Annotated in this window: 47 protein-coding genes and 2 pseudogenes (2 of these 49 only partly in view); 32 read left to right on the top strand and 17 right to left on the bottom strand. The window is 64.4% G+C overall.

The annotated features are described in order from the left end of the window. The 3 genes from EAH76_RS15820 to EAH76_RS15810 form a co-directional block, all read right to left on the bottom strand. Nucleotides 1-323, bottom strand: partial view of an aminotransferase class V-fold PLP-dependent enzyme gene (locus tag EAH76_RS15820; RefSeq protein WP_140851235.1) — the 5' end (the start) only. The gene continues 934 nt to the left of window position 1, outside the view; 323 of the gene's 1,257 nt are visible here — the first part of the coding sequence; it begins with the start codon at nt 321-323; the stop codon falls past the left edge of the window. A gap of 23 nt (nt 324-346) precedes the next feature. Further along, nucleotides 347-2,743: a TonB-dependent receptor plug domain-containing protein gene (locus tag EAH76_RS15815; protein ID WP_140851234.1), complete on the bottom strand. Its 2,397-nt coding sequence runs from the start codon at nt 2,741-2,743 to the stop codon at nt 347-349. Between the two features lie 620 nt (nt 2,744-3,363). After that, nucleotides 3,364-5,562 carry a sensor domain-containing phosphodiesterase gene (locus tag EAH76_RS15810; protein ID WP_140851233.1) on the bottom strand — a complete coding sequence of 733 codons (2,199 nt, stop codon included), beginning with the start codon at nt 5,560-5,562 and terminating at the stop codon, nt 3,364-3,366. A 462-nt stretch (nt 5,563-6,024) separates the two neighbouring features. Here EAH76_RS15810 and EAH76_RS15805 point away from each other — a divergent pair, with 462 nt between their 5' ends. Then, nucleotides 6,025-6,579, top strand: a complete 555-nt coding sequence (locus EAH76_RS15805; protein WP_140851232.1) for a hypothetical protein — start codon at nt 6,025-6,027, stop codon at nt 6,577-6,579. A 507-nt stretch (nt 6,580-7,086) separates the two neighbouring features. Here the strand turns inward: EAH76_RS15805 and EAH76_RS24505 are convergent. Then, nucleotides 7,087-7,323, bottom strand: coding sequence for a hypothetical protein (locus EAH76_RS24505; RefSeq protein WP_241659730.1), 237 nt, complete (start codon nt 7,321-7,323; stop codon nt 7,087-7,089). Between the two features lie 20 nt (nt 7,324-7,343). On the opposite strand from EAH76_RS24505, the gene EAH76_RS15795 reads away from it, so the two are divergent. The 3 genes from EAH76_RS15795 (at nt 7,344) to EAH76_RS15785 (ending at nt 9,653) form a co-directional block, all read left to right on the top strand. Continuing rightward, nucleotides 7,344-8,027, top strand: coding sequence for a hypothetical protein (locus EAH76_RS15795; RefSeq protein WP_140851230.1), 684 nt, complete (start codon nt 7,344-7,346; stop codon nt 8,025-8,027). Then, nucleotides 8,020-8,787, top strand: coding sequence for an RES family NAD+ phosphorylase (locus tag EAH76_RS15790; RefSeq protein WP_241659729.1), 768 nt, complete (start codon nt 8,020-8,022; stop codon nt 8,785-8,787). Before EAH76_RS15795 ends, EAH76_RS15790 begins: the two co-directional genes overlap by 8 nt. 533 nt (nt 8,788-9,320) lie before the next feature. Continuing rightward, nucleotides 9,321-9,653 (top strand): sarcosine oxidase subunit gamma family protein, encoded by a 333-nt coding sequence (locus tag EAH76_RS15785; RefSeq protein WP_140851229.1) that lies wholly within the window; start codon nt 9,321-9,323, stop codon nt 9,651-9,653. 101 nt (nt 9,654-9,754) lie between these two features. On the opposite strand, the gene EAH76_RS24795 is transcribed toward EAH76_RS15785, so the two are convergent. After that, on the bottom strand, nt 9,755-9,985 hold the full coding sequence (locus EAH76_RS24795) for a hypothetical protein (protein WP_347233108.1): 231 nt from the start codon (nt 9,983-9,985) through the stop codon (nt 9,755-9,757). A 184-nt stretch (nt 9,986-10,169) separates the two neighbouring features. Between EAH76_RS24795 and EAH76_RS24790 the strand changes: the two are divergent. Next, a pseudogene (locus tag EAH76_RS24790) lies at nt 10,170-10,361 on the top strand (formyltransferase family protein); the annotation flags it as partial. A 305-nt stretch (nt 10,362-10,666) separates the two neighbouring features. Here EAH76_RS24790 and EAH76_RS15775 read toward each other — a convergent pair. From EAH76_RS15775 to EAH76_RS15745, 7 genes and pseudogenes are all read right to left on the bottom strand, one after another. Beyond that, nucleotides 10,667-11,013 (bottom strand): annotated as a pseudogene (locus EAH76_RS15775) (transposase); the annotation flags it as partial. A 374-nt stretch (nt 11,014-11,387) separates the two neighbouring features. After that, on the bottom strand, nt 11,388-11,819 hold the full coding sequence (locus tag EAH76_RS15770) for a response regulator (protein WP_161989062.1): 432 nt from the start codon (nt 11,817-11,819) through the stop codon (nt 11,388-11,390). Between the two features lie 41 nt (nt 11,820-11,860). Beyond that, nucleotides 11,861-12,367: a RadC family protein gene (locus EAH76_RS15765; protein ID WP_241659747.1), complete on the bottom strand. Its 507-nt coding sequence runs from the start codon at nt 12,365-12,367 to the stop codon at nt 11,861-11,863. 62 nt (nt 12,368-12,429) lie between these two features. Then, complete coding sequence (locus EAH76_RS15760) at nt 12,430-12,867, bottom strand: hypothetical protein (protein WP_140851227.1); 438 nt, start codon at nt 12,865-12,867, stop codon at nt 12,430-12,432. Between the two features lie 30 nt (nt 12,868-12,897). Next, the gene (locus EAH76_RS15755) at nt 12,898-13,254 is read right to left on the bottom strand and encodes a hypothetical protein (RefSeq protein WP_241659728.1); all 357 of its coding nucleotides are present in this window, start codon (nt 13,252-13,254) and stop codon (nt 12,898-12,900) included. Nucleotides 13,255-13,310: 56 nt separating this feature from the next. Further along, the gene (locus EAH76_RS15750) at nt 13,311-13,826 is read right to left on the bottom strand and encodes a response regulator transcription factor (RefSeq protein ID WP_241659727.1); all 516 of its coding nucleotides are present in this window, start codon (nt 13,824-13,826) and stop codon (nt 13,311-13,313) included. 342 nt (nt 13,827-14,168) lie between these two features. After that, entirely contained in the window at nt 14,169-14,549 is a 381-nt protein-coding gene (locus EAH76_RS15745) for a MucR family transcriptional regulator (protein WP_277754291.1), read from the bottom strand. 348 nt (nt 14,550-14,897) lie between these two features. On the opposite strand from EAH76_RS15745, the gene EAH76_RS15740 reads away from it, so the two are divergent. The 8 genes from EAH76_RS15740 (at nt 14,898) to EAH76_RS15705 (ending at nt 23,243) form a co-directional block, all read left to right on the top strand. Then, nucleotides 14,898-16,676 carry a sensor domain-containing diguanylate cyclase gene (locus tag EAH76_RS15740; protein ID WP_140851224.1) on the top strand — a complete coding sequence of 593 codons (1,779 nt, stop codon included), beginning with the start codon at nt 14,898-14,900 and terminating at the stop codon, nt 16,674-16,676. Beyond that, complete coding sequence (locus EAH76_RS15735) at nt 16,676-17,068, top strand: response regulator (RefSeq protein WP_140851337.1); 393 nt, start codon at nt 16,676-16,678, stop codon at nt 17,066-17,068. Before EAH76_RS15740 ends, EAH76_RS15735 begins: the two co-directional genes overlap by 1 nt. A gap of 525 nt (nt 17,069-17,593) precedes the next feature. Continuing rightward, the gene (locus tag EAH76_RS15730) at nt 17,594-18,190 is read left to right on the top strand and encodes a hypothetical protein (RefSeq protein WP_140851223.1); all 597 of its coding nucleotides are present in this window, start codon (nt 17,594-17,596) and stop codon (nt 18,188-18,190) included. Between the two features lie 754 nt (nt 18,191-18,944). After that, complete coding sequence (locus tag EAH76_RS15725; protein WP_140851222.1) at nt 18,945-19,235, top strand: hypothetical protein; 291 nt, start codon at nt 18,945-18,947, stop codon at nt 19,233-19,235. Nucleotides 19,236-20,717: 1,482 nt separating this feature from the next. Then, nucleotides 20,718-21,410, top strand: a complete 693-nt coding sequence (locus tag EAH76_RS15720; RefSeq protein WP_140851221.1) for an HAD-IA family hydrolase — start codon at nt 20,718-20,720, stop codon at nt 21,408-21,410. A 286-nt stretch (nt 21,411-21,696) separates the two neighbouring features. Then, nucleotides 21,697-22,101, top strand: a complete 405-nt coding sequence (locus EAH76_RS15715) for a response regulator (RefSeq protein ID WP_140851220.1) — start codon at nt 21,697-21,699, stop codon at nt 22,099-22,101. Nucleotides 22,102-22,139: 38 nt separating this feature from the next. Then, complete coding sequence (locus EAH76_RS15710) at nt 22,140-22,514, top strand: response regulator (RefSeq protein WP_241659726.1); 375 nt, start codon at nt 22,140-22,142, stop codon at nt 22,512-22,514. Nucleotides 22,515-22,847: 333 nt separating this feature from the next. Next, nucleotides 22,848-23,243 carry a hypothetical protein gene (locus EAH76_RS15705; protein WP_140851218.1) on the top strand — a complete coding sequence of 132 codons (396 nt, stop codon included), beginning with the start codon at nt 22,848-22,850 and terminating at the stop codon, nt 23,241-23,243. Between the two features lie 28 nt (nt 23,244-23,271). On the opposite strand, the gene EAH76_RS15700 is transcribed toward EAH76_RS15705, so the two are convergent. Together EAH76_RS15700 and EAH76_RS15695 are read right to left on the bottom strand one after the other, a co-directional pair. Then, on the bottom strand, nt 23,272-24,660 hold the full coding sequence (locus EAH76_RS15700) for a glycoside hydrolase family 140 protein (protein ID WP_140851217.1): 1,389 nt from the start codon (nt 24,658-24,660) through the stop codon (nt 23,272-23,274). Nucleotides 24,661-24,693: 33 nt separating this feature from the next. Beyond that, nucleotides 24,694-25,980 carry an MFS transporter gene (locus EAH76_RS15695; RefSeq protein ID WP_140851216.1) on the bottom strand — a complete coding sequence of 429 codons (1,287 nt, stop codon included), beginning with the start codon at nt 25,978-25,980 and terminating at the stop codon, nt 24,694-24,696. Nucleotides 25,981-26,128: 148 nt separating this feature from the next. Here EAH76_RS15695 and EAH76_RS15690 point away from each other — a divergent pair, with 148 nt between their 5' ends. The 6 genes from EAH76_RS15690 (at nt 26,129) to EAH76_RS15665 (ending at nt 35,975) form a co-directional block, all read left to right on the top strand. Further along, nucleotides 26,129-27,706 carry a DUF4038 domain-containing protein gene (locus tag EAH76_RS15690; RefSeq protein ID WP_140851215.1) on the top strand — a complete coding sequence of 526 codons (1,578 nt, stop codon included), beginning with the start codon at nt 26,129-26,131 and terminating at the stop codon, nt 27,704-27,706. A gap of 77 nt (nt 27,707-27,783) precedes the next feature. Next, the gene (ribB, locus tag EAH76_RS15685; RefSeq protein ID WP_241659725.1) at nt 27,784-28,926 is read left to right on the top strand and encodes a 3,4-dihydroxy-2-butanone-4-phosphate synthase; all 1,143 of its coding nucleotides are present in this window, start codon (nt 27,784-27,786) and stop codon (nt 28,924-28,926) included. Nucleotides 28,927-29,343: 417 nt separating this feature from the next. Next, nucleotides 29,344-32,022, top strand: coding sequence for a TonB-dependent receptor (locus EAH76_RS15680; protein WP_140851213.1), 2,679 nt, complete (start codon nt 29,344-29,346; stop codon nt 32,020-32,022). A gap of 40 nt (nt 32,023-32,062) precedes the next feature. Beyond that, nucleotides 32,063-33,214, top strand: a complete 1,152-nt coding sequence (locus EAH76_RS15675; RefSeq protein ID WP_140851212.1) for an SGNH/GDSL hydrolase family protein — start codon at nt 32,063-32,065, stop codon at nt 33,212-33,214. A gap of 59 nt (nt 33,215-33,273) precedes the next feature. Further along, a complete protein-coding gene (locus EAH76_RS15670) occupies nt 33,274-34,491 on the top strand; it encodes an SGNH/GDSL hydrolase family protein (protein WP_140851211.1) in 1,218 nt (405 codons plus the stop codon). Next, nucleotides 34,488-35,975: a GDSL-type esterase/lipase family protein gene (locus tag EAH76_RS15665; RefSeq protein WP_206667887.1), complete on the top strand. Its 1,488-nt coding sequence runs from the start codon at nt 34,488-34,490 to the stop codon at nt 35,973-35,975. The genes EAH76_RS15670 and EAH76_RS15665 overlap by 4 nt, the downstream gene beginning before the upstream one ends. 7 nt (nt 35,976-35,982) lie before the next feature. Here the strand turns inward: EAH76_RS15665 and EAH76_RS15660 are convergent, their stop codons facing one another. Beyond that, the gene (locus tag EAH76_RS15660; protein WP_140851209.1) at nt 35,983-36,813 is read right to left on the bottom strand and encodes an IclR family transcriptional regulator; all 831 of its coding nucleotides are present in this window, start codon (nt 36,811-36,813) and stop codon (nt 35,983-35,985) included. Between the two features lie 174 nt (nt 36,814-36,987). Between EAH76_RS15660 and EAH76_RS15655 the strand changes: the two genes are divergently transcribed. After that, nucleotides 36,988-38,160: a CaiB/BaiF CoA transferase family protein gene (locus tag EAH76_RS15655; RefSeq protein ID WP_140851208.1), complete on the top strand. Its 1,173-nt coding sequence runs from the start codon at nt 36,988-36,990 to the stop codon at nt 38,158-38,160. Nucleotides 38,161-38,194: 34 nt separating this feature from the next. Continuing rightward, on the top strand, nt 38,195-39,256 hold the full coding sequence (locus EAH76_RS15650) for a family 43 glycosylhydrolase (RefSeq protein WP_140851207.1): 1,062 nt from the start codon (nt 38,195-38,197) through the stop codon (nt 39,254-39,256). Between the two features lie 3 nt (nt 39,257-39,259). Here EAH76_RS15650 and EAH76_RS15645 read toward each other — a convergent pair whose 3' ends face one another. Both EAH76_RS15645 and EAH76_RS15640 read right to left on the bottom strand, forming a co-directional pair. Beyond that, complete coding sequence (locus EAH76_RS15645; protein ID WP_140851206.1) at nt 39,260-43,288, bottom strand: glycosyl hydrolase; 4,029 nt, start codon at nt 43,286-43,288, stop codon at nt 39,260-39,262. 26 nt (nt 43,289-43,314) lie between these two features. After that, nucleotides 43,315-44,424 (bottom strand): extracellular solute-binding protein, encoded by a 1,110-nt coding sequence (locus EAH76_RS15640; protein WP_140851205.1) that lies wholly within the window; start codon nt 44,422-44,424, stop codon nt 43,315-43,317. Nucleotides 44,425-44,540: 116 nt separating this feature from the next. Here EAH76_RS15640 and EAH76_RS15635 point away from each other — a divergent pair, with 116 nt between their 5' ends. The 11 genes in view from EAH76_RS15635 to EAH76_RS15585 are tightly spaced (at most 4 nt apart) and all read left to right on the top strand, a layout consistent with a single transcriptional unit that may run on beyond the window. Beyond that, nucleotides 44,541-45,719, top strand: a complete 1,179-nt coding sequence (locus EAH76_RS15635; protein ID WP_241659724.1) for a CaiB/BaiF CoA transferase family protein — start codon at nt 44,541-44,543, stop codon at nt 45,717-45,719. Further along, the gene (locus EAH76_RS15630; protein WP_140851204.1) at nt 45,716-46,165 is read left to right on the top strand and encodes a MaoC family dehydratase; all 450 of its coding nucleotides are present in this window, start codon (nt 45,716-45,718) and stop codon (nt 46,163-46,165) included. The genes EAH76_RS15635 and EAH76_RS15630 overlap by 4 nt, the downstream gene beginning before the upstream one ends. Nucleotides 46,166-46,169: 4 nt before the next feature. Beyond that, a complete protein-coding gene (locus EAH76_RS15625; protein ID WP_140851203.1) occupies nt 46,170-47,165 on the top strand; it encodes a sugar ABC transporter substrate-binding protein in 996 nt (331 codons plus the stop codon). After that, nucleotides 47,159-48,643, top strand: a complete 1,485-nt coding sequence (locus EAH76_RS15620; protein ID WP_170208033.1) for a sugar ABC transporter ATP-binding protein — start codon at nt 47,159-47,161, stop codon at nt 48,641-48,643. Before EAH76_RS15625 ends, EAH76_RS15620 begins: the two co-directional genes overlap by 7 nt. After that, nucleotides 48,640-49,773 carry an ABC transporter permease gene (locus EAH76_RS15615; protein WP_140851202.1) on the top strand — a complete coding sequence of 378 codons (1,134 nt, stop codon included), beginning with the start codon at nt 48,640-48,642 and terminating at the stop codon, nt 49,771-49,773. Before EAH76_RS15620 ends, EAH76_RS15615 begins: the two co-directional genes overlap by 4 nt. Next, entirely contained in the window at nt 49,770-50,939 is a 1,170-nt protein-coding gene (locus EAH76_RS15610; RefSeq protein ID WP_140851201.1) for an extracellular solute-binding protein, read from the top strand. The genes EAH76_RS15615 and EAH76_RS15610 overlap by 4 nt, the downstream gene beginning before the upstream one ends. Continuing rightward, the gene (locus tag EAH76_RS15605; protein ID WP_140851200.1) at nt 50,936-51,994 is read left to right on the top strand and encodes a Gfo/Idh/MocA family protein; all 1,059 of its coding nucleotides are present in this window, start codon (nt 50,936-50,938) and stop codon (nt 51,992-51,994) included. Before EAH76_RS15610 ends, EAH76_RS15605 begins: the two co-directional genes overlap by 4 nt. Further along, complete coding sequence (locus EAH76_RS15600) at nt 51,991-52,713, top strand: SDR family oxidoreductase (protein WP_140851199.1); 723 nt, start codon at nt 51,991-51,993, stop codon at nt 52,711-52,713. Before EAH76_RS15605 ends, EAH76_RS15600 begins: the two co-directional genes overlap by 4 nt. Further along, complete coding sequence (locus EAH76_RS15595; RefSeq protein WP_140851198.1) at nt 52,710-54,761, top strand: beta-galactosidase; 2,052 nt, start codon at nt 52,710-52,712, stop codon at nt 54,759-54,761. The genes EAH76_RS15600 and EAH76_RS15595 overlap by 4 nt, the downstream gene beginning before the upstream one ends. Continuing rightward, a complete protein-coding gene (locus EAH76_RS15590) occupies nt 54,761-56,359 on the top strand; it encodes an alpha-L-fucosidase (RefSeq protein ID WP_140851197.1) in 1,599 nt (532 codons plus the stop codon). The genes EAH76_RS15595 and EAH76_RS15590 overlap by 1 nt, the downstream gene beginning before the upstream one ends. Then, a protein-coding gene (locus tag EAH76_RS15585) for a beta-galactosidase (protein ID WP_140851196.1) crosses the window boundary here: on the top strand, nt 56,356-57,671 show its 5' portion. 769 nt of this gene lie beyond the right edge of the window; the window shows 1,316 of its 2,085 coding nt (coding positions 1-1,316); it begins with the start codon at nt 56,356-56,358; its stop codon lies beyond the right edge, outside the window. The genes EAH76_RS15590 and EAH76_RS15585 overlap by 4 nt, the downstream gene beginning before the upstream one ends.

Here is a 57,671-nt window from a genome sequence, read left to right as displayed (position 1 = left end):
GCGCCGACGCCGAGCGCCGCCGCGACGCGGACGCGCACGGCGTGGAGGTCGGCGCCCATCGCCCGTCTGGAATAGAAGCTGTTCTCGCGGTTGACCCGCTCGACGGCGCGTTCGTAGGCTGCAAGAACCGGGCGGGCCATGATGCCCCAATTGCCGTTCTCGAGCTGGATGACCTCGGACGTGACGTCATAGTGCGCCGCGACTGTCGCCCAATAGGCTTCGTCGTCCGCCCGCGCGCCGCCCGCTAACGGCGCCGCGCCGAGCCGGGCCGCGACGGGAAGCGACGTCGCGCCGATCATCATCGTCCGTCGGTTTATCGGCATGACACTTCCCTCGGCTCGTTGCATCAGAACTTCATGCCGACGCGGACATAATATTGGCCGCCATCGGTATCGTACGGGGCGTTGCGAGAATAGATCAACCCGCGCACCGCCTGGTTGGTCGCCTCGGCAGGATAGGTGTTAAACACGTTCTCGGCGCCGCCACGGATCGTGAAATGCTTGTCGAACGTGTAGCTGGCCGACACGTCGAACAAGGAGATCGATCCGAAGCGCTGGAACAGGTCGCCGGTCGCGTTGCCGGTGACGTCGGTCCATGGCCCGTAGAAGCGCCCGCGCGCGAGCAGACCGACCGGCCCGATATCGTAAACGATCGATCCAGTCGCATTGTGCTGCGGCAGGCGTTCCTGGAAGATCCGGCGCTGCGTGTCGTTGGGGATCGCCGCCGAGGCAGCACTCGTCACCTTAGTATTGTTATAGTTGTAGGCGATCGTCGCTGTCGCGCGGCCGGGGCCAAGGTTGCGTGCATAGGAGAGGACAGCATCGATGCCCCGCGTGCGGGTGTCGAAATCGTTGGTGAAATAGCTGACCGAAGTGAAGCGCAGCGGATTGGCGACCCCGGCCGGTACCGCGAACGTCGCCGACTGGCTGAAGCGATTGTCGACATTGATCTGATAGGCGTCGACGCTGCCGGTCAGCCCGAAATCGGTCTTGAACGTCAGGCCCGCAGTCCCGGTTTTCGAGGTCTCGGGCTTGAGCGGCTTGGCGCCGAGCGAGATGGCGAGCGGATCGGAGGGCGACAGGCGGCCGCTGTTGAAGATCTGCAGCGTAACGGTGTCGAGCCCTTGCGTCGTGTTCGAGGTGTTTAGCTGCCCGGGCGTCGGCGCGCGGAATCCGGTGGAATAGCCACCGCGCAGCGCGATGCCGTCGACCGGCTCAAGCCGCGCACTCAATTTGTAGGTGAACTTGTCGCCGAAGCGCGAGAAGCTCTCATATCGTCCGGCGCCGCCGACGCTCAGCATCTTCATCGGCTGCCACTCGATGTCACCGTAGCCGGCATAGCTGATCTGATCGAACTCGCCCGCCTGAATCGGGCTGAACCCCGGAAAGCCGTTCGAGTTTGGCGCAAGGCCCGTCGCCGCGCCCGCACCTACCGCATAGGATGCGGCGTCGCCGGCGGTGACCTGATAGTTCTCGACCCGGCGCTCGGCACCAAACGCGATGTTGACCGGGTTGAGCATGCCGACCTGCAGGCGATAGACGAAGTCGGCGTTGAGGTTGAACTCGCGCTGCGCAAGGCGGCCGAGATAGAACGATGTCGGGCTGCTCGGCCCAAGCGAAGCGTTGAGGCTTTCGCCCAAAGTATAGTCGATCAGGCTGCGACCATAGGAAGCGCTCAGATCGTAGGTCAATGCGGTGGCCAGCGCGCCGCGCACGCCGCCGATGCCCTGGATGTCCGAGTTCTGCGTGCCAAAGCGCGGCGTGAAGCCGGTCGGATAGAGGCTCTTGAAGCTGAAGCCGGGAAAGGCCGTGCTGGGGTTGTAGACGGTCGCGGTGCCGGCCGGGTTGCGCCAGTTAAAGTCGGTGACGCCTTCGCCTTCCTGCGCCGTGCCGAAGGCATAGAGCGTGACCGCGTCGGAAAAATCGTAATGCGTGTTCAGGCCGGCGCGGATGGCTTCCTGGTCGGGCTGGCCCCAGCGCTGCACCGGGTTGGGAACGTTCAGTGTCGGGTTGGCGGCCTGGAAGGCGAGGGCGTCGGGACGCTGACGCGTGCGCGAGGTCGCCTCGGCATGGTCATACTCGCCGGTGAAGACCAGGCTCCCGCGATCGCCCAGCGCGATACCGCCCTGGATGCCGCTTTGATATTCCTTGCCGTCGCCTTTGTAATATTGCGAATAGCGGCCGAACGCGCTCATTCCCGGCTGGTCGTCGAGGATGATGTTGATCACGCCCGCGATCGCATCCGAGCCATATTGCGCCGAGGCTCCGTCGCGCAGCACTTCGATGCTCTTGATCGCTAGGCCAGGAATGGTCGCAAGGTCGGGCGCCTGTGCGCCACGCGTGCCGAGCAAGGCCGATCGATGATAGCGCTTGCCGTTGACGAGCACGAGCGTTTGGTCGGCGGACAGGCCGCGCAACGTGGCGGGGCGCACGAAGGCTTGGCCGTCCGCGGCGGGGAGGCGCTGCACGTTGAACGACGGCAAAACCTGCGCCAGCGTGTCCGACAGGTCGCCCGAGATGCTGGCGTCTAGCGCGGCGGCGGGGAGCACGTCGACCGGGGATAGCGAATTGAACTGTGTCCGGCCGCGGTCGCGCGTGCCGGTGACGATGATGGCGTTGCCGTCTTCCGCGTCGTTGACGGGCGCGACGCTTGCTGCGGTGCCCTCAGCAGTCTGCGCATAAACGGGTGCGCACAGCGCGAACTGCAGCGCGACCAGCGCGCTGGCCGTGGTGAACTTTACCATGTCGTATTCCCCTGGGAGATCTGCCTTCAGACGATTTTTCGTGTTCGGCACCCGGCTCCTAGGGACGCTTCATGTCAGTATTGCTTCGTGGACATGACAGAACTGGGGCGATCTTTTTACGTGTAACCACGGTCGTAAGATTCAGACGTCTTCGCAGTCCCTTAGGCCGCAGCAAGCCGATGTTTGTTTAAACATCGAAGCTGAACAAGTGGCCGGTATCGGAAAGATCGATAGCGCTACAAACGGCCGAAACTGGACCATTTGTAGCTTTCTTGCAGCCCCTGTTGCGGTGGGCCATCAGTGCGTCGGCTCTCGTCCTGTCGCTGCCGGGCGTGATGAATACTGCTGGAGCCCCAAACTCGGTAACGCCGGTCGAGAAGAACTGGACGGCAGCGCTGCTCGGTGCAGCCCACGGCAGAATAACGATGATTTTCTCATCTTCCGACTGCGGGCAAAACCGTCACGAGGGCAGGGGAGACCGCCGCGACTCATCTGAGGTCGGTTTACGAGCTTGTGCGCCAAGGCGAGGGCAGGCGGTTTCAAACGAAGCGGCGGCTTTCAGACGACCCTTACGTTTGGAAGCGGCTCCGCTCCGAATAAGTGGTGTTCCCTTCCGCCGTCTACCCACACTCTGGCCATACCGTTCCAGTCCAGCTGCCAGGCATAACGAATTGTGGGAATGATCTGCCATCTTGAGGGCGGCCGTACAAATAGCCCTGGCCTTCACTACACCCAAGCTTAGCAACCATATCGGCCTGTTCGGATGTCTCGATGCCTTCGGCGATTACGTTTAGCCCAAGGCTTTGACCCATCGCCGATATAGCTCGCACTATGGCAATGCTGTGCGGCTCAGAACAGATATCCTCTACGAAAGAACGATCGATTTTAAGTCGCGACAACGGAAACCTTTTGAGCGTGCTGAGAGAGGCGAACCCGGTTCCGAAGTCGTCGAATGCAATCCCGACGCCGAGGTCGTGAAGCCTACGCAAAGGCTCAAGTGCGCCGTCATCGTGGCCAAGGACGATCGTTTCGGTGATCTCGAGTTCGAGATCGCTTGGTTGCAGATCATGGCGCTCCAGCGCCGTTAGGATCACCGTTTCCAGGGTGCCCGCGCGGACCTGGGCCGCAAACAGATTGATGCCCACCCGATCTATACAGAGGCTTTGGGCACGCCATTCCGCCAACTGGCGACAGGCCTCGTCGATCACCCAACACCCTACCTCGTAAGCAAGTAGGTGGGTCTCCAGAACCGGCATGAACGCGGCTGGCAGCAACATTCCGCGGGTTGGATGTCGCCACCGCAACAACGCTTCCGCGCCGTTGAGCTTGCCGTCAGATAGGCGAACCTGGGGCTGGTAAAACAGCGCCCATTGCCCATCGAGATAAGCCTGCCGCATCTGATCCTTGAATGCGCGCCGTGCTGTGAGCTGGTTTGCCATACCAGTGTCAAACACCCTGTAGGTTCTCCCGCCGGCACTTTTTGCACGAAGCAGTGCTAGGTCGGCGCGAACGAGGAGTTCATCGCTGTCGGCCGAATGGAGTGGCGCTATCGCGATTCCGATGCTTGTGCCGATCTGCAGATCGTGACCGGCGATTTCGAACGGTTTGGAGAATGCTTCCAGCAGACGCTGCGCTGTTGCCCTGGCAGTGATTAAGTCGCTGCCACGGGAAACCAACAGCGCGAACTCGTCGCCACCGATCCGTCCAAGTACGCCTTCACCTTCCACACACGCCGTCATCCGAACCGCGATTGTCTGCAGCAGCGCATCGCCCACGGCGTGACCCAGGGTATCGTTAACGCTCTTGAAGCAATCCAGGTCCAACACAAGCAACGATGCGGCCCCATGATCGCGCAGGCAGTCTTCGACACACGCCCTGAACCCACCTCGATTGAGCAAACCGGTCAGGCTATCATGACGTGCGAAATGGTGGAGATCGGCTTCACGTGCTTTCCGAGCAGAAATGTCTTGGATATGGGCTCCGAACTCCATCCCCGATCTTCCGCTCCATGCCGCAACGGAGAGCTCTATCGGGAATTCCCGGCCGTCACGGTGCATGGCAGTGACCTCCACGCTTTTGCCAGCCAAGGCCGACGCACCGCCATTGCCCAGACGCGTTAGCCCGCTGCGATGGGCCTTCCGAAAACGCTCAGGCATGATGATTTCGAGCTGCCGTCCAACCGCTTCGTTTCTGCCGTAGCCGAACAGGATCCGGGCTGCGTCGTTCCAGAAAGTAATATTGCCGCCGGCATCCGCCGTAATGATGGCGAGGCCCGTTGATTGTGCGAAGCTCCCGATCGCGATGTCCTTGCGGGCATCGCGGCGGGCATCGAGGCGTTCCGATACCAATGTTGCAAGCTGCACCAGTAGACGTCGTTGGCGGTCGCTAAATGCGGGCCGGGGAACACGATCGATGATGCACAAGGCACCGAGTTTGACACCTTCCTTGTTGATAATCGGCGCGCCAGCATAAAATCCGACGGCAATCCCGTCGACAACGTTTGGGTTGTCGCGAAAACGCTCATCTAACGTTGCGTCTAGAACTATGAGCGGGTCGGCGCTCAGGATCGTGTGCGTACAGAAAGACGTGTCGCGAGTTCCGCGGCTTTCGTCGAGCCCCCAATGAGCCTTTATCCACACTTCCTCTCGGCCTACGAGAGATACAAAACAGATTGGCGCGTTAAATAGATCTGCCGCTAGTTTTGTCAGGTGATCATATTCTGCTTCAGGCTCGGTGCCGAGAATATCATATTCCGGCAAACACGCGAGCCTGGCTTCCTCGTCAGCGGGTTTTAGGAATGAGTTGGATGGCTCGACCATGATCCTGGCATAGGGCGCGCGCGTTAACCGAAACCTAATCCGCCGTCATATCAGGGGGATGATACAACAGGTACAAATGCTCAATTTCCGCAGTTCGGGTAGAATTCCAGTGACTTAATGTGGGACTAGCGAAACCCGCCGCCTTTTAAGCTCCGTTTGGCCGAAAGCGTCCTGATGGCCAGCCTAATACACCACCGTCGCCCTTGGGGCGAGCGATCGCGTCCCAAAACTCTATCTCGTGAACCATGTCCGGTTGACGACGACCGAACTGCCATTTGCGCATCGGCCAAGAGACAGACAGAGGCACCGTCGATCACGTCCTCTTTCTGGGGGTGCCAACCAAGTCTGAACTTTGTCACCAGTGTCACTTTACCTCGCGATAAAGTGACACTGGTGATTTTTGTTGGCCATAGTAGGCAAGGGGGGGATTCAAAGCTGAATCGCTTGTGCTATATTCCTGCTATGTTCCATCAGGCTGATCTCTTCGACCATGTCGAACGAACCCCACCGACCATAGCGTCGGCCGGCGTCGCGCTGCCAGATCTGGTCGAGCGCGTGTCGCGGGTTTCGAAGCGCCCCAGATATGTGTTGCTCATCCTTAACCTGATCGCGAAGGCCGCAGGGGAGAATGGCAGCCTTGGACCTTATGTCCGAAGCCAAGCTGATCTGGTTCCGGTCCGCGACTGGCTATGCCAAGCACTGGCCCCGTTGGCTAATCGCGACTGTCGCCGTACGGCCATGATCGCAGCGATTCGATCCGAGCTGATTGCACAAGCTGACGCCTTTGAAGGTGCGAGCGATCTGGCCCAGCGGCAGGATGAGGAGATCGAGGCGCGCATACTGCGATCAGGTCGGACGAATGTTAGCCGAGCGGTATCGGACCTTGTCCGCGCTGGATTGCTGCGTCGCCATTACCAGGGATATCGTGTGGATCATCCTAATCGAGGCGCTCAACGCGAAGCCGTCTATACGATCCCGCTGGATGTGCGTCTTGCCTTGGCCAGTAGGTATCGATGATCTGGCAGGGTTAGCGTGCGATAAGCATCATCGTGTCGCCTTTTCCGTTTTGGCAATTCGGCCAGCGACCCCGCGAAACATATTAATTTAACATAAGATATATTATCGGACTCAGGTTTAAGTCGAGCTTCGAGGCAAGCGCCATGTTTCCGATGGGCAGCGCCGCTTCTGTTGCTTCCCCCAGACCTGGGGTTTATCAAGCATGCGCACCACGCCGCCCTCGCAAAGCAAAATCACTTTCCCACCCTATCGTAACGGTCTCACCTAGTCCGATGCCAATCCTGTCGGTGTCGGATGACCATGACTTAGTTTCACGGAAGCTTCGACGACGCCGTAGCCTTTGCAGGAACGCACCTTCCCATCGGACCTGATCGAGATCAGGCAAACCGACGAGTTTGGTTGAAGCGCACACCAAATAGGGCCGAGGCGTGCTTATCTGTCGATCTGTCCCTCTCCATCGCGCCGTCGATAACGATTTGCCAAATGCTTCATTGAATATGAAGGATATCAGTGTATATTGATATCCATGATATCCATGATATCCATGATATCCATGATATCCATGATATCCATGATATCCATGATATCCATGATATCCATGATATCCATGATATCCATGATATCCATGATATCCATGATATCCATGATATCCATGATATCCATGATATCCATGATATCCATGATATCCATGATATCCATGATATCCATGATATCCATGATATCCATGATATCCATGATATCCATGATATCCGATTGGAGCGATTATGACCGCGACATCCACGAATGAATTTTCTGCGCTGGGCATCGAAGCGCTGGCCGGCTCTGCACCTGAAATCCGCGAGCGGCTGAAGGTCTTTGATGATCGCCAGATCGTAGCATTCCGGCTCGATCAGGGCGGCAAGAACGTAGCCTCGGCCGTCGCCGAAGCCTTCCGTCTCATCGCGCCGATGATTGTTCGCAAGATTGCCGATCGGCAAACCGCGACGCTCGAAAAGCTGGTCGACGCGCTCGTCCCCGCCGTGCCTATCCCCGAGCATCTCCTGACCGAAGCACGCATGAACGCCGAGGCGCGCAAGGCGGTGCTGACAGATGGCGACTGGCTGACCGCTGCCAGTCTGTCGAAAATTGCCGGCTTCGTCGGGCAGAACGCCAGCGCGCAGCCCAACAAATGGAAGCGCGAGGGTCGGATTTTCGCCCTGCCCCACGATGGTGCCGATTTGTATCCGGGCTACGCCCTCGACCCGGAGGCTCAGTATCGGCCCGTCAAAGGGCTCGCGCCCGTGCTCAAACTGTTCGGCGATGAGCTTAACTACTGGGACGTCGCCATCTGGTTCGCCTCGGTCAACAGCTTCCTCGGCGGCAAGGCACCCAAGGATCTGCTGAAGACCGACCCCGAGCGCGTGCTCGCGGCCGCAGAAGATGAAATGGCCGGCGTTCTTCATGGCTAAAGCGAACATGCCGGTGTCAGGTTCGTCCAGCCGGTCCAGGGACCCTGCCAAGACCAAGCCCGCCCGACTCCCGGCGCCGCCGGCGGTAGCGGCGCCTCGGCTGGTCGCGGCGCCGCGCGTCATCCCGGTGCCGGCGGCGAATCTAGCTGATCTGGTGAAGACGACCAGTTGGCCCGCCCGAGTGACCATGCACCGCATCCACCCCGACGCATACGGAGCGGTCGAGTTTAACCCCGGAGCCGGCGGAAACGCTCGGTTCAGCCCGATCGCCGACGCCAAGGGCGACTACATCCCGACGATTTACGCCGGCACCACGCTTGAATGCGCGGCCATGGAAACGGTGTTTCATGACGTTCCGTTCGAGCCGGGACTTAAGACGGTCGCCAAGCGAAAGCTGCAGCACCACGATTATTCCCAAATTGAGTCGGCTGCCGGTCTGACGCTTGTCGATCTGAACAACACGGCGCTGCGCAAGCTCGGCATCGGCCGAGTCGATCTCATCGAGACCGATAAGGATATCTATCCGCAAACGCGCAAATGGGCTGAGGCCATTCATGCCCAATGCCCGGACGTGCAGGGGCTCTCCTGGATCTCGCGGCAGGACGATCGCGCTCGCGCCATCATGCTATTCGGGGACCGGATGCCGCCGGACCCGTTGCTCTGTGTCGCGCCCTCGCAGGATATCATCTCTGATCCGGCGACGTTTTCCCTGCTCGTCGACCTCGCCGACACCATCGGTGTGAAGATCACCGGAAGGTAAAGCACGCCGCATGCGCGGCTGATCCGCTGCAATATCTAAGTGGGAAAGGAATATGCCACCGAGCCTACGGACCTGATGAGACCGAAAGGCCCACGACGCCCTCTCTGAAACACCCTCACGCTTTTCCGGCCTTCGCGACGCGGTGATCCGGGCGAACGCGATAATTGAAAGCCTCGGCGGAATTTGGCGCGGCGCGCGCGGCTAATGCCGCTACCCGGCCGATGATGACCAGTCACCGAGCCTTCTGTCCCGCTCGGCGCCAAGGCGATCCTGTTTCATTTTTCGCCTGAGGCACCGTCATCGAGGTCATGCAGTTGGCGATAGGCGTTGAAGTGGATGACCCACCTGTCCTATCCGCGCTCGACGTTCGGGTCGCCATCTCGCCGCCCGTGTCGGTCCTTCACCTGCGGTTGCGCCACCCGCCGGCTGCCGCCCTAGGCGCGTGCGATGCCGCGCTTGGTCAATGCATGCCCGCACTCCGTCGATCGAACGGCGACTCGCCTCGGGTATGCTGACGCGGCCCGAACGAATGGATGATCATCGATGGTGCTGAACGGCAGGATGCCCTCCGCGAGGCGATCGCCGGGACAGGCGGTCACTTCGCAGATGTGACCGGGGCGCTGGTGCGCTTCGCGGTAAGCCGCTCCAGGTCGCGCGCGCTGCTGTCGCAAGGGTGCAGTCTGGATCTCCGTCTCCGCACGTTCCGAATGCACACCTGCGCCCGGAGTTCGTTCGCGCAGTCCAACTGCCTGCTAGACCGCGTAGAGGACGGCGATCTGTTCCACCTTTATGCGGAGGCCAGCCTGTCGCACCATCTGACGCTCTGGCTCGCAGACGCATCCGGCGAAGGACCGTCCGAATCATGAACTCGTCCGATGCGATCCAGCGCTTTGTCCTCGTCCCCAAATGCCCGGACCGTCCAGGAATCGTCGCTTGCGTCACCAGCCTGCTGACCGGCCACGGCGGATCAATTACCGCATCCAACCAATTCAACGATCCCACCACCCGCCAGTTCTTCATGTGCACCGCGTTCACGGTCGCGGCTGCGGGTTCCGAGACGCTTCCGATGCTGATCGACGACTTCAGAATGATCGAACATACGTTCCGCCTTCAGCGGGCCTTGCACGATATCGCTGTTCGGCCACGGGTGCGGATCCTGGTGTCGAAGTTCGGGCATTGCCGGCAGGATCTGTTCCATCGCTGGCGCAGCGGCGCGCTCGACGTCAATATTGCAGCAGTGGTGTCCAACCACAACACGATGTGCTCCTTCGTGGAATGGAGCGGCCCTGCCCTATCATCATCTGCCGGTCACAGAATTGGGCAAGCGCGCGCAGGAGGCGGAGTTGCTCGCGCTGGTCGATTCACTCGATGTCGATCTCGTCGTGCTTGCTCGCTACATGCAGGTCCTGTCGCCTGGCTTGTGCGAGCGGCTTGCGGGCAGGTGCATCAATATCCACCGCAGCTTCCTGCCGAGCGTCAAGGGCGCCAAGCCGTACCACCAGGCGTTCGCGCGCGGAGTAAAGATGATCGGCGCCACAGCGCACTACGTTACCACGGACCTCGACGAGGGACCGATCATCGAGCAGGACACCAGGCGGGTCACTCACGCCATGACGCCGGAGGGCTTGTCGCAACTGGAGCGGACATCGAAGCCCAAGTCCTGGCAGGCGCCGTTCGCGCGCACATCGAACACCGCGTCATCTCGAACGGCGCCAAGACGATCGTCTTTCGTTGAACAAACCAGAGGGCGGCCCTTCCGAGGTTCGCAACGCATTTCGGCTGCCGCCCAGGAAGAGTGCAACAAACGGCGCGGAATGGGTCAGCCTACGTCCCTGGAGGACGTCTCGTGGCGCCTTGCGACGCGGACGAGTTCGGAGATTCAAGCTATGGCGGATTCTTCCCTGAACGGTTCGCCGGTGATCAGCATGCTATGCATAATGATTGCGAGCTTGCGAGCGACCGCGACCGCGGCACGCTTGAAACAGAGCCGTTCTCGGAGTCGCAGGCCCCACATTCGCAGATCGCATTCGGATCGACTGCGCGTGAGGAGGACTGCCCCCCTTCATAGAGCAGGCCGCGTAGGTGGCTGTCGCCGCGCCTGGAGATGTGACGGTCTTAGTCGATCTCGCCAGACTGATAGCGCCGCGTCGTCAGCCCGACGAACGCTCCCACCGATCGCGAATGCTTGAAGTTGGCGGGCTCCCCGATGGCGCTGACGAACGACGTTGGCGGTAACTCAGACCCAAAAAACGCCATCCATGCCACTTGCCCCCCCCCCCGTCTTAAGATTGGCCGCTCATTCTTATTAAGGTGCAGGCGCTTATGCCGAATCCTATAGGTGCGTATTGTGCGAGTTGAGGGGTGCAGCCCGCACCTAACGCACTCGCTGAAACAATTGTTATACAAATTCGAGAGTGCGCTCCTTTATGTTATTGTGGCTGAGCACCTTAAGAGTTAATTGCGGATCATGCCAATCGACCATTCCTCTCGAGCGCGATTGGAACGCTTCGGGCAGGACGCTCACGAAATCGCGCAACGGCAAGCGAACGCGGCTTCCACGCCCGACGTTAGGGCGTCCTGGTCCGCTATCGTAGCGAGGCTCACCGAGTTGACGGATCGCTTGCCCACCACCGAACACAGCGACCATCTCGGAGAGCCAAGTGTGCCCGTAGTTGATTGGCCAGCGAAATAGGGTCGAACGGCTTCTCCATAACCGCGTTGGCTCCCGCATCCGCGAGGTGATCCAATTCACTGTTTGATCGTAGCGCGGTTAAGATGATGACGGGCAGATTTTTGGTTTTCGGGTTGGCGTGAACCGCCGTAATCAATGCCGCACCAGACATGTCGGACAGGATCCCGTCGAGTAGGATGAGGTCGAAGCTGACCTCGTCGCGTTCGACCTCCTCGATCGCCTCCCATCCATATTCAACGGTCCGGACGGTCATGGAAGGATCGAGTCCAAGCGACAACTCAATGATGGCACGAATATTCGCATCATCTTCCACCACCAGAATGTCCAGGCGAGGTAACATCGAGGCGCGTGATCTGCGCGGCCGAAAGGGCGGTAGGATCATCACAGGAGCCCCCTCGCGCGGAAGCTCGCATGTCCTTCCGCCGCCACGATTACGTGATCGAACAATCTGACACCGACCGCATCACAGCCATGCTTGAGACGGCGGGTGAGATCGATATCGGCCCGGCTGGGTTCCGGCGATCCGCTCGGATGATTGTGCGCGACCACGATCGATGCCGACCCCAGCTCGAGCGCACGCCGCACGATCTCGCGGACGTAGAAGGCCGCCTGGTCGATCGTACCTTCGCTCATCACCTCGTCGCGGATGAGGAGATTGCGCGTATTCAGGTGCAGAACCCGCACGCGCTCGTTGAGCAGCAGCGCCATGTCGGCCATGAGATATTCAAGCAGATCGTTCCACGAGGAGACCAATGGCCTCGAGGAAAGCTCCGAACGGAAGGCCTCCATCATTGCGGTCCGCGTGTCTGAAAGATGCGAGACCACCAGAGGCGCGTTAGGAACCACCTGACGAAGACGAGCTGGCGACGCCGCGAGAACACGACCCAGCGATCCGAATTCGAGTAGCAGTGCGTCGGCCAGAGCAGCGGGCTGCGGGTCGACCAGCCCTATCAGCCAGACCAGGATCGGTCGCGACCGTTGCGCTTTAGTCGGTGGTGATGCTGATACGTTCCCACCGCCAGCAGCAGCACCATCGGCCAGCTCCAGACCGCCAGCATCACCGTGTAGACCGGTCGGATAGTATCCGGGTTCAGGATGCGGGCCAAGTGGACCGACACCATGATCAGCTGCATCGCGGCGACTGTCATCGTCCAGTTGCGATTGGCCCTCAGCGCCACGGCTATCAGGGCGATGAGCAGAGCCATGTCGACGGCTAGAAGTCCATAAGCCGGCCTGACGAACGCATTCGAGATGTGCCTGCCCCACACCACCGAGATGGCCGCTGCCGCCGGGAACAGTGACGCCACGATGCGCTCGGGCGCACCACCACGCACGAACGCGTAGCAGCAGGTGCCGATCAGGAAGACATTGAAGATCAGCACCCGCATACCGCATCGGACCATCTCCTCGCGAGACCGTCAACCTACCTCCGCGACCTGCTGTGTCGCTCCGGCTGACGCATCCGATGCAATCGACTGGGTAGGGAATTCGTCGCCCCAAGCGGACCAGGAAATCCCGAGGTCCGCCGCATCAGTCGCCATGCGGCTGTGCGCGCGCCCGAGATGGAAGCGCATCTTGACCGCCAGCGCGTGGGCCTCGCTCACGTCCGCAAGCGCGGACTGGCAAGTGACGTGCGGTAGGTTAGAGGACATGACCGCCTCGATCAGCGACATGCTAAGGGCCGCAGTGTTCAATACGGCCTGATTGCCGGCACGCTCCGCGCCGATCAGTTGCGCGCCCACGCCGCGGGCCATGCTCTCAAGATTCTCGGACATAGGATCTCCTTGGCGCGAGCAACATCGCGCCTTATTTAGAATTGCGATATTAAGGATCAGCGGCCCTGGAACAGCCGCTGCAGCAATGACATTGCGAGCAGCAAAGTCGCCAGGCCCGCGATCATCTGGAACGCTATGGTTCCGATCCTGCCTAGCCGCTGCGGAACGTTCAGATCATTGATCGATGCCCTCTGCTGGGAGGTCTGAACGTGGCTGCTCCGATCTTCGCCAATGTCGAAGACCGCACGCTCCTCACGAAGCGCTTCCGGTTCAAACCGCCGCGTCTCGCCATTCGAGACACCCGTACTTGGCAGGGTGAAGGCGGCGGGTTCGATCCCCAGCTCCGGGGTACCTATCGATTGGGGACGCCCCTCCCATTCGGCGACCGCATTCGCCAAGGCGTAGCGATCGATACCGCCAACCTTGGCTCGGGCACGCTTGATGTGGGTCTGGACCGTTTCGGTGCTGATGTTGAGCGCACGGGCAATCTCGTCGGACCCGCGGTTCCGTGCCACGAGGCGCATCACTTCGAGCTCTCGCTCAGTCAGATCCGCGATTCTACCGTCGCTCATACGGAGCATTACTAGCGAATATTCGTGCGGAGGAAATGGCTGAGCCTCGGAAACCGACAATACGAGGCGTCGGCCCAGCCGAACCGCTTGGTGACGCAAGAACGTTGCTGCACATCCCGCTCTCCGCTTCGGATGGAATGCTTCTGGATGCAGGGGTGATGTCCGAGGTCCACGTGCCCGTTTCGACCGCCGCCTTGCTGGCAAGGCCAGTGACAAACGGCACTCGCGGATCAGGCCACGACTAACACGCGGCATGCGAGATCTGTTTGCCCTGCATATGGCCGGGCATGCGCGCCCGAGACGCGGTCATCGCGCGGCAGCGCTGGCCATTGAGTGTTGGCCCTATCGGCTTTGTGCCGACGGCCGAAGACCAAACCCCCGGGCTTTTGATGAACGTGATCGCTCAGCAGAGGCATCTGGTGCGACCATTGGATAGGTCACTGGCAGCGACCATTTGGCACGGTACCCCTCCGGCGAAATATCATGGACGGTCCCAAGGTGCCTCTTCAGAGACCTAAATATGCCGCCGCACTCCAAACACGTCAACGAGTCTGGTCTGACGCTGGCGCGTATCGCGACGGCAGGCTTCGGCGCCACCTCGGTGACTTCTGGCTTGCGGTGCGTGTCGGAAAGGCTTTGATAAACGCTAGCAATGACACTCGGAAGATCGCCCGATGCCACCCGATTATTCGATACCATCGCAGAGACTATAAAGGTCGTCATTTGGAGGATCTTCTGGTCAGCCATCAATAGTCCCATCAAGTGTGAGACACGTCGTAGACCCGTGCGGGTCCTACGACCACACCGAAATCCTTTGACCGCGTGGATCGACCGGGCCGGACGCAGCTTTCAGGGCAGGTCTGGCTGATATCACCTTTGCTCACGCCGACGCCAAGCGTTTACGAGCGGTTTCTCGGTAACGAGGCATCGGGTGAGACCGAAGCCGCAAGGCGGCGCTGCTCCGGCACCGCGATCCCGAGCAGAATGCGATCTTTCTGGTGCCTCTATGGCCGAGAGCTGGGTCGGCTCCCCCAGGGCATCATCTTTACCTTCTGGGCGTAGGCCGATTGCATGAGCGGCGAGACACCAAACCAGATCGCTACGAAATCGGTCATCGCGACGTCCGCCGGCTATTTCGTCCTCGCAGCGGCGACGGTTTCGACCACCCGCTTCGACGGTGGAGTGGCGTTCATCTGGGTTGCGACAGCACTCCTGATCGCGAGGCTGACGACGCTGCGACCGAGCGCCTGGCCCGCCCATCTGCTGGCGTGCGGAAGTGCGGGGGTGGCGGTGACCGCGCTGTTCGGACTTGGAGTAGCCGCGGCAATTCCGCTGTCGTTCGTCAATCTCTCCGAGGCCGTCATCGCCGCCACGGTGCTGAGGCACATCCGGATACCGGAGCGTCCGCTGGAGTCGATGCGCTGGCTCGCGGGCTTCGTGCTTACAACCGGGATGGTCGCGCCCGGCGCGAGCGGCGTCGGCGGCGCATCAGTTGCGACGATCGTAGTCGGCGCGGACTTCGCGGCCGCATTTGCACGATGGTTCGCGGGCCATTCTCTTGGATCGCTAACGTTCACGCCCGTATTCATGCTTCTCTTCAGGGATGATCTCGGGGAGCGGATCAGGGCGATGACCCACAAGCGTACTGCGGAGACCGCGGTCCTGCTGCTGCTCGTCGTCGGCGTGAGCATCGCCGTCTTTGCCCAGAGCGGCATGCCGCTCCTGTTCCTGCCGTTCCTTCCCGTGATCTTCGCCACGTTCCGCGGCGGGCCGCTCACGGCCGCTATGTCGGTCGTTCTGCTGACGGTAGTCGGATTCACCTTTACCTTATGGGACTCGGGACCGATCAGCCTGATGCGCGGAACCATGGGCGACCACATGCAGTTTCTCCAATTCTACCTTGCCGCGACGGTGCTCGCGGTACTGCCGATCTCGGCCGACCTAGCAAGGCGCAGCAACCTGATCCGCGAGTTGCGGGACAGCAAGGCGCGATACCGCATGCTCGCCGACAACTCGACGGACATCATCCTCAATCTCGACGTCAATGGTCGCGTCCGCTTCGTCTCGCCCTCGATAGCGCAGCTGGGCGGGTTCGAGCCTTCGGACCTGGTGGGACGGAACGCTGCGCTGCTCGTGGTGGCTGAAGATCGCGCGTCGGCGGCCAGATCGCACGTGATGACCCTGCGCGGGGGCGGCGCGATGGTCAGTTTCGAATACCGAGCGGTCACCGCGAGCGGCACGGAACGATGGTTCGAGACCCATAGTCGCGCAGTGCGCGACGACGCCGGGGTGGTCGAAGGCGTCGTCAGCGTGCTTCGCGACATATCCGAGCGCAAGGTGATAGAGACGCAGCTGTTCCATGCGGCGCTGACGGATCCCCTCACCCACCTTCCCAACCGCCGTGCATTCAAGCTGGAACTCGAAAGGCTCGTCGAGCACGTGGATCCGGAGCGCTCGTTCGGGTGCGTCGCCATGTTCGACGTCGACCACTTCAAGCAGGTGAACGACAACCATGGGCATGAAGCGGGCGACCGCGTGCTGCGCGAATTCGGACGCATCGCGATGGCGACCGTGCGGGGTGGCGACGTGGTAAGCCGCATCGGGGGCGAGGAGTTCGCCGTCCTTCTCCGGCACGCCTCGCTCGAGCAGGCTATGGTCGTCTGCGAACGGCTCCGAAATGCCATCGAAAACATGGTGATCATGGTCGACGGGCGACCGGTCCGCGTCACCGTGAGCGGCGGGGTCGCCTTGATCGACGCCGGCGGCGCCGAGCATGCGATACGAAGCGCGGATGCGGCGCTCTACCAGGCGAAACGGGATGGTCGAAATCAACTGCAGCTCGCGTCGTGATGCAGCCGTTGCGCTTTCTCTGCATCGAGGATGACGCACTCAACCGACGGGTCCTGAGCGACATGCTAAACGTGGCCGGAGGTGTCACCGACGAATGCGCCAACGGCGAGGACGGCCTCGCGCAGCTCGACGCCAATGAGTTCGACTGCGTTCTGGTCGACCTGCGGATGCCCGGCATGGACGGGCATACCGTCATAGAGCGCATCCGTGGGCGCGGCGACGCGAAGGCTCGGCTTCCGATCGTCGTCATCACCGCGGAGGGTTCGGGGCCAGGCACGGCCCGCTGCCTGCGCTCCGGCGCCGACCGGGTCCTTGGCAAGCCGGTCGTCATGGACGAGCTGTTCAAGTGCATCGGCGAGATCCTGGGCGCAGGAGGAGCGCTCGTGATGTGACCGTGTCCGTTGACCACGCCGCCGGCGGGCGCGGTCGTCGGACAGAGCAGGGTCGGCGGGCAAGTTCTGCCAATAGCTCGGTCGATAAATCGCGATCAATCATTCCAGTCCGTTGGAAAGCGAGCGACCGAGCGAGATGCAGCTTGGCAACATCAATAGAAATTCGGCGTAACCTTCAACGGTCAATGATGGGCGTGCGACCTCGACCTAGTCGGCTTTCTCAGAGCGCCGGATCAGGATCAGTAAAGATATAAATCCGTAGATCAGCACTTCGAGGCTGAGTCTCTCATCACCGGCAGCGCGTTCGTCACCACCTGCAATCTTCATGGTATGAGAAAATGGCAGTGATGCCCTCCTGATGTCGCAAGACTTCGCATAGACGATACGGCCAAGGGCCGAGGCGCCAAACTCCAGTCGATGGTCGGTTTGCCATTGCCCTACCCATAAAGCGCGTTCATCGTGTTGATGATCCAATGACGCGGGGGGGCAGGCGGCATAGCCACGGCACTTCACCGATCGACCCGAGTGGCAGAGGAACGTCGGTTTCTCTTCTTCATGTCGATTATCATTTTCGGCACCGCCGTCGCCGGCTTCGGCTCGGACATCTTCGTACGCCACGCCTGGTTCACCGACTTTCCGTGGCAGGTGCACTTTCACGCAGTGGTCTTCACTTCATGGGCCAGCCTGTACGTGATCCAAAACTGGCTGGTGGTGGACGGCCACAACATCATGCTGCACCGTCGGCTCGGGTGGTTCGGTGCGGGGATCGCGACGATCATGGTGCCGCTCGGGATCGCGGCGACTCTGATGGCCGTTGCGCGAGGCGGTATCGCGGGGATATTTCCCCCGGGCTTCTTCCTGGCGATGGACATCCTCGGCATCCTCGGCTTTGCCGGACTCACCTTCGCCGCGATCCGACTGCGCAATTATCCGGGATGGCATAAGCGTCTGATGCTCTGCGGAACGGTGCTGGTGATCGCGCCTGGGATGGGCCGGTTGATGGGCATGCTTCCGCTCGATGGCCTTGCACCGTTCGCAATGTTCGTGGCGATCATGACATACATCCTGATCGGCATCGTCTTTGATCTCGTTGCCATAAGGCGCATCCATCCCGCCTACTAGTGGGGCGCGGGCACGGTAGCACTGCTGCAGTTGCTGACTGGCCCGATCGGCTTCAGCCCGCCGGTCACCGCCTTGGCGGAAAGGCTCTCACCCTGACTTCCGGATGCATCGGCGAAGCCTCCTCTGGCTTTCAAGACAATCTCTACCGGTCTTCGGAAAAGAGAAAACGACCTCGTACCCGCCGCACCGACCGGCGTGACCGTCCATGTATTCAACGCCGGCTCGATTGGTACCGAAATGTCCGCCGCGCGACCGTGCGTAGCAGTCGCCAACCGACCGATCGACCACGTTGATCTGCCACCGCAGTGGGAACACGAGCACGAGCGCATGTGACCCAAAAGGCGACATTCGCCCCCCTCTGCGGCTTCCCAGCGTCCGCCCTCTGGGCATTTTCGGGCCAAGACCGATTTGAGTTGGTTCCAGGCAACGGCTTCACAATGGTGAAGCGTAACCTCGACGAGCCCGTGCTGGTCCATACGACGGTTGTGATCACCATGCGCGACCGCGGGCTACGAGTGATTGGTGCGCGTCAACTGTCCCGACCTGGTCCCAAGGCCCCAGCCATATCCCGTGGAACGCGTTACGGTCAGCGGTCAGGCACGTCCTGCAGCGCGACGAGAAAAGGCCCGCGGGGAGCGAAGCCTGACGGGAAGCTGCCAGTTCGATTAGGGGGCCGTTCACCTGCCGAGCCTAGGACAGGCCGTAGGACCGAGCCGTCCGTTCCGGCGCTCTCGGCCGTTCCAAGGAGTATGCAATGAAGAGCAAGTTCGCACTGGCCGCCATGATGGCGATGGTTACGGTCCCAGCTTTGGTGCCGACCGCCGCAGAGGCACGGCATCGCACGTATCACGGCCGCAGCGATTATAGGCACCGCTGTGGCGGCGGGAACGGTGCCGTTGGCACGATCGCGGGAGGTGTCGGCGGCGCGCTGCTTGGCAACGCGCTCGGCGGCGGCGTCCTCGGCACAGTCGCCGGCGGGGTTGGCGGTGGCCTGCTGGGTCGTCACCTCGACAAGGCTCACACCCGCCACCGTCGCGGGTGCTGACCTAACGCAAAAGCTAGAGCCCTCGCCTGGACCGGGGGGGGGGCTCAGTTTGCGACTCGAGACGTCGCACGATCAGTATCAGCGCCGTCAATCTCCTTCTGAAGAGACGCATTTTAGGCGCACCTTGGGCCCGACAGCGCGGCCCCGATCATCACCAACTCGCGGGGAGGTGCGCCAATGCGCGAAAACGCGGCAAGCACATCCCGGCAGGCCATGAACGGATATACAACTCGCTGTGCAGGCCAGACGTCCTCGCGATTGGCGTATGGCTAAACACACACCCCCGGGGATGGGCCATTCGGCAGAAGACAAGCGGATAGGGTCGAGCATCTTTAGCTAGCTAGGCGGAATAGCTGCCGATACGATGCCGAGCGTTACCACATGGTCGCATCAAGCGTTTCGACACGTATTAACCGTGATCTCCAGCAACTAATGTTGTTCGCTATCATTTTTCATCTGTCCGCTTTTCCGGACGTGTAAGGGAAAATCGATTTGGTGACCGCTGCAAATGCCGCTCATGCGGCGCGCCGCTCCTGGGAGGGAAATGCACATCGCCGGTCGTATGTCGAACGTAGGTCGACGACCACCTTGTGTCTTTGGAGCAGAGTCTCGGACTCTCGGCATCGTGACAACCGAGACCTTAGAAAGATCGCCGCCGGAAATGCGCTCGCGCCGCTCTGCAGCGACCGCTAGCTCCGCTGCCGAGGCCGTGCTCGACTGGAAGAGCAGATAAGGAGCCGTAGTGGTCGAAGGTCAGACCGATGAGGATCCTGACGCGCTGCGCTGGATGCAGGCGGCAGCGTTTCGTGGATCTACACGGCGAAATGTGGCCCTATAGGGCGGTCTCAGTGTTGAATGCGGCGACGGTCGACATTCACGACACCGTCAATCACTGGGCCGATCTTATCGAAAAGATGCGGGCGATAGGGTAGTCCCCTCGGCAGCGATCCTGCGCTTTAAGGTCATCGCATTTCGGAAAGCCCCGCGGCGACAATCCGCCTATCAAAGCTCGGCCTCAAGGGCCGGGCTATACGCCGCATCGAGAAACACAAGGGCTCGTTGATGTGTGGCGAGCGGCTATGGATTCCCATCCGTGGAACGGAGATCGTCTGTACCGGATGGGACGTGACCATCGTCAGCGATGGCTTCATCCGCCCTCTATAGGTTCCGCGACGAGGGGATAGTGGAGATCAAGCCCTCAGGGGTCGGACGGCTCTAAGATCTCGTAGGTGACCTTCCTGAATGCTGTTGCCTGCACGGAGTTCCGGGCGCTCGGTTACGGACATGGGATTCCGCTCCTGCTCTCGCTTCGACCTGTTCAGGTCCGTTCGCAGGTCGCTTTCGGTCCCCAACCTCAAACGCTCGTCCTTTCGGGTTTGGCCCACTCGCGTTGCTGCCGTGCGGTGACGCCAATCGGCGCATCGATGCGGAAACAGGCAATCAGAGGTTGAAGTCCTTCGCAATTCCACCGAACGCCGCAACATGGCTTCGCAGATCTCACCAAACCCGACACCCTATCCCGCCCAATCGTTTCAAGGCTGTCTCTTCGATATGGACGGTACGCTGCTAACCTCAATCGCCTCGGCGGAGCGCGTCTGGTCGCGCTGGTTTTCCCGCTTTGGGCTGGACCCGGTTGAATATCTGCCACGCATTCACGGCGTGCAGACGCTTGAGACGATCCGGCGGCTCTCCCTGCCAGGCATAGATCCGCAGCAAGAGGCCGACTGGATCGCGCGCGAGGAACTGGTCGATTTGGACGGCATCCGGCCGATCGAGGGCGCCGCCGCCTTTGTCGCCGGACTGCCGCATCATGGCTGGGCGATCGTGACGTCGGCCACGCGCCGTCTTGCCGAAGCCCGACTGGAGGCGGCGGGGCTCGTCGCACCGCCACTGTTCATCACCGCCGAGGACATCGCGGTCGGCAAGCCGGCGCCGGACTGCTATATTGAAGCCGCGCGCCGGTTGAATGCCGATGTCACGCAATGCCTCGTTTTCGAGGATGCGCCGGCCGGTATCGAGGCGGGACGCGCGGCGGGCGCTGCGGTCGTAGTCATCTCCGAAACGCACGCCCACCCGATCGAGAGCGAGTTTCCGACCGTCCGCGACTATCGCAACATTGGCGTTCGCCATCAGGGCGGGCGAGTGACGCTGGAAGCGCTACTCCCCAAGCGCTGAACCTTCCAGCAGGGCGGCAGTGCAAAGCCCACCCTAGGCGTGCGGCGCGGCGCGACGATCTCGTACGGCGCTCGTTGCCGGACACCGCGGCCGAGAGCTGCCCGCACCGCTTCCTGCCTGCTCAGCGCGGCATCCGGATAGCGAATCAATCGTCTTCTGGTTGGGGCATGGAGCCCGCACGTTTGTTAGCTTCGATCGTTGGCCGCGATCCTTGACAGCATAAATGCCTGTCGAGGAACAAACATCCCCGCGCTCCGTTCGTTTAATGAAGCGGAATTAGACCCAAATGCATGTTGTAAAAGAGGCGCTGGACGCAGCAGATTCTCGCCCCGCGCGTCTGCTAGTGGTTGAGGATGAGCTGCTTATCCGGATGTTAATCACCGACGTGCTGCGCGACGCAGGCTATGAAGTGATCGAAGCTGTCAGCGGTGACGAGGCGCTCGACCTTCTGAAGGCCGGGGTGGTGTTTGACCTCGTTCTCAGCGACGTGCGCATGCCAGGCTCGACCGATGGATTGGCGCTGTTGGCATTCGCTCGGCAGAATCTCGCTGAGTTGCCCTTCATCCTCACCTCCGGCCATCTCGCCCCCGAAATTGCGCTAGCCGAGGGCGCTGTGGGCTTCCTGGCGAAGCCTTATGGCATGCACGATGCCCTTGCGGTTGTGGAACAGGAAGTCGCAAAACTCAGATGAGCGCCCCGACGAGATCTCCCGGCCCTACCCCGTCCATATTGATCGTCGATTCCGACGTCATTTCACGACACGTGATCGCCGACTACCTTCGGCATTGCGGTTATGGCGTCGTGGAGGCGGCCACGACCGACGAAGCAATCACGGCCTTGAGCGAGGCCTCTCTGGGTATCGACGTGATTCTGTGTGATGTCGGTGCGATAGGCTCTCAGCCGGCGTTCGGCCTGGCGCATTGGGTGAGGAGTCATCAGCCCCAACTAGAGGTCCGCCTCGCTGGGAGCCTTGAAGGCGTTGCCGACACGGCCGCAGATCTTTGCGAAAGCGGTCCTCATCTCATCAAGCCATACGAGCCAGAGGCGGTAGTCGACTACGTCAAGCAACTACGGGCGGCGCGGAACCGAGCTAGGGAAACTTAACGGGGTATCAGTGCTCAAACATCGTCAGCATCGCGAACGCAAACCAGCAGCTTCGTGAAGCGAGGACGGCGAATGCTGGGACGAACCAGAAATTCGTGTGGGCGGACGACCGTCGTATCCTAGTGGACTTTCGCCGCCAGAAGGTTGGACGGCCTCGACTGAGTCCCCGCCATTCTTGACAGCTTTCCGGCTTCCAACTCCATCGGCACTTCCATGCCGATGAAAGGGCTGCCTTGAATGCGTAGGTCTTGATATTTGGCCTGCCCCACCCCGTCGCACCGACAGTTGAAAGCGCTGGTTCGGAAGGTGCGTGATAGCTGCTAGGCACATGAGATGCCGATCATCCGCAACTATGCGTCGACCGACCTCGATGCGCTCCACGACATAGCGCTCGCAACCGGCGATGGCGGCTCCGACGCCTCTCGCGAGTTTCACGACCCAGAGCTGCTCGGGCATGTCTACGCTGCTCCCTATGCCACCTTAGAGCCCGAACTCGCGTTGGTCATCGAGGATCAGCACGGAGTTGCCGGATACTGCGTAGGTGCACTTCACACCCGGGCATTCGAGGATCTGTTGGATCTACGGTGGCGGCCAACGTTGCGGCACCGCTATCCGTTGTCACCCGTCAGCGGTGGCGGTTTTCCGCCATTCTTAGGGTACCAGATCCCCTCCCGTAGGGGTTACAAAATTCATAAGTATTTGAAACATAACGATAATTATGTAACTTAGGATTTATGGAACCCGATCTTGGTAGCGCTTATTCTCTGGTCGCGACCTCATCGAGAACCAAGGCCCAATCATGCCCGGCACTCCCTCCGGCCGGTGGAGTAAACCGCTGGATGCTACGATGAGAAAATACGCCGATCGGGGTAGAACGTCCGGTCCGCGGATCGAACCAGGCGGCACGCACGCGTTTGCTTCCGACCTTTCCCATTCGGACTGAGAAGGGTTTTCCTGTGTAGCTGTAGGCGATCGCGTACCCGCGGCCGCGCGATGCGGCGACCCGATCGTAGCGTGTGCCGTTGCCAATGATCAGCCACTGGTCGGGAACCCGCCCGTCAACCGGGCGGGACAGCATCAGGTCTTTGAGATAGCGCATCTGCGTTGCGCCAGGTTCATCGATCGCTTCCTGCCAGGGAATGTGCGCCCAATAGGCTGATTTCGCCCCCGTGACGTGAAATTGCATCACGCTGTTCTCGCCATAGGTGTGGCCAGGAGCGCCCGCCAGGACCGACCACCAGGCATAGCGCCGCGCGTCGGCTGCGCGCCAGATCGGCGTCTGCACCATGTCGAGGCCGTGCGGGATATTTTCGTAGCTCGGCTCGCCGTCGAGCGTCGGGCGCACCGGGGTGCGCTTCCAATCATCTGCGACATAGCGCCAATTGTCCTCGCCCCAGGCGGCGCGCTGCGTGTCCTGCGCATAATCCTGGTGGCCCGACTGGAACATATTGAAGTCGAGCCAGCTCGCGGTGTGGAAGACCCAGGAGGAAGCGGTCCGCCCGAACGGGTGGAAGGTCATCAGGTGCTTCGGATCGATCGCCTTGATCGTCTTGCCGAGCGCCTGCCAGGCGAGCGTTGCCATATCGGCATGCGTATCGCCGCCATTGATCCAGATGATGTTGGGCTTATCCTTATATCGTTCGGCCAGGAATTTCCCATAGATCGGCGCGGTGTCGACAGTCAGCTGGCGCATCTCGGCGAAGGTCCCCCAAGCGGGCACCAGCGCGAGGTAGATCCCGTGCGCCGCCGCACGATCGATCACCCAGTCGAGATGGTCCCAATAATCATATTCCCCGGGCGTGGCCGGGTCGTTGCCGGGGGTCGTCCGCGGGCGCGCGATATCGCCGTCCACCAGGGCCGGGCCAGTGAGCGGATTGCGCATCTCGGGACGGTGCAGGATCATGACCTGGATGACGTTGAAGCCCTGCGCCTCGCGCTTGGCGAAATAACGTTCGGTATCGTCGCGGTCGAGCTTGGCCAACAAAAGCCAGCCGGTGTCGCCCAACCAGAAGAACGGCTTGCCGCCCGCCTCGAAATAGCGACCGTTGGGGGACACGGTGAGCTGCGGCGTGCGGTCCTGCGCGCTGGCCGGCGCAAGGGGAATGCCGACTGCAAGCAGAGCAAGGCAGTGAATCAGCCGGCGCATGAAATACCCTCTTTGTACGAACGTCGCGCGGCGTTACGCCGCCGCGATCCGCGCCGCGTCGAGTTCCTCGAGCGATTTGCCCTCGTTGCGCGGCGCCCAGATCACGCCGATCAGGCCGCTCGCTACCAAGAAGCCGGTCAGGATCCAGGCAAGCGTATGGAAGCCCGTCGCAGTCAGCGCCGGCACGAAGAACGACCACACCCCTAGCGTGATGCGCACGATCGCAAACATCACTCCTTGTGCGGTGCTGCGCAACAGCGTCGGGAACATCTCCGAACTCCACAGCTGGAAGAAGGACTGCGCGCCGAAGCCTTGGCCGATCGACATGAGCAGAATGTGGATGATGGCGACAGGCAGCGTCAGCGGGAAGATCGCGAACAGCGACATGCCGATCACCTGGATGACGGCGGAGATGCCAAACAGCAGCCTCTGGTTCACCTTGTCGGAAATCTGCATGAAGATGAAATAGATCGACGCCATGCCGACGACGAAGCTGAGCACCGTCAGCGCGACCGCGGCGGTCTGGCTCTGGTTGCCGACGGTGCGCAGGATGTACGGCAGGAAGAAGCCGTTGGTGCCGGCCCACAGATTCCAGAACACGTACATGCCGATCAGAAACGCCATCGATCCGATGTGCTGGCGCGTGAACAGGTCGCGCCATTTCGCGCCCGGGGCCTTGACCCCGGGCAGCCGCGCCTTCTTGGCGACCTGGGCTTCGAGCCAGGCGGGTGACTCATGCATGCTCGAGCGGAGGAAGGTGAGCGCCACCGCAAGGATCGCGAGATGCGCGAAGACGAGCCGCGCGCCCAGCAGACCGAGCGGCGCGACCAGCAGGAACAGCAGCAGCACGACGACGGGCCCGAGATACCACAGCACCTGCGCCACGCCACTATGCTTGCCGCGCTGGCCCTTAGGCGCGATCTCGGCGATCAGCGACCAGGACGCCGGAATGTCGGCACCGACCGCGATGCCGACCAGGAAGAAACCGAGGATCACCATCCAGGCGTTCATCGCGAACACCAGCCACAGCATGCCGAAGGCGTAGAACAGCATGTCGTACTGATAGATCTTCTTGCGCCCGAATAGGTCGCACAGCCGCCCACCGATCAATGCGCCGACGCCGGCGGAAATGGCGTTTGGTCCAAGCGCGCCGATCGTCCCGACCAAGCTGTTGCTCATGCGATAGGCTTCGGTCCACATTGCGAGCGCGGCGCCGCCAGCGACGATCGAGCCGGCATCGATGTAATTGGCCAGCCCCGCCAGGATCGTGTTCTTCCAGTCTTCGCGCGAACTGGACGGTATCGGGGCGGCTGTCGTCATCAAATCTCTCCAATCTCGCCCACTGCGCGTACCGATGAGGATCGTGTGGTCGCGCATGTATATGATAGTATTAATCGGGGTCTAATCGGCTATGAGGGCGAGGGCAAGCGGCCACGATCGCTCGCCCGAGGAAAGCTGGGAGAGGATGATGAGCGTTTCACGTCGGCATGTGCTGCGGGGTGCGATTGCGGTCGGGACGGTAGCGGCGACGCCCGCGATGGCGGCAGCGGCGCCAGCGCGGATCGAGCGCTGGGGCGTTCACGAAATCGTGCTGCAAGGGCCGTCGCAGGGCAATTCGTTCGACGATGTCCATGTCGCCGCGACCTTCACCTGCGACGGCATGCAAGTCACTGTCCCCGGCTTCTACGACGGCGAGGGCGTCTACCGCATCCGCTTCAGCCCGCCCGAACTCGGCCGCTGGAGCTGGCGCAGCCAGAGCAATGTCGAGCCGCTCGACGGCAAGGCAGGCGTGCTCCAGTGCATCGAGCCCGCGCGCGACAATCACGGCCCGGTGCGCGTCACGCGCGACGGCTATCATTTCGCCTATGCCGACGGCACGCCGTTCCGCCAGATCGGCACGACCTCCTATTCCTGGGCGCTGCAATCCGACGCGAAGTGTGTTGAGACGCTGGCGACTCTGCGCACCGCACCGTTCAACAAGATGCGGATGTGCCTGTTTCCAAACGTCGCTTCGGTCGCAACAAACCCGTTCGCGCGCGCCGGTGCGGGCTTGCACGACTGGGACCCTGCCCGCCCCGACCCGGCCTACTTCCGGCGCTTCGAGGATCGCATCCGGCGGCTCGGTGAGCTCGGGATCGAGGCCGATCTGATCCTCTACCACCCCTATGACGCCAAGCGCGGCTATTCCGACATGACGCGCAGCGACGACGAGCGCTACCTGCGCTACGTCGCCGCGCGGTTCGGCGCGTTTCGCAACGTGTGGTGGGCGATGGGCAATGAATATGACGCGATCCTGACCAAGACGGTCGCGGATTGGGATCATCTGTTCGAGGTGCTGCAGGCCGCCGACCCGCATGACCGGCTGCGCTCGATCCATCAGATCACTGTCTATTACGACCATCGCAAGCCGTGGATCACGCATGCCAGCGTGCAGAACGGCGCGGCGGTGATGGACGACGTGCCGGCACAACTGCACCGCAGCTTCGCGCTGAAGCCCGTCATCTTCGATGAAGTGCTGTACGAGGGCAATTCGGACAAGCGCTGGGGCCGGCTCAAGGGCGAGGAACTGGTCGAGCGCTTCTGGTGGGGCACGATCGGCGGCACCTATGTCGGGCACAGCGAAACCTTCAGCGACGATCACAATGCCGATACGTCGTGGCTCGGCCAGGGCGGAAAGCTGATCGGCACCAGCGTCCCGCGGCTCGCCTTCCTCCGCCGTATCCTGGAAGCGGCGCCAGCGCCCGGGATCGAACCGATCGACACCTGGGGCGGATATCACCTCGCCGGCAAGAAATTCGAATATTATCTGCGCTACTTCGGTGCCGCGCGGCCGAGCGAATGGGCGGTCACCCTCCCCGGCCGCGCCAACGATACGCATGGCAGCTACCGCGCCGAGGTGATCGATACCTGGAACATGACGATCACCCCGGTCGACGGCGTGTTCGCGATGTCGCCGCGCGATGCCTATGATTTCCACGATCCCAAACGACCGACGCTCGCGCTGCCAGGCACGCCGTGGCAGGCGGTGCGGCTGATCAAGGTATGAGCGGCGCGGCGTTGCACGCACGCGGCACTGCTCATAGAGCGCCAACACTCTCCTTCTCGAACCCATGGAGCATTTCTGTGCAAAAACCCGAACTCGCACGCCTGCGCCATGGCTTCCTGTCCAGCCCCGAGGAGCTGATCGACGACGCCAGGAACGGCCGGATGTTCATCCTGATCGACGACGAGGATCGCGAGAACGAGGGGGACCTCATCATTCCCGCGCAAATGGCGACGCCCGAGGCGATCAACTTCATGGCCCGCTACGGGCGTGGACTGATCTGCCTGGCGCTGACCAGGCGCCGCGTCGACGAACTCGGCCTCGAACTAATGACGCGCGAGAACGGCACCCGCCACGAGACCGCCTTCACCATCTCGATCGAGGCGCGCGAAGGGGTCACCACCGGCATTTCCGCCGCAGACCGCGCGCGCACCGTGGCGGTCGCGATCGATTCGTCGAAGGGCAAGGCCGAGATCGTATCGCCGGGCCATGTCTTCCCGCTCGTCGCACGCGACGGTGGCGTGCTGGTGCGGACCGGACATACCGAGGCCGCGGTCGATGTCGCGCGGCTTGCCGGGCTCAATCCCTCGGGCGTGATCTGCGAGATCATGAACGACGACGGCACAATGAGCCGGCTTGACGATCTGGTGACCTTCGCGCAGTTCCACAATCTCAAGATCGGCACGATCCGCGACCTGATCGCGTACCGTCGCCGCCACGACCATCTCGTAGAAAAGCGTGCGGAAACCACCTTCGAGTCGAAATGGGGCGGGCTGTGGAAGGCGATCACTTTCCACAACAAGGCGACGGGCGACGAGACGCTTGCCTTGGTCAAGGGCAAGATCGACCCGGCCAAGCCGACGCTCGTGCGGATGCACACACTGTCGTATCTGGCCGACACGTTCGGCGAACAGAATGAACGCTCCGGCCTGCTGTCGAGCGCGATGGAGCTCATCGCCGGGGAAGGCGCAGGGGTCGTCGTCGTGATCAACCGCCCGATGAACGACGGCCTGACGCGCTACATGAAGGCGCGCGGCAAGGATGCGGGCGAACCCGAGGTAGAGGCGCTGCGCGACTATGGCGTCGGCGCGCAGATCCTCGCCGAACTGGGGGTGGAGGAAATGATCCTCCTCACCAACACGCATCATGCGCTGATCGGGCTCAAGGGCTATGGTCTGTCGATCGTCGACGAGCGGCCGATTCCGGGTGCAGGCACCGATTGACCGGATGATCGGTGCCAATGGCGGCGCCCGAGCTCTGACGTAGCTAGAGCAAGCTCGGCACAATCAACCTGCCTTTTTGCCATCCCGGACTCGTCCCGGGGTGGACGGAGCAGCACCTCCTCCGGTCGCAGGACGCGAACCACGACGGCCCCCGCGATGAGCCCGGGGTGAGGTAAGGTGCGCGCACCGTTAATCCGCTTCGCGCGCGGCCGTCATGTCGGCACGAACCCACGCAACCCCCCGGTTCAAGCCACCGCCGCGGCCTCTCCCGCACTGCTCGCCAGGGGCGGGCGTGCGCCGCCCATTAGGCTTATAAAAATACGATTGATATTTATAGAGGCACGCATTATTCGTCCATGGACAACGTAGTTCGAACGTAGATTCGAAAAGTATAAGAATTTTGAGAGGGATTGTCTGATGCGCTCACTGTATCTTTTGTCCGGCACCGCGATCGCCGCGCTGATCGCCACGCCTGCCCTCGCCCAGCAGGCATCCGCCCCTGCCGCGCAGACCGATACGAGCGCGACCGACGCCTCCACCGGCGCCGAAGAGGACATCGTCGTCAGCGGCGTGCGCGCCAGCCTCCGCTCGGCGGCCGAGGTCAAGCGCAACGCCGGCACGATCGTCGACTCGATCGTCGCCGAGGATATCGGCAAGCTTCCCGACAACAATGCGACCGAAGCGCTGCAGCGCGTCACCGGCGTGCAGGTCTCGCGCGATCTTGGCGAGGGCGGATCGATCGCCATTCGCGGGCTGCCGCAGGTCGAGACCACGCTCAACGGCCGCGAGACGTTTACCGCAGGCGGCGGGCGCACCTTCAACCTGCAGGATTTCCCGGCCGAACTCATCTCGCGGATCGACGTCTACAAGGCCTCCACCGCCGACCTGATCGAAGGCGGCCTCGGCGGCCTGGTCGATCTTCAGACGCGGCGTCCGCTCGACCTGCCGGGCTTCACGATCGGCGCATCGGCGCGCGGGACCTATGCCGATTCGGTCAAGAAGGCGACGCCGAGCGGCTCGTTCTTTGTGTCGGACAAATGGCACACTGGGATCGGCGAGATCGGCCTGCTCGGCAGCTTCACCTATCAGGACCGCAAGTACCGCCAGGACATCGACGGCACCGGCGCGCCGACGCCGCGCGCCGATCTGGTCCCGGGGCAGACGGTGTTCGCGCCGAACGGCCTCAACCAGGTACTCGTGGTCGGCGAGCGGCAGCGCATCGGCGCCAATGTCGCCGCGCAGTGGCGTCCGGCGCCTAACCTCGAATTCACGCTGGAGGGCCAGTATCAGCGCTTCAAGACTACGCAGCAGCAGTATAATGCCAACGTCACGACCGCGGGCATCGCGCCGGTCGCGGGCAGCACCACGCTGTTCCCCGGCACGACCGACGTTTCGCAGGCGACCTTCACCAACGCGCCGCTGACCGCTGGCGGCACCGAACGCGACACGCTCGACGAGAACAAGTCGATCGCACTGAACGCGAAATGGACCGTCGGCGGCGTCAAGGTGACGGGCGACGTCGCCTACACCAAGTCGAAGAGCGACCTTTTCTACACCGAGCTCGATCTCCTTACGAAGGTTCCGACCTTCACCCAGAACCTCGGCACCAACCCGCCTTCGTCCTCGAGCGGCAACTACAATCTCGCCAACCTCGCCAATTACACGGTCGGCGCGGTGACCCGCAACGAGAACCATTATGTCGGCGACGAGATCGCCGGACGGCTCGACGGCGAATACGATTTCGGAGGCGGCAGCTTCCTCAAGTCGATCCAGGGTGGATTCCGCTTTTCCGAGCGCACGATCGCGCAGCAGAACCCGCTGCGCTATACCGGGCAGACACTGGCGACCAACCCAGCGCTCAACGCCGGCCTGTTCCAGGCCAATAGCTATGGGGATTTCTATACCGCGAGCGGTGCGAACGTCGATTTCCAGCGCACCTTCCCCTACGCCATCGCCTCGCAGCTCAAGAACAACTTTTCCGGCGTGCTGACCCAGCTCGGCCTGACGGGTGCGCTGGCGCCGTCGGTGACTTCGGTAAACAGCCAGCTCGCCGCGTTCAACGCGACCGAGAAGAGCAGCGCGGGCTATGTGCTCGCCAAGTTCGACTTCGTACTGGGTGTGCCGATCGACGGCAATATCGGCGTCCGCTACGTCCAGACCGAGGACATCATCAGCGGCAATCAACGCCGCACGGTCAACAACGTCGCTGTGGTGCCGACGGTGATCGAAAGCGTCATGGTCAAGAACAATTACGACAACTGGCTGCCGAGCGCGAACATCCGCCTTCACCTGACCGACAAGTTGCAGCTTCGCTTTGCGGGTTCTAAGACGCTGACGCGGCCCGACTTCAGCCAGTTGTCGCCGGCGCTGACCGTCGTGCCCGGCCAGCTCACGGCGAGCCAGGGCAATCCCAACCTGCAGCCGATCACGTCGAAGAATGCCGACGTTTCGCTCGAATTTTACGCCAGCAAGTCGACCTCGATCTATGTCGCGGCCTTCTACAAGCGCGTGAACGGATTCATCTTCACGCGCCAGACCCCCAATGTCACGATCGGCGGTCTGCCCGGCTATACGCTGTCGGCACCGCTGAACTCGGGCGAGGGCACGGTGAAGGGCGCCGAGATCGGATATCAGCAGTTCTTCGATTTCTTGCCGGGCGCGCTATCGGGGTTCGGTATCCAGGCCAACGGCACCTATACCGACAGCAACGCGCCGACCTCGCTGGTCGGCTTCTCCGCCCCGCTGCCGCAGCTATCGAAGTACAGCTACAATGTCGCGGGCATCTACGAGAAGTACGGCATCACGGCGAAGGTCGCCTACAACTATCGCTCGAGCTTCCTGTCCTCGATCCTTGCCGGCGCCTTCACGCCGGCCGGCGGCGTCACGCAGTCCTACACCTTCCCGGTGATGACCGCAGGCTATGGCTGGCTCGACGCATCGCTGAGCTATGACATCAACAAGAACTTCACGGTCACACTGGACGGACAGAACCTGCTGCGCACGCAGATCCAGCAATATTATCAGAACGTGACCCGCCCGGGGCAGTACACGATCGACGATCGCCAATTCATGGCGGGCGTCCGGGTGAAGTTCTGAAGTGACGCCCGGCGCAAGGGCGCGCACGGTCCGCCGCGAGATGACCCTTGTGCCGTGGCGTGGCGCGATCCTGCTGGCAGCGCTGATCGCGGCGCCGGTTCGTGCCGATTGGGTTGCGGGCTGGACCGCAGCCCCCTTCCCCGCCACGCCGGTCCTCACCGACCATGACGTGCGCGACTATGACGACGCCAGCGTGCGACAGGAGATCGTGGTCAACGCGGGCGGCACACGCCTGCGCGTGCGCATGACCAACGCGCTCGGCACGGCGCCGCTGCACTTCGTCGCGGCGTCGATCGAGATCGACGGGCGCACCGTTACGCTGTCGTTCGGCGGCGGCGCGAGTGCGACGATCGCCGCCGGCGCCGCGCTGACCAGCGATCCGCTGACAGTTCCGGTAAAGGCGTTCCAGCGGTCAGCGATCGACGTGCGGTATGGCGCAGGTGCCGTGCCGGCGGCGCATCTGCTGACCGTCACCGCGCGCTATCCCGACGGGCACACGCGTACCGCACGCGGACCAGCGCTCGCGGCGGCGGTCGAGGTCGATAGCGGCACGCGCGGTCGCGTGATCGTGACCTTCGGGGATTCGATCACCGAGGGCGCCCGCGCAACGCCGCAGAGCTTCACCGGCTGGCCCGAACTCTTCGCCGCGCGCCTCACGACGTTGCCGGGCAACCGCGACTGGAGCGTCGTCAACGCCGGTATCCACGGCAACCGGCTGCTGCGCGACGGCGCGGGTCCGAATGCGCTGGCGCGGTTCGATCGCGACGTTCTGGCGGTCGCCGGGGCGACCGACGTCATCGTGCTCGAAGGCATTAACGACATCGGCTGGGGCAATGCCAAACCGACGAGCAACGGCCCGGTGACCGCGGAGGACGTGATCGCCGCGTATCGCCAGTTGATCGACCGCGGCCATGCCGCCGGGCTGCGCGTGACCGGGGCGACGCTGCTGCCTTTTCGGGGGTCGATCTATTTCACTCCGGCGGGCGAGCAGGTGCGGCAGGCCGTCAACCGCTGGATCCGGACATCGCACGCTTTCGACGCGGTAATCGATTTCGAGCGTGCGATGGCCGATGCGCGCGATCCGTCGCAGCTCGCGCCGGGCAAGGATTCGGGCGACCATCTCCACCCCAGTGATGCCGGTTACGCGGCGATGGCAGCGTCGATCGATCCGCGGCTGTTTCGAACGCGCTGACGTTGCAAGAGACCGAACCGATACCGTATCCCCACGCAAGCCAACGAAGAGAGAGCCGCATGACCCGATCCAAAGCCGTGCTTGCCACCGTCGGCGCGATCGGCCTGAGCGTGACCTCGGCGGCGGCGCTCTCGCGCACCGCACCGTTTTGGGTAGGCGCCTATGGCAATGTGCCGATCGGCTATGAGCCCGCGATCCGCGACGCGTTGGGCGCTCCGCTGCACGACCAGACGGTGCGGCAGGTGGTACGGGTTGGTCGTACGAGCGATGCCCTGCGCGTGCGCTTCACCAACGAACTCGGCACCACGCCGCTGCGAATCGGCGCGGCGAGCTTCGTCCGGCTCGATGCCGCGGGGAGCGCGATCGCCGGAACGATGCGCCCGCTGACCTTCGATGGCAAGGCAAGCGCCGTCATCGCGGCGGGCGCGCCGCTGCTGGCGGATTCGCTTTCCGTCGCGGTGGCGCCGGGCGTGGATTACGCCGTCTCGGTTTATTATCCCGACGTCAGCACGCCGCCGGCGCACGCGCAGATGGCCGACGTCGCGGCGGGCGACCAGACGGCGCGGACGATGCTTGCCGGCAGCATACGCAAGCGCGTGCCCGCACTCGTATCGCGCATCGATGTGGCCGCCCCCTCGGCAGTGCGCACGCTGGTCGCGTTCGGCGATTCGATTACCGAGGGCGCCGCTTCCACCCCCGGCGCCTATATGAGTTGGCCCGATCAGATCACCCGGCTGCTTCCGGCAAAGTGCTGGTCGGTGGTCAATGCCGGAGTCAGCGGCAACCGCCTACTGCATGACGGCCGCGGGCCCAACGCTCTGGCCCGCTTCGACCGCGACGTGCTGGCGGTGCCCGGCGTGCGTACCGTGGTGATCCTCGAAGGAATCAATGATATCGGTGCGAGCGCGCAGCCCGAACATGCCGATCAGGCCGTAACCGCCGAGGCGCTGATCGGCGCCTATCGCGAAATTATCACGCGCGCGCATGCGCATGGCATCCGCGTGCTCGGCGGGACGGTGCTGCCATATGAAGGCGCCGCCTATTTCACCCCCGCGGGCGAAACCAAGCGTCTGGCGATCAATGCCTGGATCCGCACCTCGCATGCGTTCGACGGCGTGATCGATTTCGACGCCGCGATGCGCGACCCGGCGCATCCGTCGCACATGACACCCGCTGCCGGGAGTACGGACAGCCTGCACCCGCACGATGCCGGCTATACGATCATGGCGCGCGCCGCAGCGGCGGTCGTCGCGCGTGAAACGTGCCGCGGCGCGTGAGGATCGCGGTACTTGCGGCGTTCGTCGCCGGTCTGCTCGCGGTCTCCCCCGCGCTGGCGCAACCGGGGGTCGCCGCCGCGTGCGGTCCGACCGCCCCTGCCGAACGCCTGAGCGAGCCGTGGTGGACCGCTCGCCACGCCGACGTCCTCGCCCAGGCCACGCGCCGTCCCGATCCCGAGGTCGTGCTGCTCGGCGATTCGATCACGCACAATTACGAAAAGGCCAAGCTGCCCGACGAGAATTTCCAACCCACCTGGCAGCGTTTCTACGCCCCGCGCCATGCGCTGAATCTCGGCTTCGGCGGCGATACGACGCAGCATGTGCTGTGGCGACTGCGCCATGGCGAACTGGACGGGGTCACGCCCAAGGTCGTCGTGCTGCTGATCGGCACCAACGACACCGCGCAGCATCATAGCGCTGCGGAGACCGCTTGCGGCATCGCGGCGATCGTCGGCGAACTCGGTCAGCGTCTGCCGGGTGCCAAGGTGCTGCTGCTCGGCGTGCTGCCGAGCGCGATTTCGCCCGCGAAAAGCGCGACCGATGCCGCAGTCAACGCGGCGCTGGCGATGCGCTACGCCGAGAATGCACAGGTCCGCTACCTCGACGTGGGCGCGACGTTCCTTGCGCGCGACGGTACGCTCGACACGTCGATCTTCTACGATCCGCGGCTGCCAGGCCGCAACGCCAAGGCGTTGCACCCCGACACAGTTGGTCAGGAACGCATGGCAGAAGCGATCGAACCGACGCTCGCCGCGCTGTTGCAGTCGGCGCGGCCGGTTCCGCTGGCGGAACTGCGCAACGCCAACACCGCGGTCATTCCGGTGCCCAAGCTCGAACAGGATTCGTACGATTGGCACGCGCGCCACCACGCCGAGCTTGCGCTCAACGGAACGACGCGTCCGAAGATCGTGCTCATCGGCGACTCGATTACCCATTTCTGGGCGGGGCCGCCGGTCGCCGCTCGGCGCAACGGTCCGCGGGCGTGGCAGCGACTGTTCGGCGCTTCGCCAGTGCTCAATCTTGGCTTCGGATGGGACCGCACCCAGAACGTGCTGTGGCGCTTGCGGCAGGGCGAATTGCGCGGGCTCGCGCCGCATGAGGTGATCCTCAATATCGGCACCAATAATCTCACCGGCACCGAGCACGCGCGCGCCAGCACGCCCGCCGAAGTGGTCGAGGGAATCGCCGCGATCGTCGCCGAAGTGCGACGCGAAACGCCGGGAAGCCGCATCACACTGATGGCGATCTTCCCACGCGGCGCACTGCCGACCGATGCGTTGCGCGCACCGATCGCGGAGACCAATCGCCTGCTTGCGGAACGCTTCGCACATGACCCGTCGCTACGCTATCTCGACATCGGCGCGCGCTTTCTCAAGCCCGACGGCACGCTCCGCGACGGCGTGATGCTCGACGGCACGCATCCAAGCGAAGCGGGCTACACGATCTGGGCCGATGCGCTGGCGCGGGCTGGTCTGCGCCGCTGACGGCGCGCTACGCCGCGGCCGACACGTCCGCCGCCTCGCCCGACAGGCCAAGCGTCAGCCCCGTTGCATGCGAGATCGCATCGGCCGCGCGATGCAGCGGTTCCAACAGCCGCTCGTGCCGCGCGTCGCCATCGGCTTCGATCAGGGTCGCGATGGTCAGGGCCGCCGTCAGCGGAGCCTCGAGGCTGCCGATCAGCACCCCCATGTCGGCGCTACCGAGGAATCGCTCGCTGATCGATTCGGCATGCCCGTCGCGACGGATCGCGGCGATCCGCTCGCGCTTCTTGCGCTGTTCGGCCGGCGTCAGCGCCGCCCATTCATCCGACCGCCCCAACAGGCCCTCGAGTGCCGGCTGCGCCAACGAAGCGAGCAACAGGCGGCCCGAATTCGTGCGGATCGGCGAATGCGTCGAGCCAACTTCGACCGACAGGCGGAATGGATTGGGACTTTCTTCCTGCGCGAGCACCAAAACCGCATCGCTTTGCAGCACGGTGAGGTGGCAGCTCTCGCGCACTTCGTCGGCGAGCGCGCGCATGAACGGCCGCGCGGTCGCGACCAGCCGCTCGTACGGCGAGTGTATGCGCGCCAGTTGGAACAGCTTGAGCGTCAGCGAATACCCGCCGCTGGTCGGGTCGCGGCAGACGAACCCCCGCCCCTCCAGACACGCCAGCATGCGGAACAGCTCGTTGGGCTGGCGATCGAGCGCGCGCGCCAGTTGCGACTGGGTGAGCGCGACGGCCTGATCGGCGAGATACTCGATGATGTCGAGCCCCTTTTCGAGCGCGGGCACCAGATATTTGCGGCGCCGCTCGTCGGTCGACAGGCCCTTTTCAGACATCGTGTTCCCTAGGTTCTTGCAATGATCGGCGTTTGTATCTCAGCACGCTGCAATTCCACAACGGTTAGCGTCGTTGGCACCTATGTCGGCTTTACCATTGATTATTTATATAGGTATTGTATGTTTATATGCGAATATTGCGGTGCGGGAGTGAAGTGATGAACTGGTCGGGCAATGCGCGCTGACGCGATCGTGCGCCAGACGGCGAGCGCCGCGCCGCTCGACGGGCTGGTGGTGCTCGACATGGCACAATTCCTGGCCGGCCCCGCCGCCGCGCTCCAGCTCGGCGATCTCGGCGCGCGCGTCATCAAGATCGAGCGGCCCGGCGCGGGCGATCTCTGCCGCCACATGTATCTGACCGACACTGATATCGACGGGCAGTCGACGCTCTTCCACGCGATCAACCGCAACAAGGAGAGCCTCGCACTCGACCTCAAGGATCAGCGCCATGTCGCCGCGGTCCGCCGGCTGATCGAACAAGCCGACGTGGTGATCCAGAATTTTCGGCCGGGCGTGATCGAACGGCTCGGACTCGGCTATGACGTGATCAAGCAGATCAACCCTGGCATCGTCTTCGCAAGCATTTCCGGTTACGGCGACGGCGGGCCCTGGGCGAAGCTGCCAGGCCAGGATCTGCTCGCACAGGCGCGGTCGGGCGTGATGTGGCTCACCGGCAACGACATGAGCGGGCCGATGCCGATCGGCCTGTCGATCGCCGACATGCTCGCCGGGCACGTGCTGGCAAAGGGCATTCTCGCGTTGCTCGTCCGGCGGGGCCGGACCGGTCTCGGCGGGCGGGTCGAGACCAGTCTGTTGGAAGTGCTGGTCGATTTCCAGTTCGAACTGCTGACGACCTATCTGAACGATGGCGGACGCTTGCCACAGCGGGCCGCGGCGAATGGGGCGAACGCGTATCTCGCCGCACCGTACGGCGTCTATGCCACGCAGGACGGTCATCTCGCGCTCGCGATGACGCCGCTCGCCAAGATCGAGCCTTTGCTCGACTTGCCCGGACTCGCTGCGAGCGACGGTTTCACCGATCGCGCGGCGGTACTCAAGCGCATCGCGCTCCGGCTCGCCGAGCGCACCACCGACGCTTGGCTCGCGCTGCTCGAATCGGCTGGCATCTGGTGCGCCCCGGTGCTCGACTGGCCCGCCTTGCTCGAGGCCGAGAGCTTCCGCGCGCTCGACATGTTGCAGCGGATCGGTACGCGCTCGGGGACGCTCGAGACGACTGCGAGCCCGCTCAGAATCGACGGCGTGCGCCCGACCAGCCCGCGCGGCGCACCCGGCATCGGCCAGCATACGCAAGCCCTCGCTCAGGAATTCGGGCTCGACCTGGGCTGAAGACCCGGGCGCCCAACGATCAGGAGAGACGCCGATGCTCGACCTCACACGCCGTACGCTGCTTGCCGGGAGTGCCGCGCTGGCGGGCACCGCGATTGCTCCGCCGTTTCTCGCGAAGGGCAAGGCCGATCCCGCGGCCTGGCTTCGCACGCCCTACAAGTACGACAAGCTGGTGCTCGGCGGGTCGAAGGTGCCCGGCGGTTTCGACGAGAAAGCCGTGGATTGTCCGTTCGTCTATTATCACGAGGGACGCTTCCACCTGACCTATGTCGGCTTCGACGGGACCGGCTATCAGACCGGGGTCGCGGTCTCGGACGATCTCGTCACCTGGGAGCGTCAGGGCCTGATGCTGGCACGCGACCCGGCCGACCCGGTCACACGCTACAATGTCGCGTCCGCCTCGATCCTGCGCGAAAACGAACTCTATTCGCGCGGCCGGCCGATCAAGGTCGGCGGCCGCTATGTGTGCGCGTGGCATGCCTATCCCAGCGCGGGGTATGAGGAAGGGCCGGCGGTGATCGGCCTGGCGTTCAGCACCGACCTCAAGACCTGGCACCGCGAGGCGCCGATCCTGCGCGCCGAGGACGGCGCCGAATGGGAACGCGGCGGGCTGTACAAGCCGTATCTCGTGCGGGACGGCGACACCTTCTACTTGTTCTACAACGCCAAGACCGCCGAGAAGAACTGGCACGAGCAGACCGGCGTCGCGATCTCGAAGGATCTCAAAACGTGGCGGCGACATCCGGGCAATCCGCTGGTGCGCAACGGCGGGCCGAAGGCCCCCGACGCCCGCTTTGCCAGCGATCCGTTCGTGGTGACGCATCAGGGCCAGTGGGCGATGTTCTATTTCGGCCTGTCCGCCAATGACCGCAAGGCGCGCGAGCTAGTAGCGGTCGGGCCCGACCCGCTGCACTTTACCAAGCTCGACGACGTGCTGGTCGATGTCGGGCCGGAAGGATCAATCGACGACGATTACGCGCACAAGCCGGCGCTGGTGTACCACAAGGGCGACCTGTACCATTTTTACTGCGCGGTCGGCGGCCATTACCCGAACGATATCCGCGGTATTTCGGTCGCGCGGTCTAGGCCGTGGTGAAGGTTACGGCATGCTGATCTCGTCGGCGAACACCAGCCGCACCGGACCAAGCAGCCCTGAGTCGAGCAGGGGCTCGTCCTTCTGGAAGAAGTTCCACGTCGAGAAGCCCACCCGCCCGTCATCGGGCTTGGCTTTGCCGGCGTGATACCAGTCGGGTAGCGTGATGAGCTTTTGTGCCATCACGTCGGTCTTCTTGCCGTCGGCCGCGAAGCGCTCGCCGATCGGCCATTCGGTGTCGACGCGAGGATAGGGATCGGGCCGCTGTGCGTCGCCGATCAGGCGGTTGGGCCACAGGCTGGTGACGGCGATCGAGACCGCGTTTACGCCAGGCTTCACCGCGTCGGTGATGTCGACGCGGAACGGCGCCTTCCACATAGTGCCGAGATCATGTCCGTTGACGACGACATGCGCGAGCACTTCGACGCGGCCGAGGTCGAGATAGGTCCGGCGTCCGGCCTTAAGCGTTGAGGCGGGCACCGAGATCTGTCGCGTATAGGTCGCGGTTCCGGCGAAATAGCGAATGGCGGGATCGGCATTGCGGCTGAGCGAGGCCAGGCGCGGCAGGACCGTCCGTGCGGGCGCGCCACGGCCCGGCTCGAACGCCACGTTCCACGCGCCCCCAATCGTCACCGGCGCCGGTACGGTCGCGGTGAACGCTTGGCCGGTATCGAGCGCGTAGCGCCCGTTTTCGAACGCCAGTGCGTGCAATCCGGTGGAGGTACGCTCGATCTCGACCGGCGACACGGCGATTACGGGCGCTGGCGGCCCCTTGGCGGCGATCGCCGCAATCTCGCCCGTCGACAGCGCTCGCGGCACGGTCTCCAGCGGGCTGTCGTCACCCTCGAAGAAATAGGTGACGCCGCTCGGCGACGGGGCATCGCTGCCACCGGCGAACACCGTCCGCCCGCTCTTGAGCCCGGTGCGGACGAGCTTGCCACCGATATAAAGGCTCGGCATGCCATGGTCGTACACTAGGGCAAAATGCGTCCAACCGGCGATCGGCTGGTGGGACACGAGCACAGCGGGCGCGACGTCGGGCGAGACGCGCTCGATCGCATAGGCACCGTTGCGCCCGACCGCGAGCCCGGCAACCGCGGTCCCCGCCCCGTGCATATCCGCGCCCGAGCGCGCCGGCACGACATAGAACTTGCCGGTCTCGTTGATGCGACCTTCGGTCTTTTCGGACGGCATCAGCCGCAGGTCGATATCGGGCTTGGCCCAGAGCGACAGCGTGAAGGTGTCGGCGGGCGCCGCCGCCGGAGCTGTGGCGGGCGCGCCGAGATCGGCCACACGCGTGCCGTTGCGCGTAATCCAGGTCGCGCCGGGCGCGGCCGGCTTGCGCAACATCACGAACGTCGATCCGGCGGGATCGAGCGTGAACGAGACGCGCGTCCGGCCGCCGCTGCCGTCGAACAGTGCCGGGGTGACGACCGAACCGTCTTCGGGATTCCACAGTTCGGGCGTCTTGCCGGCGACTCGGAAGCTGCACGTCACCGTTTCGGCGCGACGCTGGCGGTTGGCGACGAAATACATGTCGCCGTCGCCAAGCGAACGATGCTGCCACACGACTTGCCCATCGGGCGAACGCGTGCGGCAATCGGCATCGAGGCCGGCGCCGAGCTCGCTTAGCACGCCAGCGATCGTGCCGGTCGGATAAGCCTTGCCCTTGCCGAGCGTGCGTGGGGCGGAGCCATCGCCCCATACCGCGTCCAGATCGGCGCGGAACGCCGCTTCGCCTTGCGCGCCGCCGGCGAGCGACAGCGATTGGCGCGGACGTTCGCCCAGCACGACCATGCCGCGCGCCACGAGATCGTGCAGCCGGTCGGCAAGCTCGCGCGTCATGCCCGACAGATGGTCGGGCAGGACGAGCAGACGATAGCTGGCGCCACTGGGAAGCACGATCCGGCCGTCCTTGATCTCGACCGATTTGAGCAAGACCTCGGCATTGACGAAATCGTACTGATAACCGGCGGGCATGGCGGGGGTGAAATGCGTGCCGATCCGGGGATTGCTGTCGGGCGAGATGTCGGGCCGGATATACTCAGCCTGGTTGGGGCTGTCCTCGCCGACGAAGTACAGCACATCGGCAGCGTGGTGGCCGAGCCCGAGCAGATACTGGCTGCGCGCGAGCGTATCGAGCCACGGCCGCGCCGACTTGAACCAGGTGTTGCTGGCGTCGAGGTTGATGCCCCACGGGCCCATCGTCATGCCGGGCGCCGCCTTGGGGTTGGGCTGCATCGCGTAGCGGTGGAAATACAGGCGGTTTACGCCTTGTGCGAACATCAGATTGCCGAGCGCCGTCATGGCGTAGGGGTAATCGGACCAGCGGCTCGTCTGCGCCTCGCCGGTAAACGCCTCGGCTGCGACCAAGTCCTTGCCATAAACGTGCGCGGCCGAGCTCACCATCTTGACCGAGCGATTGTCGGTCCACGGCGTGCGCGTCCAGAATTCGGTCATCGGATACTGCACGCGGCCTGATACCTGCAGCTCGTCGAACGGCCCGGGGCCATAGCCTTCGACCGTGAATTCGAGCCCGGCGGCACGAACGCGCTGCTCCATCCGGCCGTAATAATTGTCGGCCATCAGGTCGGCGAGCGCGCGGCGGAAATCGAACAGGAAGCGGTCCGACGTGTCGCGGCTGCCGACGACGCGCCCGGCCAGTGCAGGGGCGAACTTCGTCAGCGCATAGCCGTTGCGCTTGGCAAAGGCGGCCGGCACGCCTTCGCTCCAATTCTGCAGCCCGGCCTCATAGCTGTCGATTTCGATGCGCTTGAACGCTTTCCGCGCTTCCGGATCGGCGGCGGCGAGGACGCGTGCGATGCTGCTGTCGAACTGGTGGTCGACCGCGGCGGCGTCGAACTTGTCGACCTCAAGCCCGCGCCCCGAGTCCGAGGCTGCGACATTGAGCTTGGCGGTCGGGGTGTGGCCGAGGCGCAGCACCGTCCAGCGGCCCTTTGGCGCGTGCCAGGTGAGGGTACCGTCCGCGGAGACCTTGCTTGTCAGATCGATGATGCGCTTGGGATCGATCGCATCCCCGTCCACGACTTGCCCTGCGGTGGGCGCGGCGCGGAAATTATGCTCGGCCTTGGCATCCCAATCGGCGATGCGCGGCGTGGCGTAGAAGAATGCCTCGGCTAGCTTCGTTTTGGTCGTCGGCGTCACGCGGAAATAGCGGGCGCGAACGCCTGCGAAATTGGCCGAGCCCGGCGCCTCGATCCCGCGTTCGGCGCCGACCGTGACGCGCGTGATTGGGCGCCAGTGCGCGCCGTCGTCCGACGCCTCGATCGTCGCGCTGAACGAAGGCTGCTCCTTGTCGGCGTAGAGCGTCACCGCCTGCGCGGCGAAGCCGGCCTTGGTTTCGATCACCAGCGGCGCATCGGGCGCGATCCCCACGGTCGAATGAAGGTCGCGATCGACCAGCGTGGCGGTAGCAACCGCCCGACCGCCGACCGTCATCCCGACGACCGCATCGCGCCATACGCTCTCGTCACCGACCGAGGCAGGAAACGCAACGATCACCGCGTCACGATAGAAGCCGAGCTTGGTGTAGGGCTGCGGCAGATGCGTCACCACCGATCGCCCGCCGTCGAGCGTTGTCTCGGTCCACACGATCTGCTGCATCGCCTGCGCCGGGCTGATCCACGGCCCGCCGCTCGACGACCAGCCAGGTGCGTTCTGCATCGCCACCGTCAGGCCGAGTTCGCCGCCGCGCTTCATCATGTGTGTCATCAGGTCGAGCCACTGTGGGCTGAGATAGTCGACCGGTCCCTTGGGAATGTCGCTGCTGCCGTCGAAGGCGAGCACCCCGCCCAGCCCGGCCGCGCGCATCGCGGCGAGATCGGCATCGATCCCCTCGCGCGTGACGTTGCCATTCATCCAGAAATAGAGCGTCTTTGGGCGCGCCTCGGCGGGCGGGGTTTGGAAATCGGCGGGGTTGGGCAGCATCGGCGTCGCATCGTCGGCCCAGGCTGCGGAAGCACACAGGCCAGCAAGGGCTACGCCGGTCGAAAGGGCAAGGAGGCGACGAGTCATCAGGTATCTCCCGGAGGACAGGATGGTCAGCGGCTCGCGCTGTAAAGACGATTGAGCGCCGCGATCGCTTCGGTGGCGGGCTCGCGGTGGCGGAGCGCGGCGTTGAGCCGTTCTGATGCGGCATGCTGGAACGTCATGTACCCGCTATGCCGCGGCCGCAGCCACGCCAGGTCGAGCGTCCTGCGTGTCGCGCGGTAGAAATCGTGCGTCATGGCGTTTGCGCTGTCGGCCGCCCAGGCGGTGGCGTGCGCCGGCTGGCCACCGTGCGCTGCGACCACGTCGCGCTGGGGGGCGCCACTGGCAATCCAGCCCGCGAAGCGCGCCGCGGCGACCGGATCGCTGCCATAGGCCGATACCGCGATCCCCGTCCCGCCCAGCGCCGATCCGCGCGGCCCGAACCCGAGCGTCGGAATGTCGGCGAAGCGCACGGTCTGCGACCGGAAGCCGGTCACTGCATAGCTGACATAGCCGTAGATCAGCGGCGCCACGGCGAGCGTCGCGCCGGGCCGCGCCATCTCCTCGAGCATCGCGATCGGGTCCATATCGTAAGCGATGGGATCGAGCTGCGCGGCGAGCGTGTCGAGCGCCACGTAGGCGCGTGCCGCGTCGTCGGGGAACAGACGATCGCTCGCTCCGTCGAGCGTGATGCCGAGCAGGCCGCACAGCGTGAACAGGCTCATCAGGCTGTGCGGCGGCCGCAGCGGCAGCGCGACGCGGCCGGCCCCGGCGAGCGCAGCCAGCGCGTTCCAGTCGGCGACCGGCGCGGCGATGCGGTCGGGCGCCCACGCCTGGACCTGCGCTGCTGCGTCGATCGGCAGCGCCCATTGATGCCCCGCCCAACGATAGCTTTCGTACGAACCGCCGACCGAACCGTCGGCGATTTCTGCGAGCGTCGGCGCGTCGATCACCTGGTCGAGCGCGACGAGGCACCCGGTCTCCGCGACCTGCCCGACATGCGGATGATCGATAACGATCAGATCATAGCTTCGCGCGAGTTCCTCGACCGGATAGGTCTCGAAGTCCTGTAACGAGCGACGGTCCCAGACGATCTGCTGGCCAGTCTGCGTTTCCCAGAGCGCCGCGGCGGCGACAAGCGGATCGAATCCTCGTGGATGATCCCAGGTCATGCCGCGCATGTCTTATTCCTCTGCAAACATTCGGTTCATATATAAAATCCGATTGACTCGCCATAGCCGCAACAATAGCGTGTGGGAATATCCCTCGCAGACAATAACAAGATAAGGGTAGCCGCTTGGAGACGGAGCAACGGGCCGATGCAGCGAGCCCCGACGGGTTGCCGCTGGCAGGCCTGACCATCCTCGATTTCAGCCAGTTTCTTGCCGGCCCTTCCTGTGCCTTGCGCCTGGCCGATCTCGGCGCCCGCGTGATCAAGATCGAGCGGCGCGACGGCGGCGATGCCAGTCGCGCGTTGTTCCTCGCGGGTGTCGGGTTCGACGGCGCGAGCGCGCTGTTCCACACGATCAACCGCGGCAAGGAAAGCTACGCGGCCGATCTCAAACATCCCGACGATTTCGCCGCGGTGCTTCGACTCGTCGCGCGTGCGGACGTGCTGATCCATAATTTCCGGCCCGGCATCATGGAGCGGCTCGGGCTCGGTTGGGATGCGGTCCGCGCGCTCAATCCGCGACTGATCTATGCTGGTGTCAGTGGCTATGGCCCCGAGGGGCCGTGGCGCGACCGGCCCGGGCAGGATTTGCTCGTGCAGGCGCTGTCGGGCATCGCATGGCTGTCGGGCGATGCCGGGGACCCGCCGGTGCCCGCCGGCCTGTCGATCACCGACATGATGGCGGGCGCGCAACTGTGCCAGGGAATCCTCGCGCTGCTGGTGCGGCGCGGCGTAACTTCGCGCGGAGGGCGGGTGGATGTCAGCCTGATGGAAGCTGCGATCGACCTGCAGTTCGAACACCTCTCGGTCCATCTTAACCGCGCAGAGCCGATGCCCGAGCGCAGCATCGTCGCCAACGGCAACGTCTATCTTGCCGCGCCATATGGGCTTTATGCCACCGCCGACGGGCATATCGCGTTGGCGATGGCACCGGTCGATCGGCTCGGCGAGTTGCTCGGCCTGCCCGAACTCGCCGATTTCGCGCCCGATACCTGGTATGTCGAGCGCGACGCGATCAAGGCCTTGCTTCGCGATCACCTCGCCGCGCGCGACACGCAGCATTGGCTGGCGATCCTCGAACCCGCCGGCATCTGGTGCGCGCCTGTGCTCGACTGGCCTGCGCTGATGTCCGAACCCGCCTTCGCGGCACTCGGCGCGACCCAGTCGATCGCCGCTTCGGATGGGGCTACCATGCTGACCACGCGCTGCCCGATCCGGATCGACGGCGCGATCCTCACATCCCCGCGCGCGGCCCCCCGGCTCGGCGCGAACGGCCCCACCATCGACCAGGAACTCGCCGCATGATCGTCCCGCAGCATTTCGAGGACTATGAAATCGGATCGGAACGAACGAGCTTCGGTCGGACGATTACCGAGACCGATTTCGTCGTCCATGCCGGCCATACCGGCGATTTCTTTCCGCATCACATGGATGCCGAATGGTGCAAGACGCAGGAGATCGGCCAGCGCATCGCGCACGGCACGATGGTGTTCGCGATCGGCATCGGGCTCACCGCGACGACGATCAATCCGCACGCCATGTCCTATGGCTATGACCGGCTGCGCTTCATCCGACCGGTGCATATCGGCGATACGCTTACCACGATCACTCGCATCGCCGCCAAGCGCGATCACGCCAAGCGTATTGCGCAAGGCGTCGTGACTGAAGCGGTCGACATCCGCAACCAGCGCGGCGAGACCGTGCTGGCGTGCGAGCATCTCTACCTCGTCGACCGGCGCCCGGTCGCCTGAACCGATGCGCTGGCGCCCCCTCCCCGCTGTGCTGAGCGTACTGGTCGCGATCGTCGCGATCGCGTCGGTGATCGGCGTGCGCAGCGCGGCGCGGGCGGAGAATGGCGTCGTCGCGGCGGTAAAGAGCGGCGGTCCGCGTTACGGCCTGTCGACCGTCGGCCTCAGCTTCCCGTTCGCCGCGGCGATCGCCAAGGGCTTCAGCGATGCCGCGGCCCGCGCGGGCGCGACGGCGATCGTGCTCGACGCCAAGGGCGACGTGCAGAAACAGGCGAACGATATCGACGATCTGATCGCCCAGCACGTCGCCGGCATCGCGGTGATGCCGCTCGATTCGGTGGTGGCGCAAGGCTGGGTCGCGCGCGCGCAGCGCGGCGGCGTGCCGATCGCGGCGGTCGCGGCTTTGGTCGGCAACCCGCGCACGCGGAAAGTCGAGGATGTCTATCCCGGGCTGGTCGCGCTCGCCTCGCAGGACGAAGTTGCGGCCGGGCGCGCGGCTGGAACGCTTGCCGCACGGCTGCTGCCGGCGGGCCGCCCTGCGCGGATCGCGGTGATCGAGGGCGCGGCAGGCTTTCCCGAAGTCGAGCAGCGCGCACGTGGTTTCCGCCAGGCACTCGATGCCGCTGGCGCCCGCTACGCGATCGTCGCGGCGCAGCCGGGCAACTGGACCAGCGAAGGCGGTGAAGCGGCATGCCAGAACATCCTCGCCGCCCAGCCCGGCATCGACCTGTTCTACAGCGAAGCCGACGACATGGTGATCGGCTGCGCCCGCGCCGTCCGCGCGGCGGGGTCGCCCGCGCGGCTGATCGGCGTCGGCGGGTCGAAGCTCGCGATCGCCTCGATCAAGGCCGGCGCGGTCGACGGAACGGTGTGCTTCAAGCCCGAGGCGCTCGGCGCGCTCGCCTTCCAGGCGCTGCACGAGGATGGCGGCCCGCGCTTCCGCACCTATCCGATCCCCGCCGTCACCCGCGCCAGCGTCGATGCGTGCGTCGGGCAATGGTAGCGCTCCTCAGCCTCGCCGGGGTCGAGAAGACCTGGCCCAATGGCACCGTCGCGCTGCGCGGGGTCGATCTGGTGGTGCAGCCGGGGCGCGTCCACGGACTGCTCGGCGCGAATGGCGCCGGGAAATCGACGCTGATCAAGATCCTGGCGGGCGCGATTCCCGCAAGCAGCGGCACAATCGCGTGGCGCGGAAAACCGGTGCGTTGGAGCAACCCACGCGCCGCGCGCGCGGCGGGGATCGCCACGCTCTACCAGCACATCCCGCTCGTGCCGACGCTGAGCGCGGCGGACAATATCCTGCTAGAGCAAAGCGGCGGCCTACGCCGCAACGCCGCCGCGCGCGCGCGCGCCGCCGCGGTCGTGGCGATGCTCGGCCACTCGTTCGGGCTCGACGAGATCGTCGGCGACCTGCCGATCGGCGCGCGCCAGATGGTGGCGATCGCGCAAGCCTTGGTCGGCGATCCCGCGCTCGTCATCATGGACGAACCGACCGCCGCGCTTGCCGGCGACGAGCGCGAGACGGTCTATCGCACGATCCGCCAGCTTGCCGCGGCCGGCCGTGCCGTGCTGTTCGTTTCGCACTTCCTCGACGAGATCCTCGCGCTGACCGATGAAGTCACCGTGCTACGCGATGGCCGCGCGGTGCTCCACGCCGAGACCGCCACGCTCGACGAAGCCGCGATCGCCGCCGCCATTGCCGGGCGCTCGGTCACGGCGCTCGCGCGGCACGAGATGCGGACGCCCGGCCCGGTGCTGCTTGAAGTCGAGGCGTTGCGTTCGCCTGGACGCCTGGCGCCGACCAGCCTCAGCGTCCGTGCCGGCGAGATCGTCGGGATCGCGGGGATGCTCGGCTCCGGACGAAGCGAATTGCTTCACGCCATCTTCGGCGCCGATCCTGCAGCGCGCGGCACCGTCACGCTCGACGGCCGGCGCGTGCCGCTGTTCACCGACGAAGCGGTTGCTGCCGGCATTGCGCTCGTGCCCGAGGACCGCGCGAAACAGGGCTTCGTCCCGACGATGACGATCGCCGAGAACATCGCACTGCCGCAGCAACGCCACACGCTCGACCGCGCCGGCGAAACGGCCGCCGCCCGCACCGCGATCGAGGCGCTGGCGATCAAGGCCGACGGACCCGACGCGCTGGTCAGCGAGCTGTCGGGCGGCAATGCGCAGAAGGTGGGGCTCGCCAAGTGGCTCACCCCCAAGACGCGCGTGGTGCTGCTCGACGAACCGACCGCCGGCATCGACATCGGCGCGCGGATCGACATTCTGCGCACGGTGCGCCGGCTCGCCGATGAGGGACTCGCGGTGCTGCTGGTCAGCTCCGAATTCGAAGAACTGCTCGCGATTTCCGATCGCATCCTGATCTTACGCGACGGCGCGGTGTCGGCCGAGATCGCCGACCCCGCCACGCTCGACGAGGCCGCCCTGATCCAGCTGGCAAGCGGCACCCGCACCGAAACAGGACTGGCCGCATGACCTCGATCGACTGGCGGCGCGCGTTCGGGCTGCGCGAGGCAGGCGTCTATTACGCCTTGCTGATCCTGCTCGGCGTGCTCGCGGCAATCGCGCACTCGCGCGGCCTGCCGAACTACCTCAATCCGCAAAATCTTGGCAACATCGCCTATCAAGCGTCGCTCGTGGGCATCATGGGCGTAGCGATGACGGTGATGCTGATCACCGGCGCGTTCGACCTGTCGGTCGCCTCGGTCGCGGCGCTGGCGGCGGCGGTGCTGGTCGGGCTCGCGCCGCAGATCGGGTTTCCGCTCGCGGCCTTTGCGGCCCTGGTCACGGCGGCGGCGATCGGACTGCTCAACGGCGCGATCGTGCAGTTCATCGGCATCAACGCTTTCATCGTCACGCTCGGCACGCTGACCGCGGTGCGCGGGCTGGTGCTGGTGTTGACCGACGGCCGCTCGCTGATGGTCGAGCGCGCCGATACGCTCGCGCAGATGCTGGCGTTCGAAAGCACGCGCGTGCCGGTATTCTGGCCGGCGCTGGTGATCGCGGTAGCACTCCTGGTGCTCGGCATCGTGCGCCGCGCGCTGGTGCAGATCGGCGCCGCGATCGTGCTGGCGATCCTCGCGCTGCTCGCAGGCCCCGGTTTGGCGGTCGCCGCGCCTGTCGTCTATCTCGCGATTTTCACCGCGATCGTCTGGGCGGTGCTGCACTTCACCGTCATCGGACGGCGGATCTATGCGGTCGGCGGCAATGCCGAGGCGGCGCGGCTGTCGGGGATCAACGTCCATGCCTACAAGCTCGGCGCGTTCGTCCTGTCGAGCGTGGCGGCGGGATTCGCCGGCGTGCTGTTCGGCTGCCGTCTCGGCGCGATCAATCCGACCGCGTTGCAGGGCAGCGAACTGACCGTGATCGCCGCGGCGATCCTCGGCGGCACGTCGCTCTTCGGCGGCGCGGGCAGCGTGGTGAAGACCGTGGTCGGCGCGCTGCTGCTGTTCACTCTGACCAACGGTTTCAACGTGCTCAATCTCGGCGCGAGCTATCAGGGGCTGATCGAGGGCGTGGTCGTGATCGCCGCGGCAGCGATCTACACCGTCGGTGGAGAGCGCAAGCGCGCGCGCCGGCCAGTCCCGGCGGAGGTCGCGGCATGACGACCCTGCGCATCGCGGTCCGCCGCTTCGATCCTTTCGCGCGCGCGATGACGGCGCAATTCGCCGATTTCGTCGCGACGACGGGCACGCAGGCCACGCTCGACGCGGTCGAGCTCGACCTCAACCCGCTGCACGCGACGCTGATCGGCGAGCGCGGGCTGGCGAGCGGCGAGTGGGACGTGGCCTTCCTCAACACTGACTGGCTGGCCGAAGCGGTGGCGGGCGATCTGCTCGAGGACCTCGCCCCGCACCTGGAGCACGCGCCGATCGCGGATTTCCCCGATGCGTGGAGCCCCTCGCTCACCGGGCTGCAACGCTTCTGCGGCGGCTTCTGGGGAATGCCCTATCACGATGGCCCGGAATGCCTGGTCTATCGCAAGGACCTGATCGTCGCCCCGCCGACAACGTGGGACGACTTCCACGCCCTCGCCCGCGCGCAGCATGACCCGGCACAGGAGCGCTACGGCACCGTGCTCGCGCTGTTCCCTGATGGGCATAACGGCCTGTACGATTTCTGCATCCAGATCTGGTCGCGCGGCGGCGAACCGTTCGACGCCGATGGCCGCGCCGATCTCACCAGCCCGCAGGCGCACGCCGCGCTCGATTTCCTGCGCAACCTCGCGGGTGACACCGCGGCGATCGCGCCCGATTGCCAAAAGCTCGACAGCGTCGCCTCCGGAATGCTGTTCGCCCAAGGGAAAGTCGCGCTGATGGCGAACTGGTTCGGTTTCGCGGCCTATTGCGACACTGCAACCGACAGCAAAGTAAATGGCCTGGTCGATGTCGCGCCGCTCCCCGCCGGGCCCGGCGGAAGCAGCGTCTCGCTCAACGTCTTCTGGGTGCTGGCGATCGCCGCCGGCTCGCGCAACAAATCGCTAGCGTGGGATTTCCTGCGGCATTGCGCCACCGCGCCGATGGACCGCCTTACCACTACCGAGGGCGCGATCGGCACGCGCCGCTCGACCTGGGCGGATGCGGAGATCAACGCCGCGATTCCGTATTATCACCGGCTCGAATGGCTGCACGAGCATGCCCGCGCGATGCCGGTGTCGCCCGATCTGGCGCGGATCAGCCATATCGTCGACGATCTTGTCACCGCCGCTGTGACGACCAATCGCAGCACCACCGAGTTGCTGGCGGAAGCCCAGGCGAGGATCACGCGATGACCCTGCAACAAGCCTGGCCGATGCCCTCGGCTCCGCGCCCGATCGTCATCATCGGCACTGGCGGGATCGTCAAGGACGCGCATCTGCCCGCCTATCGCAAAGCGGGTTTCACGGTGGCCGGGCTGTACGACCCCGACCGTGCCCGCGCGCAGGCGCTAGCGGACGAATGGGCCATCCCGACCGTGTTCGCCTCGCTTGCCGAAGCGGCGGAAGCGGACGCCGTGTTCGACGTGGCCGCCCCGCCGGTCGCGCACCGCGAGATCCTCGCGACGCTGCGCGAGAGCGCGACCGTGCTGCTGCAAAAGCCGATGGGCCTCGACCTTGCCGCGGCGACCGAGATCCGCGACATCGCGCGCGCGCGTCGCCTGACCGCCTCGGTCAATTTCCAGCTGCGCTATTCTGCGATGATGCTCGCGATCGGCGACGCGATTCGCCAGGGTCGCCTGGGCGAACTGACCGAGATCGAAGTCCATATCAATCTCGTCACGCCGTGGCAGCTGTTTCCGCATCTCAAGGCCAACCCGCGTGTCGAGATCGTCAGCCATTCGATTCACTATCTCGACGCGATCCGCGCGCTGGTCGGCGACCCGCGCAGCGTCTTCGCGCGCAGCTTCGGGCATCCGGCCAGCGGGCTCGCCGACACGCGCAGCTCGATGATCCTCGATTATGGCGACACCTTGCGCGTGCTGCTGTCGATCAACCATCACCATGATTTCGGCCGCCAGTTCCAGGACGCGCAGTTCCGCGTCGAGGGCGTGGCCGGCGCGGCGGTCGCCAAGTTCGGCGTGCTGCTCGACTATCCCGCCGGCGAGCCCGACGAACTCTGGCTCGCACCGCGCGGCGGGCCGTGGGATCAAGCGCCCCTCACCGGCGCGTGGTTCCCCGATGCGTTCATCGGCCCGATGGCCAATCTCCAGCGCTTCTCCGCGGGCGAGGATCTGACCCTGCTAACCGCGGTAGACGACGCCTGGCAGACGATGGCGCTGGTCGAAGCCGCGTACCTCTCCAACGATCAACTCGGCACCCCGATGCCGCGCATAAGGACCGACGCGTGACCGACCTGACCGGAAAGAGAGCCCTCGTCACCGCCGCCGCGCAGGGGATCGGCCGCGCCTCTGCGCTGGCACTCGCCGCCGCCGGCGCGCGCGTGGTCGCGACCGACCTCAACGAAGCCGGCCTCGCTGGGCTCGCCAGCGACCGGATCGAGACCCGGGTGCTCGACGTGCTCGATCCCACCGCCGTCGCCGCTTATGGCGACGAGGCGATCGACATGCTCTTCAACTGCGCCGGCGTCGTTCATGGCGGCACCGTGCTCACCACCAGCGAGGACGATCTCGACTTCGCCTGGGCGCTCAACGTCAAGGCGATGACGCGGATGTGCCGCGCCGTGCTGCCCGGCATGGTGGCGCGCGGCGGCGGCGCGATCATCAACATGGCCTCGGTCGCCTCGAGCATCAAAGGCGTGCCCGACCGCTTCGCCTATTGCGTCAGCAAGGCCGCGGTGATCGGCCTGACCAAGTCGATCGCCGCTGATTTCGTCAGCCAGAACATCCGCGTCACTGCGATTTGCCCGGGCACGGTCGAGACTCCGTCGCTGCACGATCGCCTGAGTGCCGATGGCGACTACGACGCCAAGCGCGCCGCTTTCATCGCGCGCCAGCCGATCGGCCGAATCGGCGCGCCCGAGGAGATCGCCGACCTCGTCGTCTATCTCGCTGGCGCGACCTATACGACCGGTCAGGTCCAGATCATTGACGGCGGATGGACGATATGAAGCGTTTTCTCGCCCTGTTGCTCGCTTGCGTTTCCACCCCGAGTTTGGCGCAAGGCCCGGCGCCGAAAGCGGCGTCGGAGCGGCTGTGGCTCGGCTCGGCCTGGTATCCCGAGCAATGGCCCGAGGAGCGCTGGGACGAGGATCTGCGGCTGATGCACGCGCACGGCGCCAATGTCGTGCGGATCGGCGAATATGCCTGGAGCCGGATCGAGCGCGAGGAGGGCCAATACGACCTCGCTTGGCTCCAGCGCGCGGTGCGGCTCGCCGCCAAACATGACATCAAGGTGGTGATCGGCACCCCGACCGACACGCCCCCCGCCTGGCTGACGCAGAAATATCCCGATACGCTGCGCGTCGATACCAATGGCGTGCCTGCCGGGCACGGCGGACGCCGCCAATTCTCGATCTCCTCGCCGCGATACCGCGCGGTGGCGCGCGACGTCGTGTCGCGGATGGCTGATGCGGTCGGCAACGAGCCGAACGTGATCGGCTGGCAGATCGGCAACGAACATACCGACGAAAGCTACGATTCCGCCGCGCGCGACGCCTGGCACGCCTGGCTCAAGGCCAAATACGGCACGCTCGACCGGATGAACGAGCTGTGGGCGACCGCCTATTGGTCGCAGACCTATACCGCCTGGGATCAGGTGCCGTTCAACGCCGCCGCGGGCAATCCGGGGTGGATGCTCGACCTGAAGCATTTCATCACCGAGCAATGGGTCGCGTTTCAGGCCAACCAGGCGGATGTCGTGCGCGGCAAAGTGCCGGCGCGAGAGTTCATCACCACTAATCTCGGCGGGCTCGGCTGGGCCAATCGCTTCGATCGGTACGCGATCAACCGCGGGCTCGATCTGGCGTCGTGGGACGATTATGTCGGCACCGGCCATCTCGACGCCTATCGCAACGGCGCGGTCAACGATCTCGCGCGCGGCTGGAAGCGGCAGAATTTCTGGGTGATGGAAACGCAGCCCGGCTTCGTGAACTGGGCGCCGGTCAGCAACATGCTCTACCCCGGCGAGACGCGCGCGCTCGCGTGGCAGACGGTCGGGCATGGCGCGGATGCGGTGTTGTTCTGGCAATGGCGCAACGCGCTCAACGGGCAGGAGACGATGCACGGCTCGCTCGTCGGCCCCGACGGAAAGCCGCTGCCCATCTATGCCGAGGCGACGCAGATCGGCGCCGACTTCGCCAAGGCTTCGTCCGCGCTCGCCGGCACGTCACCGAATGCCGAGGTCGCGATCCTGCAGGATTACGACAGCCGCTGGGCGATCGACTTCCAGCCGCTGACCAAGGACTATGACCAGATCGGCGTGCTGCTGGATTATTACCGGCCGCTCAAGGATGCGCTCGGCGCGGTCGATGTGGTGTCCGCCAATGCGCCGCTCGACCGCTACAAGCTGGTGGTCGCGCCGAGCCTCAATGTCATCCCCGAAGCGCTCGCCAAGCGGCTCGCCGACTATGTCCGCAAGGGCGGCCACCTCATCCTTAGCCCGCGCTCGGGCCTCAAGGACGAATTTAACCGGCTCGACACCACCCGCCAGCCCGGCCCACTCGCGCCCCTCCTTGGCGCGCAGGTCGAGCAATTCTACCCGCTCGACGAACACGTCGCGGTCGAGGGCGGCACCGCCAGCATCTGGGCCGAGGACCTCACCAAACAGGCCCCCGACGCGACGGTGCTGCTGCGCTACGGCAAGGCCAATGGCTGGCTCGACGGCCATCCCGCCGCGATCACGCGCAGCGTCGGCAAGGGTCGCATCAGCTATTACGGCGCGCTGTTCGACAAGGCCGTGACGCAGCGGTTGATCGACGCCGCACTCGCCAACGCCAGGGTCTCGCGCGACTTCGCTACGCCGCCCGAGGTCGAGCTGATGACGCGCGAAGGCCAGGGCCGCCACATCGTCATCCTCGTCAACCACGGCCGCACCCCGCAGCACGTCGCGCTGCCCGCGCCGATGACCGACATCCTCAGCGGCGGCACCACCGCAGCGGTCGACCTCGCGCCTGAAGGCGTCGCGGTGCTGCAACGCCCGAAGACCGGAGCCAAATGATGAAGCACACCCTCAAAAGCCTCCTGCTCGCCACCGCCTTGCTCGGCGCCGCCCCCGCCTTCGCCGAGGAGACCAGCGAGACGCGCTATCCGATGGACTTCAAGGCCGGCCCGGTCGCGCAGCAACTGCAGAAGGTCGATCGCGGCATCGCCAGCGGCCCGTTCCGCCCCAATTGGGAATCGCTGAAAGCGATCCGGACCCCCGAATGGTTTCGCGACGCCAAGTTCGGCATCTTCCTGCACTGGGGCCCCTATGCCGTGCCGGGCTTCCTGACCGAATGGTATTCGCGCAACATGTACGATTCTGGCAATGTCGCCTTCACCTATCACCGCAACGTGTTCGGGCCGCAATCGAAGGTCGGCTACAAGGACTTCATCCCCAAATTCACCGCTGAGAAGTTCGACGCGGCGCAGTGGATCGCGCTCTTCCAGCAAGCCGGCGCGCGCTACGTTTTGCCGGTCGCCGAGCATTGTGACGGCTTCGCGATGTACGACAGCCAGATGACCGACTGGAACGAGGTCAAGATGGGCCCCAGGCAGGACACCGCCGCCGCGCTGATGAAGGCCGCGCGCGCGCAGGGCCTGCACTTCGGCCTGTCGTCGCACCGCGCCGAGCATTGGTGGTGGTACGGCGTCGGCCGCGGCTATGACAGCGACGTCAACGATCCGCGTTATGCCGGTCTGTACGGCCCGGCCGCCCCGGTGCGCTTGCCGGGCGACCCCGCCCCCGGCCAGCCCAACCCGTCGCATCTCGAAAACTGGAGCGTGCCCGACAAGCAGTTCCTCTACGACTGGCTCGCGCGCACGACCGAGTTCATCGACAAATACGATCCCGAGATCGTCTATCTCGACTGGTGGACCAGTGCCCCGGCGTTCCAGCCCTACCTTCAGCGCCTCGCCGCCTATTATTACAACGTCGCGAAGAAGAAGGGCTACAGCCCCTCGATCGCGTACAAGGGCGCGCAGTTCGCACCGGGCACCGCATTGTTCGACGTCGAGCGCGGCAAGCTCGACGAATTGCGGCTCGAGCCGTGGCAGACCGACACGTCGATCTCGACCAAGAGCTGGGGCTATATCCAGGACGACGAGTATAAGACGCCCAAGGCGCTGGTGCAGGATCTGGTCGATATCGTCTCGAAGAACGGCAATCTGATGCTCAATGTCGGTCCGCGCGCCGACGGCACGATCCCCGAAGGCGCGCAAGCCGTGCTGCGCGGGATCGGCGCGTGGATGAAGGTCAATGGCGAGGCGATCTACGGCACGCGGCCGTGGAAATATTTTGGCGAAGGCCCGACCGCGACCGTTGCGGGCGAGAAGAACGAGGCGGCCAATCGCGGCTGGAAGGCAGAGGACATCCGCTTCACCACCAAGCCGGGCGTGCTGTACGCGACCGCGATGGAGCGGCCGGCGGATGGCGTGGTGCGGATGAAGACGCTGTATGCGGGATCGCCGTATCTCGATCGCAAGATCAGCGGGATCACGCTGCTCGGCGGCGGCGCTGTCACGTGGCAGCAGACCGACAAGGGGCTGGAGGCGACGCTTCCTGCCGGGGCTGATACCGGCATGCCGTATGTGCTGCGCATCGGGTTCGCACCATGATCGTGCGGGCTGCGCTGGCGGCTGCGGCACTGCTCGTGTCCGCCAGCGCGACGGCGCAATCCGCCCGAGCCCCGCACGCCCGCGCGACCAACTTTCCTGGGCTTCCCCCGGTGGCGGTCGGCACCTCCTGGTATCCCGAGCAATGGCCCGAAGAGCGCTGGGCGACCGACCTCGCGCTGATGCGCAAGGCCGGGTTCAACACCGTCCGGATCGGCGAATTCGCCTGGAGCAAGCTCGAACCGACCAAGGGAAAGTTCGACTTCACCTGGCTCGACCGCGCGATCGCCGCCGCCGCCAAACACGGCATGATGGTCGTACTCGGCACCCCGACCGCTGCCCCGCCGGCCTGGCTGACATCCACCTATCCCGACACGCTACGCGTCGACGAGGACGGCAAGCGCGCCACCCATGGCGCGCGCCGCCATTTCTCCTTCGCCAGCGCGCGCTACCGCAGCTTTGCGCGCACGATCGCCAGCGAGATGGCCAAACGCTACGGCCACGACCCGCGCGTCGTCGGCTGGCAGATCGACAATGAGATCGGCCCACCCTCGTTCGATCCCGAGGCGGTGGCGCGCTGGCACGCCTTCCTCAAAGACCGCTACGGCACGATCGACACGCTCAACGCGCGCTGGGCGACCGAATATTGGAGCCAGTTCTATAACAGCTTCGACCAGGTCCCGCTCCACGCCACCGGCCAGCAGAACCCAGCCTTGCTGCTCGACTTCAAGCATTTCACCACCGCGACCTGGACCGACTATGTCGCCAACCAGGCGCAGGCGATCCGCGCTACGGCTGACCCGCGTCAGTTCGTCACGACCAACACGATGTTCTGGAATTCAGGGTTCGATCACTTCGCGCTGCACCGCGATCTCGATCTGGCGGCGTGGGACAATTACATCCCCAACGGCCGCCCCGACTGGGTCGCCAACGGCGCCAACCACGATCTCGTACGCGGCTACAAGCAGCGTAATTTCTGGCTGATGGAGACCCAGCCCGGCCGCGTCGACTGGGTGCCGATCAACCGCGCGCTCGATCCGGGGCAGGTCCGCGAGATGGCGTGGCAAGCGATCGGCCACGGCGCCGATGCGGTCCTGTACTGGCAGTGGCGGCCGGCGCGCAACGGGCAGGAAAGCTATCACGGCTCGCTGCTCGGCCAAGACGGCAAGCCCAACCCGATCCTCGCCGAGGTGACGCAGACCGCGCACGAAATCACCGCCGCCGCGACCGCGCTGGCCGACACCGCGCCGGTCGCCAAGGTGGCGATGCTGTTCTCCTATGACAGCCGCTGGGCGATCGACTTGCAGCCGCTCAA

It is taken from the genome of Sphingomonas glacialis (assembly GCF_006439055.1).
GTDB classification, from domain to species: domain Bacteria; phylum Pseudomonadota; class Alphaproteobacteria; order Sphingomonadales; family Sphingomonadaceae; genus Sphingomonas; species Sphingomonas glacialis_A.
The sequence above is the reverse complement of the archived record's forward strand: the minus strand, read 5'-3'. Positions and strand labels throughout refer to the sequence as shown.

Bases quoted from the DNA above. Each gene is read 5' to 3' on its own strand.
- EAH76_RS15620 (WP_170208033.1), top strand. From the start codon at position 47,159: ATGGTAGCGCTCCTCAGCCTCGCCGGGGTCGAGAAGACCTGGCCCAAT.
- EAH76_RS15755 (WP_241659728.1), bottom strand. From the start codon at position 13,254: ATGTCCGAGAATCTTGAGAGCATGGCCCGCGGCGTGGGCGCGCAACTG.
- EAH76_RS15670 (WP_140851211.1), top strand. From the start codon at position 33,274: ATGACCCGATCCAAAGCCGTGCTTGCCACCGTCGGCGCGATCGGCCTG.
- EAH76_RS15745 (WP_277754291.1), bottom strand. From the start codon at position 14,549: ATGACGACCTTTATAGTCTCTGCGATGGTATCGAATAATCGGGTGGCA.
- EAH76_RS15690 (WP_140851215.1), top strand. From the start codon at position 26,129: ATGAGCGTTTCACGTCGGCATGTGCTGCGGGGTGCGATTGCGGTCGGG.
- EAH76_RS15605 (WP_140851200.1), top strand. From the start codon at position 50,936: ATGACCCTGCAACAAGCCTGGCCGATGCCCTCGGCTCCGCGCCCGATC.
- EAH76_RS15705 (WP_140851218.1), top strand. From the start codon at position 22,848: ATGCCGATCATCCGCAACTATGCGTCGACCGACCTCGATGCGCTCCAC.
- EAH76_RS15590 (WP_140851197.1), top strand. From the start codon at position 54,761: ATGAAGCACACCCTCAAAAGCCTCCTGCTCGCCACCGCCTTGCTCGGC.
- EAH76_RS15595 (WP_140851198.1), top strand. From the start codon at position 52,710: ATGAAGCGTTTTCTCGCCCTGTTGCTCGCTTGCGTTTCCACCCCGAGT.
- EAH76_RS15675 (WP_140851212.1), top strand. From the start codon at position 32,063: ATGACCCTTGTGCCGTGGCGTGGCGCGATCCTGCTGGCAGCGCTGATC.
- EAH76_RS24795 (WP_347233108.1), bottom strand. From the start codon at position 9,985: ATGGAACAGATCCTGCCGGCAATGCCCGAACTTCGACACCAGGATCCG.
- EAH76_RS15645 (WP_140851206.1), bottom strand. From the start codon at position 43,288: ATGACTCGTCGCCTCCTTGCCCTTTCGACCGGCGTAGCCCTTGCTGGC.
- EAH76_RS15720 (WP_140851221.1), top strand. From the start codon at position 20,718: ATGGCTTCGCAGATCTCACCAAACCCGACACCCTATCCCGCCCAATCG.
- EAH76_RS15695 (WP_140851216.1), bottom strand. From the start codon at position 25,980: ATGACGACAGCCGCCCCGATACCGTCCAGTTCGCGCGAAGACTGGAAG.
- EAH76_RS15660 (WP_140851209.1), bottom strand. From the start codon at position 36,813: ATGTCTGAAAAGGGCCTGTCGACCGACGAGCGGCGCCGCAAATATCTG.
- EAH76_RS15790 (WP_241659729.1), top strand. From the start codon at position 8,020: ATGGCTAAAGCGAACATGCCGGTGTCAGGTTCGTCCAGCCGGTCCAGG.
- EAH76_RS24505 (WP_241659730.1), bottom strand. From the start codon at position 7,323: ATGGATATCATGGATATCATGGATATCATGGATATCATGGATATCATG.
- EAH76_RS15700 (WP_140851217.1), bottom strand. From the start codon at position 24,660: ATGCGCCGGCTGATTCACTGCCTTGCTCTGCTTGCAGTCGGCATTCCC.
- EAH76_RS15625 (WP_140851203.1), top strand. From the start codon at position 46,170: ATGCGCTGGCGCCCCCTCCCCGCTGTGCTGAGCGTACTGGTCGCGATC.
- EAH76_RS15815 (WP_140851234.1), bottom strand. From the start codon at position 2,743: ATGGTAAAGTTCACCACGGCCAGCGCGCTGGTCGCGCTGCAGTTCGCG.
- EAH76_RS15655 (WP_140851208.1), top strand. From the start codon at position 36,988: ATGCGCGCTGACGCGATCGTGCGCCAGACGGCGAGCGCCGCGCCGCTC.
- EAH76_RS15740 (WP_140851224.1), top strand. From the start codon at position 14,898: ATGAGCGGCGAGACACCAAACCAGATCGCTACGAAATCGGTCATCGCG.
- EAH76_RS15640 (WP_140851205.1), bottom strand. From the start codon at position 44,424: ATGCGCGGCATGACCTGGGATCATCCACGAGGATTCGATCCGCTTGTC.
- EAH76_RS15805 (WP_140851232.1), top strand. From the start codon at position 6,025: ATGTTCCATCAGGCTGATCTCTTCGACCATGTCGAACGAACCCCACCG.
- EAH76_RS15725 (WP_140851222.1), top strand. From the start codon at position 18,945: ATGAAGAGCAAGTTCGCACTGGCCGCCATGATGGCGATGGTTACGGTC.
- EAH76_RS15630 (WP_140851204.1), top strand. From the start codon at position 45,716: ATGATCGTCCCGCAGCATTTCGAGGACTATGAAATCGGATCGGAACGA.
- EAH76_RS15750 (WP_241659727.1), bottom strand. From the start codon at position 13,826: ATGAGCGACGGTAGAATCGCGGATCTGACTGAGCGAGAGCTCGAAGTG.
- EAH76_RS15785 (WP_140851229.1), top strand. From the start codon at position 9,321: ATGATCATCGATGGTGCTGAACGGCAGGATGCCCTCCGCGAGGCGATC.
- EAH76_RS15810 (WP_140851233.1), bottom strand. From the start codon at position 5,562: ATGGTCGAGCCATCCAACTCATTCCTAAAACCCGCTGACGAGGAAGCC.
- EAH76_RS15610 (WP_140851201.1), top strand. From the start codon at position 49,770: ATGACGACCCTGCGCATCGCGGTCCGCCGCTTCGATCCTTTCGCGCGC.
- EAH76_RS15650 (WP_140851207.1), top strand. From the start codon at position 38,195: ATGCTCGACCTCACACGCCGTACGCTGCTTGCCGGGAGTGCCGCGCTG.
- EAH76_RS15735 (WP_140851337.1), top strand. From the start codon at position 16,676: ATGCAGCCGTTGCGCTTTCTCTGCATCGAGGATGACGCACTCAACCGA.
- EAH76_RS15760 (WP_140851227.1), bottom strand. From the start codon at position 12,867: ATGCGGGTGCTGATCTTCAATGTCTTCCTGATCGGCACCTGCTGCTAC.
- EAH76_RS15715 (WP_140851220.1), top strand. From the start codon at position 21,697: ATGCATGTTGTAAAAGAGGCGCTGGACGCAGCAGATTCTCGCCCCGCG.
- EAH76_RS15680 (WP_140851213.1), top strand. From the start codon at position 29,344: ATGCGCTCACTGTATCTTTTGTCCGGCACCGCGATCGCCGCGCTGATC.
- EAH76_RS15770 (WP_161989062.1), bottom strand. From the start codon at position 11,819: ATGTTACCTCGCCTGGACATTCTGGTGGTGGAAGATGATGCGAATATT.
- EAH76_RS15795 (WP_140851230.1), top strand. From the start codon at position 7,344: ATGACCGCGACATCCACGAATGAATTTTCTGCGCTGGGCATCGAAGCG.
- EAH76_RS15615 (WP_140851202.1), top strand. From the start codon at position 48,640: ATGACCTCGATCGACTGGCGGCGCGCGTTCGGGCTGCGCGAGGCAGGC.